Below are 53,504 nucleotides of genomic sequence, written 5' to 3' on the forward strand. Positions count from 1 at the left end.
GACAACTGTCTCCTTAAAAAATTATTATTCCATTCCCAGATTATTGGATCAAATTAAAAATTTACCCATTCAAAGTTGGGCAGTTAAGATGGAATATCCCGTAGGTAATGCTAAAGTTCATGCAAACATGTTCCCCTCTCCCCATGAATTTGTAGAAATTAGGGATCAGATTCATAAATGGTGGGAAAGAAGTGGTATCAAAACAATAAAGTTTGTAGATGATTTAGGGTACTTTCCTCCGGTTCTCAAAAAACCAGCTAAAAGAAGAATGTATTATCTTTGTTCTGCTGGTGTTACTCAAGTAACCTTAGATGCAGATGGTAACATTACTCCATGCACCCTCATCCAGATTGCTGATGGAACTTCAAAATACATTGCTGGAAATATATATGTGGATAGCTTAAAGGAAGTGTGGAACACCAGTGAATTATTGTGGAAATTTAGATTGTTGTGGCCAGAAAATGAGATATGCTCCCGTTGTGGTTTAGTATGTGCCAAGTGTCCCGCTACAGTGCTTGCAATTGCAAAGAATCTTTTTAAACCTGATCCAAGATGCTCAATGTTCCAGAGGAGGTGTGGCGATGTCAATAGTTGAATTAAAAAACGTTGTAAAATCGTTTTCAGGTCCCCAGGGGAATATCGTTGCTGTCAACAATCTAAGTTTTCAAGCAAAAGAAAGTGGAGTTCTTGGTATTCTTGGTCCCAATGGTGCTGGAAAAACGACAACTTTAAGGATGATTGCCACGATTTACAAGCCTGACAGAGGCACCATAATGGTTGATGGAATAGACGTTCTGAAGGAGCCTTTGAAAGTCAGAAGCAAGATAGCGTATATGCCCCAGGAGCCGGATTTGATCCCGTCTTTGTCCGTTGAGGATCACATAACTTACTATCTCCGTTTTAGGGGTTTCGACAAAAAAGAAGCCAAAAAGTGTTGCGAAGAAGCCCTGAGATCATTCAATTTGGAGAAGCACAGAAACAAAAAGCCCTTTCAACTCAGCACTGGGCTAAAAAGACGGGTTCAATTGGCATCTGTTTTGTCTGCGGAAGCGCCTGTGATTTTTCTTGACGAACCAACAACGGGATTGGATCCGATGAGCAAGAGGAACACGTGGGAGTTAATCAAAGACAGGATTGAGGATAGCGGGGCAACTATCCTCCTCACAAGTCATGATCTTTATGAGGTGGAGTATCTTGCAAATCGTGTTATAATCATAAACAATGGTAGACTAATAGCCGAGGGCACGCCGAGAGATTTGAGAAAAAAGTTTGGTAAGAGCGTTAAAGTTGTATTTGAGGATTCTTTGAGTTTTGACGCTTTGAGAGGGGAGCTTATGGGTGTTGAGGGAGTGAAAGATATTTCTCAGGTAAGCGAGAATGCAGTTGAGATAAAGCTGGACTCCATAGACCGTTCCATTAACAATCTTGTCCGGGTTCTCGCATCCAAGGAGCTACAAATTAAGGACATCATCACAACCGCTGCAAACTTCGAGGACGTGTATCTTGAAATACTGGGAGGTGAAATATGATGGACCTTAAATCAGCGGTATCTTCGCTTGGAGTTGCCATTTCAAGGGAAATAAAAATTGGCATGGATTTAGAATTTTTCTTCGGGACTTTGTTTGAGCCCCTAATATACGTCATGCTCTTTGGACCTTTGATGGGGAAGCTCATTGGAAACGTGAATTTTGGGGGAAATGAAATCTCTTATCTTGCTTTTATGTTTCCAGGAGTGCTCACCATAATAGGCATCAACCAAGGGTTCCGAGGAGCGGCAACATTTATTCAGGATAAGTTTAGAGGAGGCTTGGAGACACTTTTCACGCTCCCCGTGCATCGTTCAACTCTCTTCTTAGCAAAGATTTTGGGCTCATGTTTGAGGGCATTAATAGCAATGTCGGTAATATCGCTTTTGGCAGCTTTAATGGCAGAAGGGCTTTCTTTAACGTTATTGGGAATTTTAAAAAGCTTTTTGATCAATATGACCCTTGTTATAGCCTTAGCAAGCTGTATGGTATATCTCCTTTCCAAGAGTCAAAACCCAAATCTCCCTCTTGCGATTTCCGGCATATTACTGCTGCCCATGATGTTCCTTTCCACAGTTTTTTATCCTGAAAGCGTCTTCAGCGGTAGCAGAGTGCTATCTCTAATAGTTGCAGTTAATCCCATGACCCACGCCGCGAGATTGATTAGGTCTTTCATATATTCAACGCCACTACCAGCTTCAACGTTGCTGATCTCTACAGCATACCTATCGGTTCTTGCGTTTGTAAGTTTGCTATTGGGCATCAGGGGATTTTCACGGGCATTGGAGCGCTAATCTTCTTTTTACTTCACGGAGGTGTGAAATTTGATTCTAACCTTTGTCTATTTCCTTTTTGGATTTTTACTCGCGTTCTGTCCTTTCACAGGAATACCGGCCATACTGATAGGTATCTTATTCGTCAAAATCGATACTAAAGCCAAGCTCGCGTACTCCCTCGCGGGTTTTGTGGCGGGAACCCTGGCTGGAGCATCCCTGTGGGGGAGCTCTTGGATCTTTGAGCAACTCAGATGGGGTTATCAGGAACATGGAATATGGGGGTTTATCGGGGGCACAACGATTATCCTGCTGTTAGCCATTCTCTTGGCCCGGGTTCTTAATAAGAAGTATCCGATGGGTGATGCAAAATGAAGTATACTGTTTTGGATTTTATATCGGTGGCGATAGCATATGGCATTATAGCATATTCTACTCAACTTTTGGGTTTTTATGCTATGCTCCAACTCATGAGTGCCCCTATCTGGAAGATGTGGGTTGCTATAATCGGTGTGGGAATTAAGTTTCTGTTACAAGTTTCAATAATCTGGTTTTTTATTCGGATAATGCTGGGGTATACCCTTAAGACGACTGATATTAGCTCTGCGTTTGTTCCATTGATTATAGCCGGGATTTTCTGTTTCGTTTTGAGGTTTGTTGGATACTTTATCCTAACCAATGTGTATCTTATTTCATTAAGACATATTCTGGAAAACATTTCTATGGCTATAGGGTGGTTTTTGTCACTTTACCTCCTTGGAAAGAAAATATCGCTGAGTCCTTTAAAGAAACATGTAGTAATATTTGGTATTGGGCTGTTGGTCTATTTTGTTCTCCCACCGATTTGATTTAGAACCCTTAATATGGAAACGTATCTTTTGCAATAGGCGAGATCATTGGAGCGGTGATAGGCTTTGTGGGTACAGGTGATGCCTATTCAAACCAATGGCGGTACCTGTGGTGGGTACCCGTTCTCTTATTCGTCGCTTCGCTCGTGGGAATCTTGAAGGGCACTCTCAAGAGAGCGTGATTGGAGTACTGGAAGTAGGTTTCAGAAAATACAGAGAAACGTGGGGGGATGTCAATGAACGCATTTAATAAATTGAGGTTTGTTATTCAATCTGCACTCCTTTTGGGAATACTTAGACTGACTCTAAAGGTTCTACCCGGTTTGAAGGTCTACCTGAAATCGACTGTACCCCTGGCGTTGGCCGGCATAACTGGGTCAATGCTAAGGCTTTTTTACAACGATTGGGTACCTTTTAGAATGATCGTGGAGCAGGTGGCTCTAATGTCCGGCTTGATATTAGCCATGCTATTGCCGGGTAGAGAATTGGGTGCTGGAAGGATATCACACATATCTTGCGCTTTAGTGGGACTCTTGGTATTTTTGGTCATTGTTCCTGTCCCTCTTTAACGCCTGACTTTTAAGGTCGTGAAATCCGAGCAGGTGGGTTTTGGCATTCTAATCCTCCAACTTAAGGAGTTTTCTCAGTTTCTTTGCTTCTTCCTGCAGTTTGGGGGAGTTTATCAAAACCAAGAGGTTCATGAGGTGTATAAACTCAATGGGATCTATGTCCATACCTTCCAGACGCTTGACTAAATCCCGCGAGAGGGTTTCCAAACTCGAGAGGAAGGTTTTTATCACATTTATAAAGAGGGTTCTGTCCTCAATTTCAAATCCCGCTCGTTTAAAGAGATTGTAGAGCGTCTCAGCTTCCCGGTGATGAATTGCATCCATTGTGGGGGTTATGAGGTTCCCCTCTCCCGCTGGTGCTATGAGGAATATCCTCGCCGTCCTTCGATAGAGCTTTTCGTTGCCCTCCTTTCCCACAGCCCTTACAAATCCCGCCTTTTCCAGGAGATTTATGTGGCGGTATATCGTCGAGACATCCTTCTTTAATAGGATGCTGAGCCCGGAAGCGGCCATGGGGCGCTCCCTAAGCAGTTGATTATCTCAAGCCTCGTTCTATCCGCAAGTAGCTTAATCTTCTCCGGGTCGGTAACGATAAGAACGTCCTTCATGACTACCTACTCTCAATATTCTTCAAGGCTATCTTGGGGTGTTTCACTCTCTTCTATAATCCTCTTACCTGCAGCAACCATATCTATGCTGTGCACAACTCCCCCAAATTCCTCTATGGTTCTGACAATCTCCTCATAGTCAAGGTTGTCCCCGACTATCGTTATCTTGATGTTCTCCGTTTCCTTGTCTATCTCGACGAGGGTTATGTTAACACCGTCAAAATCCACATCACCTGATGGGGGATAATTTGAAAAAAGGTATAACAAAGGGAACGTTGCCCTTCCAAACTCACCCGCCTTTACCTCTCCCACAGGCCTTTATCTTCCTGGCCAGCTTCAGGTAACCCACGAGGAACGGTATCTGGAGGATGGGCGTTACGGCAGGAGGAATGGCCATCATGCCCATTCCCGCGGCCATCGCAACCGCCATCGCGTTCCCTCGTTCTTCCCGACGGAGGTGAAGACCACCGCCGTGTGGTCCTCGTAGCTCAGCCCTATCTTCTTGTCGAAGTACGTCAGTAGCAGGAGTGCTATAGCGTAGTTGAACATTTGAAATTCTTTGCATTCATGGCGGATACTTTTGGCCGTATAAAGTTTTCGGTAGTGGGAGTATTACACATGTATGGGTATTACAATGATGGGGCATGGGAGAACCGCGCTCTTTCAGATGCCCCAATAAGCTGGATATCAAACGTCAAAACCGATCCGCTAAAACTCTAACTCCACCCCGTTATCCTCGCCCTCCCAGAGGGTCAGCCTCGCGAGCTTAACGTCCGCCGGAAGGCTTTTCTGTATCTCCCCGGCGATCCAGAGGGCGACGTTCTCCGCCGTGGGGTTGTCGAAGAGGTTGTTAAGGTTCCTGTGGTCGAGCCGTCCGATTATCCCGTCCACGGTTCTCCTCAGCTCGAGGAAGTCCATCACGTAACCCCTCTCTATCTCCCCCTCAACGGCCACCTCGAGGAGGAAGGTGTGCCCGTGAAGCTCCTCCCGTTCTCCGTCCATGGAAACGGCGTGGGCGGCCTCGAACCTGAAGCGCTCCACTATCCTCGCCTTCATGTTAACACCGAAAAGCACATGGGGGATGAGGACTTAAACGCTTTTGGGTGATGGCATGGGCTGCGGTATGGCCGTCGATGCCAACCGGGTTATAGCCGGAGGCGTTCTGGTCTTCGTGGAGCCGGAGGAGTTCAGGAGGTTCCTCGAGCTCAAGGAAAGGCCCCTCGTCATAGTTGGCGAGACGGGCGGCTTCAAGAGGACCAAACTGACCATGACGACCTACGACGGGGCAATCATAATCACCCGCGGCGAGGTTGAGGTCCCGGAGGGTGCAGTTCTCGTGAAGGCCCGGGAGCTCTCCCTCGGGAAGTGATATATCCAACCATGCATATTTTTTCTTTAACTTAATAACCCACCGTAATGTTTAAAACCCGCAGGTCTTATAAGGGGAGGGAGTCATCCAGGGGCGGTGGTTAAAATGGTCAGGTACATGGTGACCTCTGCGCTTCCTTACGCTAACGGACCGATTCACGCGGGACACCTGGCCGGAGCCTACCTGCCGGCGGACATCTTCGTGCGCTACCTCAGACTGAGGGGCGAGGAGGTCCTCTTCGTATGCGGAACGGACGAGCACGGCACGCCCATAACCTTCCGCGCGCTGAAGGAGGGGAGGAGCGCGAGGGAGATCGTCGACGAGTTCCACGAGCACATAAAGACGACCTTCGAGAGGGCCAAGATAAGCTTCGACTACTTCGGCAGGACCGAGCTACCGGTTCACTACAGGATCAGCCAGGAGTTCTTCCTGAGGGCCCTCGAGAACGGACACCTCGTGAAGAAGGTCAGCAAGCAGGCCTACTGCGAGCACGACAGGATGTTCCTTCCCGACAGGTACGTCGTCGGGACCTGCCCCTACTGCGGCGCCGAGAACCAGAGGGGGGACCAGTGCGAGGTCTGCGGGCACCCGTTAACGCCGGAGGAGCTGATAAACCCGCGCTGTAACATCTGTGGCAACCCGATAACCTTCAGGGACTCCGCCCACTACTACATCAGGATGAAGGACTTCGAGGACAGGCTGAGGGAATGGGTGGAGAAGCAGGAGCACTGGAAGCCCAACGTCAGGAACACGGTCCTCGGCTGGATAAAGGAGGGCCTCGAGGAGAGGGCCATAACGAGGGACCTCGACTGGGGCATTCCGGTTCCGCTGGACGACGAGGACGTGAAGGGCAAGGTCCTCTACGTCTGGTTTGAAGCGCCGATAGGCTACATCTCAATAACGATGGAGCACCTCAAGCGGGAGGGCAGGGAGAACGACTGGAAGAAGTTCTGGCTGAACCTCGACGGGGAGACGAAGGTCATCCACTTCATCGGCAAGGACAACGTGCCCTTCCACGCCATATTCTGGCCTGCCTTTCTGATGGCCTACGGGAAGTACAGGGATGGAGAAACCGAGGCCGAGTGGCTCCTGCCCTACGACATCCCGGCTAACGAGTACCTCAACCTTGAGGGCAGGAAGTTCTCCACGAGCAGGAACTGGGCGATATGGGTCCACGAGTTCCTCGACGCGTTCCCGGCGGATTACCTGAGGTACTACCTCACGGCGATAATGCCCGAAACGAGGGACAGCGACTTCAGCTTCGCCGACTTCAAGACCAAGATAAACGAGGAGCTGGTGAACAACCTCGGCAACTTCGTGCACCGCGCCCTGACCTTCACCAACCGCTACTTCGACGGCGTGGTTCCCGAGAGGGGGGAAATGGATGACCTCGACAGACAGGCCTTCAAGGAGATCGAGAGGGCCTTCGAGGAGACGGGGGAGCTGATAGGCCACTACCGGTTCAAGGATGCATTGAAGCGCGTCATGGAGTTAGCCATATTCGGCAACCGCTACTTCGACCGCCAGAGGCCGTGGAAGACCGCGAAGACCGACCGCGCGAGAACCGCCACAACGGTGAACGTGTCCATCCAGATAGTGAAAGCTTTGGGAATCCTCCTTGAGCCGTTCCTGCCCGACGCGAGCGAGAGGATATGGCACCTCCTCAACCTCGAGGAGTTGAAGAGGTGGGAGTTCAGCGAGGTCCCCGCGGGCCACAGGGTCAGGAGGGCAACGCCGATGTTCAGGAAGGTGACGGACGAGGATATAATCCACTTCATCGTGAACCACATAGCCCGCGGCAACCCTGCCAGCGCGAGACTGCTCCTCGACAAGTACTACCGGAAAGAAGACGTCATCAAGGTAACGCTCGAGCGCTTTAAGAACAAGGAAGAGGCCCTCGCGATCCTCGGGAGCATCTACGGGGAAGAAGTCGAAACCGAGGCCGAGAAACCCGAAAAATCGAAAAAGGCCTCGAAAAAGGAGAAAGCCAAGAAAAATGGGGGTGAGAAGATGGAATACGTAAGCTTCGATGAGTTCGCGAAGCTCGACCTTAGGGTGGGGAAGGTAATCGAGGTGAAGGACCACCCGAACGCCGACAGGCTCTACCTCGTGAAGGTGGACCTCGGGGACGAGGTCAGACAGCTGGTCGCCGGGCTGAAGAAGTACTACAGGCCCGAGGAGCTGCTCAACCGCTACGTCGTCATCGTGGCCAACCTCGAGCCCAAGAAGCTCCGCGGCGTTGAGAGCCAGGGGATGCTCCTGGCGGCGGACGACGGGGAGAACGTCGCCCTGCTGATGCCGGATAAAGAAGTGAAGCTGGGCTCGAGGATAAGGTGAAGCTCATAGCCTGAGCTCCACCCAGTTCTCCTTTTTGCCCTTGAGGATCCTCACCAGCCCCTTCCTCTCGAGGCGCCTGAACATCCTCCACGCGGTGGTCTTGGGCAGGCCGATGGCCTCGCGAACTTCCGCCTGGCTGGCCCTTCCGCCCCTGTCGAAGATGTAGAGCAACGCGCGCCTTTCCTCCTCGTTGAGGTCGAGGTTCTCGAGTTTGGCCTCGAACTCCTCCCTGCTCGGCATCGGCTTCCCTTCCACCTTCCGTCTCCGGAGCAGGTAGCCGCCCCCGACCGCACCGAGAACCGCCAGAGCTGTTAGGATCACCGGATACGTCAGGGGATACGTTGAATTCCCGGTTTCACCCGCACTTTCGGAGTCCCTGCCGTTGAGCGTGTACGAGATGCTCTGGTTTCCGGGGGGCATGGTTATCGAGTTGCCGGCTATCTCGAGGGGTACGTCACTCAGGTCAACCACTATAGCGTTTTCAGGCAGTACCACCGTGAAGGAATCGCCGGTGGAGACGTTGAGCGTCCACACCATCCCCTCCTTCGACGTCAGGTCGGGGGTGTAGTAGGAGACGTTGACCACCTCGGCGTCCCCTGGGTAGATTAGAAGGCTCCCGTTCCCGAGCTCGAAGTTAACGGGATTGCCGTTCCCGTCCTCAACGATAACGTTCTCGTAGTGTTCGCCGAGGAGGGGGAGCTCGATCTGGGAGGAGTACTCCGAGGGGAGGAGCTCGTATTCAACCTTAACGTAACCGTCATCGTAAACCGTCAGAACGAGGGAGGAGACGGTATAGGGGCTAACCCCGGGCAGGAGAACGAGCGTTATCAGCAGGATGAGTGCGACCTTGACCCTCATTCAAGCATCCCCCCGTAATGAAAAAGGAAAGGGTCAGGAGTGCGCAAGGATGAACTCCTCAACCTGGTGGAGCTCATCCAGCGCTACGGCGAAGTGGGCCCTTGCATCCATCGGTTTCCTCGCCCTGAGGAGGTCGACGCCTATCCTGAGCTCCTGCACGGCCACCCTCAGTCTCATCTCCGCTCCCCTTGTGTCGACGCCCTTCCTCTTAAGCTCGCGAAGGGCCTTCCCGTCCTTCTGAATCCTGGAGTTCATCTCCCCCAGGAAGGCGTGGATATCCTTCAGCTTCTCCTCGAGCTCCCTCTCGCGGCCCTTCCTGAGCACGAACTCGATGGCCCTGTGGAACTCGTCTACCGTCTTTCTGTTCTCCATGATGAGGGTCAGTGCGTCCCTGTACTTACCATCGTCCGCGAGGGCCTTGACCCGGTTGTAAAGCTCTGAGAACGCATCGAGTCTCTCCTGAAGCTCCGTGGTGTTGTAGCCCTTCTCGTTTCCGGCTTCGATGGCCTTCTTGGCTATCTCCATGCCCTTCTCGCCCTTGGTCAGGAAGTCTTTAACGACCTTATCGGCGTTTGCGTAGGCGAGCTCCTCGTGAACCTTCCTCAGCTCTTCATCGAGGAGGGCCCTCTTCTCCCTGGCGGTCTCGTAGTCCGCCTTCGCCTTCTCGTAGTCGCCCGCCTTAAGGTCATCGAGCACAACTTTGTAGGCCTCCATAGTCTCGTTGTAAAGCGCCGTGAGGTTGCTCACGTCTATCCCCTGCCTCTCCGCCATGCTTATCGTTCTCTGAACGAACCGGAAGTACTCGCCGGTGCGTTCGATTTCCATCCTGATGCGTTCCCTCGCGTCCTGGACTTTCTCCCTGGTATCCTTTAGGGCCGAGAGGGCAACCTTATAGTGGTGCATCGCGGTAAGGCTATCGAGTATCGAGTCGTAGTAGCCCCCATCGCTGTACTCCTTCACGGCCTTTTCCTTGTACCCCTCCGCGAGCCTGTAATGGGTCAGTATCGTCGAGTTCTCCGGTAGTTTATCCTCCATGGGCTTTATCCTGTCCTCGGCGAACCTGCTCAGGCGCTGGAGCTTCTCCACGAGGTTCTCGGCTATAACCATCTCTCTGGTGGCGTTGTCAGTTACGCCCGCGTAGGAACCGGTGGTGTTGGCGGTGTTGTTCATTCCGGTGGCCGCCAGCCCCAGCGGTACGAGGCTCCCTACCAGCAGGGCCACCAGGGCCAGTGCAAATGCCTTCATCCTCCCCATTGGCATCACCGATGATGGCTACGCTCCCCCCTTATTTTAGGACTCCGATGAAACGAACGTTCCAGAGCGTTCCATTTTATTTCAAACCTGCTATACGGGCCTTTTTGTAAGCGATAATGGCCATTGCCTCTTTAAAATTTAAAAACTCCGCGGATTGAGGTCGTAGTCATTCGAATTCAACGGTTCAGCTTACCGTCCGCTCCATAGGTCGGATCGGATGAAGCCCTAATAAACCTTACAGCAACATCTTTAACGCGACTATCACGAGGATGATGGCGAAGGCCCTCCGCAGGTGCTCTGGATGAGCCCGATGGACGAGGAGCGCCCCTATCCTTGCACCCACGATGAGGCCGGGGGCGAGGAGGAAGGCGGTGTGGACGTCAAGCTGTCCGAGGCGGTAATGGCCTATCGAGCCCGCCAGCGCCGTGAAGAACAGGGCGAGGCTTGACGTTCCCACCGCGTAGCGCATGGGTATCCCGATGTAGGTGTGGAAGAGTGGAACGTTTAGCACACCACCGCTGATTCCAAGTAGGCCGGAGGTGAGGCCCGCGAGGACACCTACCACTGCAACCCTGAAGGTTTTGGTCTCGCCCACTTCCCCTGATTGGTCTCCTCCCATTCCGTAATCCGTTTTTTCCTTCCCTTTCCACATTTGAAGCGCCAGGTAGAGCAGAAGGAAAGCAAAAATCAGCTTTAGATAAGCCTCTGGAAGCAGAGAAGACATGTAGGCGCCGAGAACCGCGGTGGGGGCGGAAAAAACCTCCTTCACGAGGACGACGCGGTAGAGAACCGCCCCTTTCCTGATGTGGGTTATCCCCGCTGAAAGGGAGCTTAGGACTATACACGCCAAACTCGTCCCGACGGCGACGTGAACCGGGACGCCGAGGAATACCAGCGTCGGAACTATCAGAAAGCCGCCGCCGACGCCGAAGAGGCCGGCGATGACGCCTATGCCGAGGCCGATGACGAAGTCGAGCAGGTAATCCAGCATGGAAACCCTTTTCAGAAGGGCGTTAAAAATCCTGCGGTGATAGGTTGGGGCCGAAAACCCTTAGGTTCTGGCTTCTCGTGGTTTTAACCTTCGCCTTAACCCGGCCCGGGTCGATAGCCTCCACCAACTTCGACGCCCCCTACGACCGGCCCCTGGTAATTGCGTGGCTTGTTACATGGCTAATCTTGCCACCCTGCTGGTGGGACACATAAAAGGGAGAAGAGAGAAGACTAAGGAACCGGAAGGCCGAGGCCCTTCAGAATCATCCTGAGGGCCAGGAGGGCCATGACGACCGCGAAGGCTTTCCTCAGGGATGAGGCTTTCATCCGCTTCGCCATCCCCGCACCGAGCTGGGCGCCGGTGATGAGGCCCGGCACGAGAAGGGCCAGCCACACCGTCTCCACGTTGCCCATCGCATAGTGCTTTAGTGCACCGGCGCTCGCCGTGAAGACTATCGCGAAGCTCGACGTCGCCACGGCGTAGTGTATCGGCAGGCCGAGGTAGGTCAAGAAGGGCACGTTTATTATGCCGCCGCCGACGCCGAGGAGACCGCTGGCTATCCCCGCGAAGAAGCCGCCGACTGGAACGAGGGGGTAGTTAACCCTCATCTCCCCAAGCCTAACCTCGTCGGGCTCGACCGTCTTTTTCCTGTACGTCCTGATGGCCACGGGTATAAGGGCGGCCCCAAAGATGACCTTCAGTTCCCCGGCGCTTATGTAGCCCGTCATCCACGCGCCGATGTAGGCACCGAACACGGCCGTCGAGGCCAGCAGAAGGCCTGCTTTGTAGTGTACCCTGCCCTGCCTCGCGTAGGCTATTGCCGAGCTGAGGGATGTGAAGACCACGGCCGCGCTCGACGTTCCAACTGCATGGTGTATCTCGACGCCGAGGAAGTTCAGCGTTGGAACTATCAGAAAGCCGCCCCCGAGACCGAACAAAGCGGCGAGGATGCCGATGACAACGCCCACCGTGAAGTAGCCGATGTATCCAACGTACCTTAGCACGGGATCACCCTCAAACACCATCCTATTCCAGACCTAAACGGGTTTAGGGAAAAGGAGCACACATCAGAGCATCCTGACCTCCTCAGGCGGGCGCACCTTCACCACCTCGCGGTTCACGAGCGTCTCCGGGATCTCACCGCGGAGGACCACCAGGAGGTTCCTCACGGCCTGGAAGCCCATGTCCTCCATGGCCTCCCTCGAAAGGCCCGCGTGGTGGGGCGTTAGAACCGTCTCCCACTCGTAACTGAACAGCTCATGCTCCTGAACCGGCTCCTTCTCGAAGACGTCCGTCGCGTAACCCTTGAGCTTCCCTTCCTCGATGGCCCTGGTTACGGCTTTCTCGTCGACGAGCGTCCCCCTGCCTATGTTGACGAGGTACTTCCCCTCGAGGAGTTTAAGCCTCTCCCCGTTGATTACGTGGTACGTCTCGGGGGTTGCTGGAAGGGCGAGGATGACGATGTCGCTCTCCCTGAGAACGTCCTCAAGGGGTTTATACACGGCTCCAACTTCCTTCTCGATGTCGGGCTTCCTCGAGCGCGACCAGTAGAGGATCTCCGTGCCCATCGCCTTCATTCTCCTCGCTATGGCCTTCCCGATGGCGCCCATGCCGAGGATGCCGACCTTCTTGCCGTAGACCGTTTCGATTTCCTTGAATCCGCTCCATATCATCGCGTGGCTCTCCCACTTCCCGGAGCGTATCAGCCTGTCCGTGTAGGCTATCTTCCTGAGGAGCGCTATCGTTAGCCCCACGGCGAACTCGGCGACGGCCTCGCTGAGAACCCCCGAGACCTTCGTGACGTATATCCCCTTCTCCGTCGCGGCCTCAACGTCCACGTGGTCGTAGCCAGCCGAATGACAGCTTATGACCCTAAGCCTTTCGGCTCTCTCGATCACCTCGCGCGGGAACCTGTTCAGCGGCGAGATTATGACGCCGTCGAACTCCCCGATTCGCTCCTTGAGCTCGTCAACGCTTGGATAAAGGATGAAATCGACGTCGGCGTACTTCCTGAGCTCCTCAACGGGCTTGCTCTTCATCTTGAACAGAATCGCCACCTTCGGCCTCATGGTATCACCTTAAGATGTTTATCGAAACGACCTAATAAGTTTTTCCTTTGCCCTTCGTCAAAGCTCCGAACCGCCACCGGGAAAACTTAAAAACTTTTCCGGTTTCTCCCGTTAGGTGGTGCAGATGGGTAAAGTTGAGAGGAAGAGGTGGAGCGAGGAGTTCAGCGAGTGGTACAACGAGCTGATCGAGACCGCCGGAATACAGGACAAGCGCTATCCGGTCAAGGGCATGAACATCTGGCTCCCGTACGGCCTTAAAATCATGAGGAACATCGAGGGGTTCATCCACGCGGAGATGGAGAGAACAGGGCACGACGAGGTTCTCTTCCCCGCGCTCATCCCCGAGACCGAGTTCCAGAAGGAGGCCGAGCACATAGCCGGCTTCGAGGGCGAGGTCTTCTGGGTCACCCACGCGGGCCACGAGCCCCTCGACGTCAGGCTCATCATGAGGCCGACGAGCGAGACCGCCATGTACTCGATGTTCTCCCTCTGGATAAGGTCCCACGCCGACCTTCCCTTCAAGATATACCAGATAGTCAACGTCTACCGCTACGAGACCAAGCACACGAGGCCCCTCATCAGGGTCAGGGAGATAAGCCGCTTTTTCGAGGCCCACACGGCCCACGACAGCTTTGAGGACGCCGAGAGGCAGATAAAGGAGGACCTCGAGATATTCGACAGACTCGCGAATCTCCTGGCCCTGCCGTACATAATCTCGAGGAGGCCCGAGTGGGACAAGTTCCCCGGTGCTTACTACTCCCTCGGGGCGGAGGTAATGATGCCCGACGGCAGGACGCTTCAGATAGGCACGATGCACAATTATAAGCAGAACTTCGCAAGGGCCTACAACATCCAGTACGAGACGGAGAACGGGGAGCACGAGTTCGTGCACCAGACGACCTTCGGGATGAGCGAGCGCCTCCTCGCGGCGGTCATAGCGATACACGGCGACGACAGGGGAATGGTCCTGCCGCCCACGATAGCCCCGATACAGGTCGTCATCGTTCCGATACCCAAGAAGAACGCCGAGGCGGACGTCTTCGCCTACGCCCGCGAGCTCGCTGAAGAACTCAGGACCGCTGGGCTCAGGGTTCACGTGGACGAGCGCGACATAAGGCCCGGAAGGAAGTACTACGACTGGGAGCTCAAGGGCGTCCCGCTCCGCATCGAGGTAGGTCCGAGGGACGTTGAGGGGAAGAATGCGGTCCTCGCGAGGCGCGACACCCTCGAGAAGGTCACGGTTGAGCGCGATAAACTGGTTGATGAGGTCAGGACGACCCTGGATAAAATCCACGAGAACCTCTACGACCGTGCAAGGGAGTTCCTCGAGGGGCACATCAAGCGCGTTGAGACGATAGAGGAGGCGAAGGAGGTCTTCGAGGACAGGCGGGGAATAGTTGAGATACCCTGGTGCGGCGAGGAGAAGTGCGGTCTCGAGATGGAGGAGATCCTCGACGCCAAGATGCTCGGGACACCTTACCCGGAGGGGAAGGCTAAGGCCCCCGTGGGCAAAAAGTGCCCGGTCTGCGGCAGGGAAGCTAAGTTCATAGCGAGGTTCGCGAGGACGTACTGACCTTTATCCTTTCTCGGCTTTCTTTTGATGTTAATGCCGTTGGATTTGCCGTTCCTTCTCAACATTTAAAAATGGAAGGTGGAACCCACCACCATGATTCTGGGGATCCACGACGGTCACGACGCCGGTGCGGTGCTAATCGATGACGATAGGGTATTCGCGGTGAACGAGGAGAGGCTCAACCGCGTCAAGAAGTACCGGGGTTTTCCGGAGCTGAGCGTCAGGAAGGTCATGGAGATGGCCGGCGCCTCCCCCGAGGATATAGAGGTCATAGCGGTCGCGGGGGTGTTCCGGAAGCGAAAAAGACTGCTCGAGCTGGAGGGGAACCTCAGGAGGACCTTCGGACCGGATTTCAAGGGGAAGGTTCTCTTCGTCGAGCACCACCTCGCCCACTCGGCCTCTGCCTACTACACCTCCGGCTGGCGCGATGCCCTCGCGGTGAGCATAGACGCCGCCGGCGACGGCCTGAGCTCCTCGATTTACGTCGGAAGGGACGGCGAACTGGTGAGGATAGCCCAGAGCACCTACCTCGACTCCCTCGGGGACTTCTACGCCTCCGTTACCGAGCTCTTGGGTTTCAAACCGATGCGCCACGAGGGCAAGGTGATGAGCCTGGCCGCCTACGGGAGGCCGGCCTACGACCTGAGCTCGATAATCGGGCTTAACGGCCTGAGCTTCGACAACCACCTCGGCCTCATCGGGGTCGAGGCAACGAGAAGGCTGGCGGAGCTCTTCAACTACCCGCTCAGCCGCGCCAGGGAGACAGCCCTCCGGATGAAGCGGGGGGACCTCGGGGGGGAGCTCCAGAAGAGGGCGATTGAGATAGCGGCGAGCGCCCAGGCGCATCTGGAGAAGCTCGTCGGAGAGCTCGGGCTCAGGCTGAGGGATAGGGGACTTCCGGTCGCCTACGCCGGTGGGGTCGCCCAGAACGTCAAGGCCAACGCCGTGCTGAGGCGTATCCTCGGCGACGATAACCTCTGGGTCTTTCCGGCGATGGACGACGGCGGGCTGGCCTTTGGAGCCGCGGTCTTCGTGAAGGCGCAGTTTGAGAGGCTCGACGGAAGGTGGGGACCGTCCAGGCTGAGGCACGTCTACCTCGGGCCGGCCTATGAAAAGGGAGAGGTCGAGGAGTTCCTTAGGAAGGAGGGCGCTGAGTTCGAGGAGGTCGATGACGTCCCGGGTTTCGTCGCCGATGCCCTATCGGAGGGCAGGCTCGTGGGCTTCGTGGCGGGGGGGATGGAGTTCGGACCGAGGGCCCTGGGTAACCGCTCGATCTTGGCGAACCCAATGGAAGAGGGGGTTAAGGAGAGGCTCAACGTCGCCCTCAGGAGGGACGTCTTCCAGCCCTTCGCGCCTTCCCTGCTCTGGGAAAAAGCTCGTGAGTACCTTGAGGACCTGAACGGATGGCCGAACGAGTTCATGACGATGAGCTACGCGGCGGGCGAGGAGTTCAAAGAGTTAGCACCTGCGGTCGTCCACGTGGACGGCACGACGAGGCCGCAGGCGGTGCGGAGGGAGGTCAACCCGGTTTACTACGATTTAATCAAAGCCTTCGAGCGGAGGACGGGACTGGGGGCGGTTCTCAACACGAGCTTCAACATGCACGGAGAACCCATAGTCTGCTCCCCGGCCGATGCCCTCAGGACTTTCAGGAACGCGGGGCTTGACCTGCTGGTCGTCGAGGGGTTCGCGGTTTGGAATTGAGCTCATTGAGGTACTTTTCAGCGCATTGAAGTACATCTTTTTCTCGAGGTAAAGTTATAAACATCGCCCCGAAGGAGGAGCGGGTGATGCTCATGGCGCTGAGCGACAGGCTCGAACTCGTCAACCCTTCTGAGATTAGGAAGCTCTTTGACCTGGCCCAGGGGATCGAAGGATTAATCTCCCTCGGGATAGGTGAACCCGACTTCGACACCCCGGAGCATATCAGGGAGTACGCTAAGGAGGCCCTCGATAGGGGGATGACCCATTACGGCCCGAACGCGGGACTGCCGATGCTGAGGGAGGCGGTGGCGTGGAAATTGAAGGAGCAGAACGGCATCGAGGTTGACCCCAAAACGCAGGTCATGGTGACCGTCGGTGCCAACCAGGCTTTTCTGATGGGGCTCGCGGCCTTTCTCAGGGACGGTGAGGAGGTCCTCATACCCAGCCCGATGTTCGTCAGCTACGCCCCCGCCGTTCTCCTCGCCGGTGGAAAGCCCGTCGAGGTCCCCACCTACGAGGAGAACGACTTCAGGCTCTCCGTTGAGGACCTCGAGAGACACGTGACGGAGAAGACGAGGGCGCTCATAATAAACACCCCGAACAACCCGACGGGCGCTGTTCTCAAGAGGAAGGACCTCGAGGAGATAGCGGACTTCGCGGTGGAGCATGACCTCATGATCCTCAGCGACGAGGTCTACGAGCACTTCGTCTACGACGGCGTGAGGAACCACAGCATAGCCTCCCTCGACGGAACCTTCGAGAGGACGATAACCATCAACGGCTTCTCCAAGACCTTCGCCATGACCGGCTGGAGGCTCGGCTTCGTCGCGGCCCCAGAGTGGGTTATCGAGAGGATGACCCGCTTCCAGATGTACAACGCGACCTGTCCTGTCACGTTCGCCCAGTACGCCGCCGCCAGGGCCCTGAAAGACGAACGCAGCTGGAGGGCCGTCGAGGAGATGCGGAAGGAGTACGACCGGAGGAGGAACCTCGTCTGGAAGCGCCTGAACGAGATGGGCCTTCCAACGGTCAAGCCGAAGGGAGCCTTCTACATCTTCCCGCGCGTGAAGGAGACTGGCCTAACCGACAGGGAGTTCAGCGAACTGATGCTGCGCGAGGCGAGGGTCGCCGTCGTTCCGGGTTCGGCCTTCGGAAAGGCCGGGGAGGGCTACATCAGGATAAGCTACGCCACGGCCTACGAGAAGCTTGAGGAGGCCATGGACAGGATGGAGAAAGTTTTGAGGGAGAAGAAGCTCGTCTAAAGCCTTTTTAACTCCACCTTTACTTCCTTTCCCCTTTCGAGCTCCACAACGGCGTAGTAGCCCCTGAAGAGCGGGCCCGGGTTCACAACGGTTGTTCCTCCGACCCTGTCGATTCCCCGCCCCTCGTGTATGTGGCCGCAGACGACCAGAGGGGGGCCTTCCCTCTCGATGAACTCCCTTAACGCCCTGCTACCGACGTGATGGCCGGAGTGAACCCTATCGGCCACGGTTCCGTGGGGAGGGACGTGGGAGAGGATGATGTCCCCTCTGCGGTAGTTCCGTTCGAGTATCCCCTGAATCTCGTCCTCGGTGAGCTCCCAGAGGGTATGGAACGGCGTAACGTTCGAGCCTCCGACTCCGATGATTCCAATTCCCCCGAGTTCAACCCGATTATCGTGGACGTTTACCCCGAGCTCGCTCAAAAGCTCCGGAACGTCCCGCCCATCGCAGTTCCCGTGGACGGCGAAGAGCGGTTTGCCGAGCTCAAGGAGTGGCTTGAGGACTTTTCTCGCCTCCCCAGAACCGCTGAAGTGCGTTAAATCTCCCGCCACAAGCAGGGCATCGAATTCTTCTTCCCGTAGAACCTCGGCGAGTTTTCTTGACTTCCTGTGATCACCGTGGATGTCGGTCACCGCGATTAACCTCATGGAACCACCCCCCTAATCGTTGCCAAGCATCAGGTAGGGCAGGATATCGTCGTAAGCGTTGCTCCAGTCCACTACCCCGACCCTCCTCTTCACACCCCCATCGATGAGCGCTAAAATCTCCTCGACGACCTCTTCAGGCGTTTTGCCGGTGGTGTCGACCTCCAGAACGTTCCCGTTCCTTTCAAGGGCCTCGACGAGGATCACATCTATCAGCTCGGCCTCAACGTTCTCGGCCAGCTTTTTACGGGGGTATCCGCGGGCTTTGAGTCTCTCGGCCACATCCTTTGGATGGAGACGGAGAACCACGACGAGGTCGGCCGGGACGTGGTGGCTGAGGTGGCCGTCGATTACGACATCCTCATCCTGGAACGCGGCCCCGGCTTCCTTAGCTAAGGCATCGACGTCTATCTCCACCTCGTCCCCTGCCGGCTCCCCCAGTCCCCTCTCGAGGGCGAAATCCTTCACGCTCACGTAATCGTAACCGAGCCTCTCGCTCAAGAGCTTTGAGACGGTGGTCTTGCCGACCCCGGGGGTACCGGTCACGGCTATTATCATCGCTTTGACCTCCGAGCTATCCTTCTTTCGTCCCGGGGTTTATATGCGTGATTATCGTTAATCGCCGAAGTTAGGCATGGCATTCAGCGAAAACCTTTTAAGGACTACAGTTTCTATATAGGCCCGGTGACGCGGAATGGAGAGGCTAAAATTACTCCAGAAAAAACTGCACGTTGTGAAGGAGCAGAGGGAGCTCCTCATGCTGGAGGAGGCCCGGCTTATCAGGGCCGCCCGCCAGAGAAAGGACGCCGCCAGGAAGCTCGCCAAGATAAAGAAGGAGAAGGTCGCCCTCGCCCTTGAGGAGGCGAGGCTCCTCAGGGTCCTCAAGCAGAACGGCCGCCCTGCCATCTGAGCTTTTCAAAACTTTTAAGGATTCAAACGGAGAAAAATAAGAGCGATGGAGAAGCTCAGAAGACGCTGAGCTTGTCCTCCAGTATCATCTTCTGTATCTTCGTGATGTCGGCGAGCCACGCGTCCGCTATCTCGTAGGCCGGCTTCTGTATGGCCTCGATGCTGTAGCCCTTCTTGGGGATGACCTGGACGCTGGCGACGAGGGGCTCGTCTATCGGCCTGCCTATCTGGCTGAGTATCCTGACGTAGACCTCCTCGACGCCCTCGACCTGCTCCGCGATGTCGCTGGCTATGAGCATCGAGAGGAGGTTGTATATCTTCCCGACGTGGCTGACGGGGTTCTTTCCGGCGGCGGCCTCCATGCTCATGTGTCTGTTCGGGGTAATGAGCCCGTTGACGCGGTTGCCCCTGCCGACGCTGCCGTCGTCCCCCGCCTCGGCGCTGGTTCCGGTGACGGTTATGTAGTAGATGTCCTTCTTCGGGTCGTCGGCGGTGTTGACGTAGACGTTGACCTTCCTCTCGGTGTGTTCCTCGACCACTCCCCGGGCGGCCTCGTAGATGGCCTCCTTGACGGCCATGTAGTCGTCCGGGTTGTCGACCTCGCTGTCCACAATGGCCGCGGCGATGGTGAGGTCTATCTCCTCGCCCCTCCTGAGGCCCATGACCTTGATGTCCTCTCCAACGGCCGGGTGCTTCCTCTTGAAGTCGTCGCCGTTGAGGAGCTTCTCCGTTTCAAGAACTATCTTCTCCGTCTCGCTGAGCGGGGCGTAGCCGACGCCGAAGCTCGTGTCGTTGGCGAGCGGAATCGGGTTCTCCTTGGCCTTGTTGAAGACGCCGACGAGGTCCACGCTCCCCTGGCCGATGCGGGAGTCGATGACGACGTGGTTCTCAAGGTCGAGGTGCCTGACGGCCTTCTTGAGGTACTCGCGGGCGGCCTTTATAGCCACCTCGTGAACCGGGAAGAGCTCGCGGTCGACCATCTCAACGGCCCTTCCGGAGAGGAGTATGTAGATCGGCTTGATGACCTCGCCGCCGCCGAAGCGTGGGTAGGCCCTGCCCCCCACAACCTCCACCTGGTCGGTGTTGTGGTGGAGGATTATGCCGTATCTCTTTATGTACTCCCTGCTGAGGGCCCTGCTGACGGCCTCGGCTATCCCGTCGGCTATGCTGTCAGGGTGGCCTATACCCTTCCTCTCCACGAGCTCGACCTGCTGCATCTCCACCGGAGTCCTCATGAGCTCCTCAACCACTATGTTCCTAACCTTCTCCACCATGAGCGTCACCCCTTAAGGTCTGTATGGGCACCTCTGTTCATCCGCTTATATACTTTTCGGCATGAATTTGAGTTACTGATATTCCCACCAGTTATTAAATCGGAAAATCCCGGGGTTCTTCCCGAAGATGTTTCACAACGAACGTGTTCAAGGACGTTCCCCGGGCTATCGAAGGACACGGGGAACCCACACTTTTTAAGGTCCCAACGTAGGTAGTACGGGTGGGAACATGGAACTGAGGGAAATCATCCGTGAGATACGCGAGGTTCTCGACGAGAAGGACGGGATCAGGGAGGAGGCGCTGAAACTCACGCGTGAGATCGTGCGGCTCAGCGGGGACACCATAAAGGCCCTCCACAGGGGTGAGGTTGAGAAGGCGGGGGAGAGACTGAAGGCCGTCAGGGGAAAGGTCGATGAGCTGAGGGGGAAGCTCGAAAACCACCCCGATATTTACTTCACCGGCTACGTCCAGAGCGCCCATCAGGAGTTCGTGGAGGCGAGCCTGTTCTTCGCCTACATGAGCGGGGGAGAGTTCCCGTCACCCTCCGAGCTTGGGGTTCCGCACGCGGACTACGCGCTCGGAATCGGTGACTTCATAGGGGAGCTGAGGAGGCGCTTTCTACTGCTCCTCCTCGATGGGGACGTGGCCGGGGCGGAGAACGTTTACCGGTTCATGGAGGATGTATACGAGGAGCTCATGACCCTCGAGTACCCCAAGGGCCTCGTGAACGTCCGCCAGAAGCAGGATCAGGCGAGGCACATCCTCGAGAGGACGCTTGAAGACCTGACGAGGGCAAAGCTGAACAGGAAACTCGAGGAGAGGCTTGAGGCGGTGATGAGGGATAATGCAATTACATAATTAGGTGATTGTGTGATTAGTGAATTAAATGAAAAGCTCGGGAGGATAGCGGAGGTTCAGGCCAAACTCGCCAGGAGGATAGTTGAGAGGCCTATACCGATAGGGGAGATCCAGACCGTGGGGGCGGTCGACGTTTCTTACGGCGACACGGCCAGGGCGGCCTTCGTCCTCTGCTCGTATCCGGACTGCGAGGTGTTAAAGGCCAGGGTAATCGAAACGGAGGTTCCCTTCCCTTACGTATCCACCTTCTTTTTCCTCAGGGAGACGCGGCCCATCCTCCTGGCGGCTAAGGGGGAGGGGTTCGACGTCCTCCTCGTGGAGGGGCACGGGAAGGCCCATCCCAGGGGCTACGGTCTGGCGTCCCACATCGGGCTGCTGCTTGGAAAATCGACGATCGGTGTCGCCAAAAAGAGCCTGAAAGGGGTCGCGGGGGATAAGTTCAGGAGGGTGGGAAAAGCTTATGTAAGCGTCGGGCACTTAATCGACTTGGAGTCTGCGGTGAGGATAGTTGAGCCTCTGCTCGAGAACGGGTATCCAGCTCCGCTGAGGCTCGCGGACAGGTTGTCGAAGAGGGGAAGTCTATGAAGAGGGTTCAGCTGCTCATACTGCTCGTTCGGAAGGGTGCGATTGGCAGGAAGATAAAGATAACCCTGAGGGAGCTCGCCGGGGAACTCGGAACCTCCCCGCAGTCGGTTCTTAGACTCATTGAGGAGATGGAAGAGGAGGGGCTGGTGGAGAGGGAGGTGGTGGGCAGAAAGACGTGCGTTGAGGTGAGCCCCGAGGGGCTGGCCTTCCTGGAGAACCTCTGCGATGCCATCTCGGAGGCACTCTACAACGGCGTGATCCTCGGGGAGGTAATATCGGGAATAGGGGAGGGGGCGTACTACGTTAAGCAGTACTCCCACCTGATAAAGGAGTACCTCGGCTTCGACCCTTACCCGGGCACCCTGAACGTCCGCGTGCTGTTTCCGAAGACGGTTTTCGATGCGTTATGCGGCGTTAGACCGGTGATTCTACCCGGTTTCACGAAAGAGGGAAGGACCTTCGGGGACGTTAAAGCCTACAGGGTCAGAATAGATGGGATGGAGGGGGCCATAGTCATACCCTCAAGGACGGTCCATCCGCCAAAGATAGCCGAGATAGTTGCCCCCGTGTACCTCCGGAAGGAGCTGGGGCTGAAGGACGGTAGCAGGGTCAGGGTGGAGGTTGTGAGAGAATGAACCCGCGTTCGGTACTCACCTGGGCGGGTGTTGGCGCTTTCGTGGGGTTCGTCGTGGCCGTCGGGATGTACTCACCGACGAATAACGAGAACTTTGCGTACCTGATATACGTGGGAATGATCGTGGGGGCGCTTTTGGGAGTTAGGTATCCGGTGAACACCCGCGCTTCCGCCTACGCTTTCCCCCTGGGGTTTGCGGCAACGACATCTCTTGCCGGCCTCTGGATGGTGGGGGACCTCAGTTCCAGTGAGGTCTACGCGTTCCTTGCCGTCGTCGTGGCGATGATGATGCTCGTGGGGACCAGCGGTTTTCTCGACATGTTCCTGGTACCTTTAACGTACTTTGGTGGTTTCACCGTCGCAATGCTAACGTTCAGGGGCTACCCGCCCCTGCAGGCCTCGGAGGGGGCGGTTGTTAGTCTCTTTACCATCGGAGTCATGGGGGCAATACTGACCTTTTTTGCCGTCTTTGGCAGATGGGCGTTCACGGTGGCAAGAAACATCCCAAGGAGGTAACGTTTAAATACGTTCACCGACAACCCCATGCGGTGATTAAAATGGTGATGCGTCTCTCGAGGCTCTACGGGAAGCAGATATACAACACCAGGGGTTATTACGTTGGTTACGTCGATGAGATCCTGATCGAGATAGAGCGGGGCAAGGCAAGGGTGCTCGCCCTGGGCCTCCCAGGGGAGAAGGTCGGCGTTCCCTACGATAGGGTCACCGCAATAGGCGATATAATCCTTGTAAAAGCGAAAGAGGAGTGATCATCCCTCTTTAACTTTTAACGCCTCGAGGAACTTTTCGGTTATCGCCTCCTCGGCGAGCTTCAGAAGTGAGTTCTTATCCTTTGCGAGCTTGAAGATTCCGAGGGGAATCCTGGCGCCGCCCGATTGAGAGTGACCGCCACCGCTGCCGATGTCCCCAAAGGCCTCCTTCATCACCTTCCCTATGTTTACCCTGACGTCACGGGTCCTTGCCGACATCTCTATCCTGTCGTCAACTATGCCGAAGACGAGGACGGTGGTTATCCCCTCCAGGTGGAGGAGAAAATCGGCTGATTCGGCTATGGCATCGCGGTTGGTTATGAACCCAACGTTGCTGACGATGACGTTCTTGTAGATGCGCCGGTTCATTATGGCCCTGGCGAGTATTTCAGCCGTTTCGGTGCTTATGTCCGGGTGCTCTATCTTGTCGAGTAGCTCGTAGTCAACTTTTCCGGCGAGGAACTCTATCGCCTTCAGGTCAACGTGGCTTAGCTTGGAGAACTTTTTGGTATCGATGTAGATACCGTAGAAGAGCGCCGTCGCGAGGGCGGGTGAAAGCGGAATCTCGAGGGTGCGGAGGTATTCAACCAGTATCGATGAGGAGGAGTTGACCTCTGGCCTTATGTCGAGGAAAGCATCGGCCGGGAGAAGCTCCTGAAGGTGCTGGAGTATCTGGTGGTGGTCTATAACTATCCTTATCCTCTTGTAGTCCTCCCGCTCGAGTACAGTCAGGTTCCCGTTGGGCTGGCAGTCCACGAGGGCCATGAAGGGATAGCGCTTGAGCTCGTAGGAGCCGCGGGAGACCCTCTTCAGGTCGATCCCGAGAAGGTTGACGAACGCCCTGTTCTCGTGGTGGGTTATCTCGCCCCCGTACACTATCTGGGTTTTGAAACCGAGCGTCTGGGCTATGACGCTGAGCGCCGTTGCTCCGGCTATGGAATCGGGATCGGGGTTATCGTGCATGACTATCAGGAGGGAATCTCCCTCCTCCTTTAACTCGGTGAGCTTTTTAACGAGCAGGTTGGCGTTCTTCCTCTCGCCGAGCATCTCCACCGTCCTCACCACGGCGTCCCTGATGGCACTCCGGGGCGAGACAGCGTACTCGACCCTGATCCCAGCCTCGAACTCCTCGTTGATTTGGGAGACGAGTTCGTCGAGGGTTACCTCGTCGGGGATGAGGGTGAGGATCGGCACGTCTTTGTTGTTGGTCCTTATCACGTAGATGGTTTTCTTTATCGTGTCGATGTCCATTACGGTGATTATAACGAGCTCGGCCTTATCTACACCCGCCTTCAGCAACGTCGCCGTGTACGAAAAATCACCCTGAACGACCTGGAACCCACTCTCCTCGAGGGCCCTCGCTCGAAGCTCGTCCTTCTCAACGATCACGACCTCGAACTCCCCCCTCAGGGAGTCCGCTATTGAGCGACCTATCGCTCCGCCCCCAAGTACCAGCACCCGCATGTTTCTCACCTTTTTGCACGATAATGTTTAAATACAAGCGCCGATATACTAAGACGGTGAACTCCTTACGGGATTTCTTCGACCGAGGGATATATATAGCTAATGGTGATGGGAATGCAGCTGCCGGATAAACAGCCGCTCACCGAGAACGTTGTGGTGACCTCACCGGAGGAGCTTGGGGATCTCATCCGGGAGGGTCTCTCGAAGGGAAGCGGCGCGTTTCTAAAGATATTCGCCAAGGATTCCGCCGGAAAGTACTACATAACGGTACTCCTCGATAGATCCAAGGTGCTCGCTGCCGAATGCCTGCTGGTGGACAAAAACCAGAACCTCAGCGGGGATGAGGCAATCAGCCTTTTGAAGTCACTCCTGGACAAACCCATGGTCGTCGACGTTTACACCCTCGACGAGCTGGAGATCAAGCTTTCAATAGCGGACAACGTTGACGTCTACGTTAAGACGCCCAAGGTACCTATAGAGGAACTGTTCGGGAAGACCGGGGAAGGCCCGCCGAAGAAAGAAGGAACGGAATCAAAGAGTCCAACGGCCGTCGAGCAGGGAACCCCCAGGGTAGTGCCGCAAACGGAGGCACAGGTGAAGGAAAAAACCGAGGTTGCCACCGAGAAGAAACCCGCGAAAGAGAAAGAACAGCCCCCAGCCGGAAGGCCGGAGGTCGTTATTAACCTCACCGGTGGAGAGATACCGGAGAGGGCGTTCCAGCTGTACGCCGAAGACCTCCTAAGGGAGGCCAAGAGGATCAGGGGGCTGAGGATCAACAGGATTCAGTTCAACGCGAACGTCGGTGAGGGTGTGGTTTACCTGAACGTCCACATATACGGCAACTCCACCGGGGACTCTACGGACATAGAGATCGCGGAGAAGAGGATGCTCCACGCGGTCAGCAAGTACGCACCGGTTCTTCTCAGGGAGGCGGAGGTCAAACCCATAATCAGGGACGTCAGGATCCACATCGACGGGCAGGAGATCAGGCCCCAGGAGATAATGGACAGGGACAAAAAGAAAACCGGCGACGTGACGAAGGACGGGAGGATAACCCTCTCGGTCCTTGAGGACGTCTGGCCGTATTTCAGCGCCTACGCCAGGACCGCCATAGGAGAGTTGGAGGGGGCGGGAGTAAAGGTTGAGAAAGCGTACTTTGACATCAAGGGAAGGAGGGAGTTCGAGATCAACCTGTCCCTGGTCGGGGAGTCAAGGATGACCAAGGAGAACGTGGAGAAACTCGTCAGGGATGTTCTCACAAGACACGCCAAGGAACTTGGCAGATCCATAAACCGGTACATAACCGTCCACAACGTCGACGTCGAGATCCTAACACCCTCCGTGGTGAGCGCCGCCAGAAAGGCCCCCAGGGTGGCCTCGGGCAAAGCCGCCGAGGTCCTTGCAAAGAAGGAACTCCTCGAGAAGGAAGTCGAGAAGATGCTCAAACAGGCTGGAATAGACGAACTGGCACCCCTGACAGAGGAGAAGAGAAAAGAAGCCGAGGAGACCATGCTTAAAAGCCGCATAGAACCCGCGATAGAGACCCTGAAGGCGAGGGTACACGCCGAGATGAAACTCATCCCGAGGGTCACGTTCAAATGGCTCAAGATGAACCACGAGATCGAGGGCTCCACGGTGGTGGTTGACATCGAAACGAGTTTCATCCGGGAGGAGACGGGGGGACTCTTCGGATCGTTCTCGGGGGTCTCAGATGCCAAGATAAAGAGGGACATCGAGGAGATGATAAAACGAACCATCCGGGAAGTCTCAAAGGAATACGGAGTAGGGATAAAATTGAGAAAGCTAAAGATAATTCTCCGTTGATTTTTCCCTTTATCGTCAGCACTCAAGATCCTCATCATCCTGACGTCAGTTCTGCCGAGGTCATCATCCGTATTTCCATGGGTTCCCGGAGTATTTAACTGTGTTCACCGGGAGCGGTTATGACACGAGGTACGGGGTTTCTTCGTTTTATATCTAAACGCTAAGTTTTTAAGCTGAACGTTGTCCCGCTCAACATGGGTTATCTACTCCTTGGGATTGCGGCGGCGCTCACTTCGGCGTTTTCGTGGGCGGTCTCCACGATTTTAATAAAGGTTGGTATGAGGGGCAAAAGCCCGATAGCGGTTAACATAATACGACTCTACATAGTGTCGGTTCTCTTTGCGGGCATTTTCCTGGTCACGGGGAGGTTTTCCGAGATAGCGTCTCTACCGCCCCTTACCCTCGTTGTGGCCTTTGTCTCGGCACAGTTCGGCTTTGTCATAGGGGACTACTTCTACTTCAACGCCCTTAACATTGCCGGCGTATCAAGAACCGTGCCGATAACCTCCACGTATCCACTCTGGACCATACTCTGGGATTTCCTCTTCCTTGGAAGGAGCATAAAACCGCAGGTAATCCTCGGTGCATTTCTGGTCGTTGCGGCAATAGTCATCGTTAGGAAGGCGGAAGAGGAGGAGCACATTAACGGAAAGGCCTTTCTCTTCGCACTCCTCGCCCCCATATCGTGGAGCCTGGCCATACTCATGATGGACTGGCTTACGGGGTACGTTGAAGCCCTGACACTGGCCGGGCTGAGGATGGTGCTGGCCGCCCTCGGGGTTACCCTCTTTCTCCCGAGGTTCTGGGAGGAGCTCAGGGCGGTCACGAGAAAAGAGCTGGCGGTTCTTTTCGGTGCCGCACTCTTCGGACTTTTAATCGGCCAGTACTTCTTTGTGTACTCGGTAAACCTCGTTGGGTCCGAGGTGGCCGCCCCGGTTTCGGCCATAAACCCGATAATATCCTCCGCCCTGGCGATAGTCCTGCTGAAGGAATCCCCGAACAAAAGGATACTTGAGGGTCTCGTACTGGCGGTGCTCGGTGTGATACTGATATCCACCGCCTGAGGCTCAGGTTTTTAAGCCCCTGCACGTAACTTTACCCGCCGACAGCGGGGGGACAATCGTCTCCTCGCACGGGCTCGGTCAACCCGCCTCCGCGAGGTATCGGGCTCTGTGAGCGGAGAGTGCTCACGCCGAGCCCACAGGGCCGGGAGCATCCACCCGCGCGAAGGATGAACGCGGGCCTCTGTACCCGGCCCACAGTTCGATCCCCTTCTGAGGAAGGCTTATAACCTCTGAGAATAAAATGAATAACCGGTGGTTATTCATGGTTACGATCCCCCGCCCCATCGACCCGAGGGAGATAAGGCGAATCCGGAAGGAACTCGGCATAACCCAGGAAGAGCTCGCGAGGAAGGCCGGCGTGACACAGGCCTACGTGGCCAAGCTGGAGGCGGGAAAGGTCGATCCCCGGTTATCGACCTTCAACAGGATCCTTCAGGCCCTGCTCGAGTGCAAGAGGGCCCAGCTCAAGGCGAGGGACGTCATGTCCTCCCCGGTTATCTCGGTCAAGCCCTACGAGAGGGTCGAGAACGTCATCAAGCTGATGAACGAGCACAACATCTCTCAGATTCCTGTTATAGCGGGCAACAAGGTCGTCGGTTCCATAACGGAGCGAACGCTGGTCAGGCAGAGCCTCGAGTACGAGGACATCTACGACAGGAAGGTCATGGAGGTTATGGAGGAACCTTTCCCGATAGTCAACGGGGACGAAGACCTCGAGGTCGTCAAGTACCTCCTTGAGGAGCGCCCCGCGGTTCTGGTCCAGGACAGGGCTGGAAAGCTGGTTGGGATCATAACCCGCGTGGATATCTTCAGGATAGGAAAGACGAGGGAATAGAATCATCTTTGCCCTTTTCCCGTTCTGGGAAAGTTTTTATAACCTGTGACCACAATCAACACGTTCTACTGAAGGCGGGGGAACGGGCTATGCGAAGGATGATCACCGTGATTGTTCTTGCCCTCCTCTTCTCCCAGTACGTGGGCGCCACCAGCATAGCGATTGACGTTTCGCACGAAGAGGGGACGGTGGCACTGGTATCCCCGATAGTGGATCCCACCACCGGAAGGGTCGTGGCCGAAGGCATTATACCCACCCTCTCCTGGTATGACTGGGGTTACATTGGTTACGGTCCAGAACTTGGGGAGGCAGGTGTCAGGCACCTCGGGGATGACATAAACTACGAAGCGCTGAAGGGCGTTGACGTTCTCATAATAGGGCAGCCGCGGAAGAACTTTTCCTCTCAGGAGATCGAGGCCATCCTGAAATGGTTCTCAGAGGGAGGGAAGGTGCTTTGGATTGCAGGAGACTGCGACAGGAAAGAAAGCGCCTACATCCAGCGAAACGTTAACGAGTTGCTCTCTGCAATACCAAATGTGCGGTTGAGGATGGACTACGCCACGGCAACCGACACGTTCAGTAACGCCGGAGAGAGCTCCTACGTGTCAGGCTTCGTCAGGGTGGACTTAAAAACCCCGGATGCGGCCATTCTAAACAAAGGTTACCACGTCGAAATCGGCAAGGTGCTCTTCCATACGCCGGGTGTTCTGGCGTGGGTGGACGAAAAAGGCAAATGGCATCCACTAATCGCGGGAGCGGTTCCCGAGGGGGTCTACAGAATAGTCATGACGAGCAGTAACGGGATGATAGAGGATAACTACGCCCCCGAAGCGAGGGCTTACAGGGCATGGAACAGGGGGCTGTTCACGCTCCTGGCCGCGGAGTTCGTTAAATTCCCCAACGGGGCCGGGAGCGTTCTGATAGTCAGCGGAGAGAGCCCCTACGGAAGCCCCGTGCCCATATGGGTGAACCGCTACGGCAACTACATATTCGATGGACAGCAGTTCGTTACCAACCTCCTTCGCTGGGCGATCCTCGAGGCATCGAAACTTCCGAAGGCGGAGACCACGACCACTTCCACGACGAGGAGCACCACAACGACCACCACGACGCAGAAAACTTCCTCGACCACCCATACCGCGATCTCCACCACTACCACATCCACTCCAAAGGAGGAAACGGTCACCCACACCACCACGACACCCCAGAAAGAATCCTCCCTACCAGGGAGGCTCGTTTGGATCGTAGGGCTCTTAGTGGTCATCGGGGCCGCCATCCTCGTGGTGTTGATACTTAGGAGACCGTAAACGGTTTTTTCTGCTTCTTCACCCTTTTCTGGATGGCCAAAATATCCAACAACTTTATATACCCTCGACTAAACCATTGATGGACAAATAATCCAGGTGATGCGAATGAAGAAGACCGCCCTTCTACTCGCGCTTCTGCTGCTCGGCGCCGTCGTGGCGGCGGGCTGTATAGGGAGTGGAGACACCGCAACCCAGACATCGACCTCCCCGAGTTCGACGAGTCCAACGAAGACACCGTCATCAACTCCTACGACGACCTCACAGACTCCCTCTACCACCCACACGTCGGTTGAAACGGAGAAATCGTTCTACCCGGTTACGATAAGGGACTTCGCCAACAGAACCGTTATCATCAAAAAGAAACCCGAGCGCGTCGTGACCCTTGCCCCCGCCATAACAGAGGACCTCTACTACATCGGTCAATTTGATGAGGTCGTCGGTGTTACGGACTACGACGACTTTCCGCCGGGCGTCGCCAACCTCACCAGGATTGGAGGCTATGGTAAGTACGCGAAGCTCGAGGTCATAGCGTCGCTAAAGCCCGACCTAATCCTCGTCGACAGCTACTCCACGCCCATCATGGAGAGCCTGGAGAAGATAGCCCCCGTGGTCGTCGTCGACCCCCACGGCCTCAACGACATACCGAAGGCGCTCGAGCTCCTCGGAAAGGTCTTCAACGCGGAGGACGATGCCAAGAAGGCCATAGCCGAATTCAACGCCAGGGTGGACGCGGTAAGCTCGGCCGTTAAGGACGAACCCAAACTCAAGGTCTTCTACATCGTCTGGAGCAACCCGCTTATGACGGCCGGCGGGGGAACGTTCATCAGCGACGTCATAGGGCTCGCCGGCGGGGAGAACATCTTCAAGGACGCGAGCGGATGGCCGACGGTGAGCGTTGAGCAGGTCATCGAGAGGGACCCGGACGTCATCATCCTCACCCCCCACTGCGGGATGACCGTTCAGGACGTCTACAAGGGACCTCTGGCAAACACGAGAGCCGCCAAAGACGGGAGGGTTTACCTCATCGAGAACGAGAACGACCTCGTACACCCCAGCCCGCGCGTTGTCCGCGGTCTTGAAACGGTGGCGAAGCTCCTCCACCCGGACGCGTTCAGGGTGAGCTACCCGCTAACGATAACCGACTTCGCTGGGAGGAAGGTCACCATCGAGAGGGAGCCCGAGAGGATAGTCTCGCTCGCGCCGAGCATAACCGAGAGCCTCTTCTACATCGGGGCCGGCGATAAGCTCATCGGCGTCACGAAGTGGGCGGACTTCCCGCCTGCCGTGAAGAACATCACGAGGGTGGGCGGTTACGGAAAGTACGCGAACCTCGAGCTCATAGCGTCGCTGAACCCCGATCTAATACTCGCGGACAGTTACTCCATGGCCATCCTGAATGATCTCGAGAAGATAGCCCCGGTCCTCATAGTGGCTCCCAAGAACATCACGGACATCTACGACGCCATCGAGCTCCTCGGAAAGATAACCAACCGCGAGGAGGCGGCGGAATCCGTAGTCGCCGACATGGAGGCAAGGGTGAGCTACGTTACCTCCATGGTGGAGGGGAGGCCAAAACCGAAGGTGCTGTTCATAACCTGGTGGAACCCCATCTGGGTCCCCGGGAACGGCACCTTCCAGGACGACCTGATACGGCTCGCGGGCGGCGAGAACATATTCTCGGACATGAAGGGCTGGGCCCAGGTGAGCATGGAACAGGTTCTCAAAAGGAACCCGGATGTGATAATAATCTCGGCCCACGGGGCGATAACCCCCGAGGACCTCTGCAACACCGAGCTCGCGAACACCAACGCGGTCAAGAACGGAAGGGTGTTCTCCATCAGCGACGAGAACCTCGTGGCGAGGCCCGGCCCGAGGATAGTCTACGGTCTCGAGGAGGTAGCTGGATACCTCCACCCCGATGCATTCAACTACAGCTTCCAGCCTCTGGTCTGCAACGCGACGGCCTCCCAGGGAGGCTGAACCCTTTTATTTTCATCATTTTTTAAGCGATGTACAACACATTGGGTAGCGTTGACATGACGCCCGTGGTCGACGAGCTCCATAAAATAGCCAACTCCGGGCTCTACATAAAGATACCCAAGTTCGAGCTCAAGACCGAGAGGCAGTGTGACTTCGACGAGAACAACGTCGCCGTCGTGAGGTGGGACGGTGAGGTTTCGCCGTGCTACAGGTTCCTCCACACCTACTACGAGTACATCTTCGGCAGGAAGAAGAAGGTAAACGCCTACTCCTTCGGCAACGTCCGTGAGAAGAGCCTCGCGGAGATATGGACAAGCGAGAAATACACCTGGTTCCGTTTTACCATGAAGAACTACATGTACCCCCCCTCGTGCACCGACTGCGAGCTCAGGGACGCGTGCGATTTCGTAAAGACAAGCGACATCGACTGCTGGGGGAACGAACCGAGCTGCGCCGACTGCCTCTGGGCGAGGAGATTAATCTTCTGTCCCATCCCGCAGTACACGTTCGGAAAGTTCCTTCACCCTTAGAATCTTCTTCTCGTCTTCTCCCGTGGTTATGGTTATTTTATATGTGATCTCCTTCAGCTGAGGCTCTTCTAAGCCGCGCCACCCCCTAACTTCAACGTTCAGGGCTTTAACATCGAGCCGCATTTTCTTAATGAGCCTCCCCCAGTTGACCATCAAACATCCACCGATAGCGGAGAGGAGCATCTCCGTCGGGTTCGGACCCCTGTTGTTCCCATCGGTGTTCGTATCTATGAAGAAGGCAAATTCCCTGACCCTGGCCTCGCTTCCCACGTTTCCGTCCCATTCGAGCTTGGCTTTGTATTCGAGTCTCCCCATGAATTACCACCAAAACGAATGAAACCTATTTTGTATAAAAGGGTTGCTGGAAATTAAAGGACACACAAAGAGAAGCTGTGAACATGAGAGGACAATATGGACTGTGATCTTTCCTCAAGGGTGGTAAGGCATGTAAGAGGCGCGATTTCATCTTTTATGATGGGAAACTACAGTTAAGTGCCCGATTTCACGACATACTTTCGGAAAAGAGCCTTCTCGGCCACGGTTTCAACCGCCTTATAATAGCCCGGTATGTATAGAGTTGGTCCGCGGAGGATGACGCTCTCGTCCACCCAGTTAACCTCGCTGATGCCCTTTGGTTTTCCGTGCTTCAATATGTCCTCCCATATTCTCTTGTTTATTATGCATCCCGGATCGTCTCCGAGGAGGTCGAGGGTGTAGTGGTAACTCCTTGCCCTACAGCCGCCACAGATGTTTCTGTAGGGGCAGTTCTTACACTGCCCGGTAAAGTTGTCCCTGTCCCTCAGGAGGTTGAATATCCTGCTCGTCTCCCATATCTCCTTGAAGTTTTTGGTCCTCACGTTGCCGACAGGAAGCGGTAGGAAGACACAAGGGGTAACAGTCCCATCGGGCTCTATCCCCGCGTAAATCCTCCCCGCACCGCAACCACCTATGAACTCCGCCAGTGTTCTAACGCTGTTGTTCTCACCTATGTAAAAGTGGGCTGGCGTTACGTTCTTGCCCTTCGATTCGAGCAGGGTAACCCTCGCGTACTGGGGAGCCGTGGTGAGTATCTCAAGCTTGCGCTTTTTCATCTGGCGGTAGACCTCCTTCATGAATTCCTCCCTTTCCTCCGGAGTTAGGTCGACCTTCACCATCTCCTCGGCCCTTCCCGTCGGGACGAGGTTGAAGAATATCACGCGCTTGACCCCGATGTTCTCCGCCAGGTCGAGGATGTCGTCTATCTCGCCGTAGGTGTCCTTGTCCATGACCACGGCCATTCCGTGGCTTACCCCGAGCTCAACGGCGTTCGCGAGGGCCCTGGTCGCGTGCTCCCACGCTCCCGGAATCCCGCGGAACTCGTCGTGCTTCTGCGGATTCGCAGAGTCAACCGAGACCTCCACGTATTTTAGACCTAGGTCGACGGCCTTCTTCATGTTCTCTATATCGGCGAACGTCCAGCCGTTGGTGGCGACGGAGGTGTGTATTCCCCTCGACGCCAGCTCCTTCACCACCCTGTAGAAATCGGGGTGTATCGTCGGCTCGCCGCCGCTTATCGCCACCGCGGCGACCCCAGCGTTGTCAAGCTGGTCGACGAGGTTTAGCTTCTCCTCGAGGGAGAGCTCGCTCGGCAGTGGTTTGTCGGCTCGCTGGTAACAGTGCTTGCACCGGAAGTTGCACATGTTTGTGAAATTCCAGACTATGAGGAAGGGGCCGGCCAGCCTCTGGGGAACCGTGATGCCGTACTTGGTTATGCCCTCGAGGACCACCCAGATCCCCCTCCTTATGTGGGGGTCCCTCAGGAGGGCTTCTTTTACAGCTTCCTCGTCGCCACGGGCAATTTTTATTCCCATCTTCAAAAGGAGCTTTATGACGTCCGCCTGGAACCTCACCATTAGCGGGCACTTGATGCTCTCCCCCGCGTAGATGCCGAGCGCCCAGTAGAGTGCTGGCAGCTCCCTGTCGTTAATCTTGTATTTTTTTAAAGAGGGCTTTATCAGTGCCCTCGCAAGTGGATTTCCAAGAATAAGCTTAAAAGCCGTTAACGCAGTTGAAAGCTGATTACCATTGGATGCCTCCTCTCCGGTGTTTGAGGAGGACTCTTCGGTGACATGTTCCATCCTCATCACCCCTGATTTCATACTTGGAGGTTTTCCGTATAAAGTTTTCTGTTATGTCAGTTATAACTGTTATATTGATTGAGAACAAAATTTAAATATCATCTCCGCGATATAATAAGGGGGAGATTTAGTTGCCGATGCATAAGAAAGAAAGCCGGAAATTTATCGAAACTGTGGAGAGGATTATGGTTAGGTGGGGGTATACACACAGTGATGGAAAAATATATGGGCACCTACTCCTAAGTGAAAGCCCTCTAACGATTTCTGAGCTTGCCGAGCTCACGGGGTTAAGCCGCTCATCCGTTTCAACCTCCTTGAATAGGCTCTCCCGCGATTATCTGGTTACGGTTAGGAAGAATGGAAAAACAAAGCTTTTTACGGCTATACCCTCTTTTCTTGAGAAATTCTTACGACAGCCAAAAGAGACCCTGGAGAAAGAGGTGAGACCATTAAAAAAACTCACGGAGGTACTCATGGAGGATACAAAGTCAGGGGAGCATAAATTAAAGCTCCAGGAGATCCTTTCTGACTTAAAAGCACTGGAATGCATTCTTTCGAAGATAATTGAGATGGAAGAAATGGAAGTAGAATGTCTTGAAAAGTGATTGGCGGGATTCGCTGGTAATTAAGGGCCGTCATATGAAAAATTATTTTTCATGAAAAATTTTTTAAGTGTGCTTAACCTCATTCGGGTTGCCTAAAAATAAAGTGGGGGATAAAACTAATGGATTATGTCCTGATTGCATTTATTGCGTTCATCCTGAGCGTTATCTTCTCAATAGGCGGCGTGGGGAGTGCGATAGCCATAGTACCGACCATGACGTGGCTTGGCATTTCCCTGATGGTGGCCAAGCCCACGGGTCTTTTCATAAACACGCTCTCGATGCTCTCGGCAACGCTCAAGAACCTCAGGGAGAAAAAGCTTGACCACCGCTTTGGACTTCCGATACTAATTGCCGCCACGGTCTCAGCTCCAATCGGCGCGTACACCGGCAAGTTCGTCCCGAAGAGGTACGTCCTCGGGGTTTTCATAGCCTTCCTCCTCTACTCCGGGACAATGATGATATTCTTCAAACCAAGGCCGAGGGGAAAGGATGGGAACCACATCGTGGAGGGCTCCATGATAGGCGCCCTGGCGGGCTTCCTCGGCGGTCTGCTGGGCGTGGGCGGAGGGGGAATAATAAGCCCGACCCTGATAATGCTCGGTTATGAACCGAAGAAGGTTGCTACGACGACGGCCCTTGTGGTGTTCTTCTCGTCTCTGAGCGGTTTCCTGACCTACTGGGGCATGGGGACGCTGGACTGGAAGTTGCTCGGCGTCGTTTCGGTATCGGCGATAGCCGGGGGCTGGCTCGGAACGCACCTGATGCACTTCAAGATGAGCTCGGATGCGGTGAAAAAGGTAATCGGCGTTATACTCTACCTCATGATGATAAGGATGATAGCGGGCATCCTCTGAGGTCAGGGAACGCTCCGCTTTATCTCGTACGCCGTCAGCAGGAGGAAGGCCAGAGAGAGGAGCATCATGATCGAGAGCGAGATCCGGGGGTTGATGTAGAACTTCCCCGTCAGGGAGTAGTGCATGGCCTCAACCGAGTAGGTCAGTGGAAGCGTTAAGGATAGGGCACGAGCAATTAGAGGCGTCCTCTCAAGTGGGATGAACACCCCGGAGAGGAATATCATTGGGAACCTTACGGCGTTGAAGACTGTCATCGTCTGCGTGGGATCCTTGAGCATGTAAGAGACGAGCACCCCAAAGGAGGAGAAGGTGAACGTCGAGAGGAGTACGTAGGCCAGGAGGAGCCATGGATGGAGGGGATGGGATGAGGCGAGCGGGAGTATTATAGCCAGCGTTACGACCGATGACAGCACTCCGAAGAGGAAGCTGCTGAGCGTCTTTCCAAGGGCTATCGTGGTGTAGCTGACCGGGAAGAGAAGGAGCCGCTCGAAGGAACCTATCTTTCTTTCAAACACTATGGATGCGGCGGACATCGAGGTCGAGCCGAAGAAGAGGGCGAGCGCTATCAATCCCGGAGCGAGCTCCCCGAGCCTGCCGCCGTTCTTGATGGCAAAGGCCAAGGCAAACGACGCCGGGAATATGATCCCCCAGCTCATCGTGGCCGGCTTCATGTAATACTCCTTAATGTCCTTCTTGGCTATGTAGATCGCCCTGCTTAAACCTTCCAACGCCCTCACCCTCAACGATTTTTAGAAAGACTTCCTCCATGTCCGCACTCCTGAGGCTCATGAAGTTCACATCAATCCCCTCCTCTCTTAAAACCTGCGATATCTCTTCAATTGCAACAAGGGAATCTCTCGCGACCACCTTGAGGGTCCCCTTATCGAGGTAGGCCCTATCTATGACGTCGACACCCTTTAACCTCTCCAGCAACCTCTTTGGGTCTGAAACGCCGAGCTCTATGGTCTCGTCGTAAGGGACGAGTCTCTTCAGCTCCGAGGGCTTTCCCTCCGCAACTATCCTGCCCTTATTGATTACGGCCACCCTCTCACTCAGGTGGGAAACCTCGTAAACGTTGTGGCTCGTGAGGAATATCGTAATGTCTTCCTCTTTAAGCGCCTTTATCAGCGCCCACATCTTCCTCCTGCTCTTCACGTCGAGGACGAGGGTGGGTTCGTCCAGCAGGAGTATTTTGGGTTTATGAACCAGTGCAGCGGCTATGGTTAGTCTCCTTTTAAGCCCTCTGAACAGGTTTGCGAATTTCTCATCCTTTTTGTCCTCCAGGTCAAAGAACTCGAGGAGCTCCAGAACCCTTTCCTTTCTGAGTCTCTTGGGAACGCCGTGCATCTCGGCACTGAACATTAAGTTGTCAAAGCATGTGAGCTCGGGATAGAGGTTCGATATGTCTTGGACGACGCCCACGGACGCCTTTACTTTTTCCGGCTCCTTTCTCACGCTGTGGCCGTTTACGATGGCGTCGCCGCTTGAGATATTCGTCAGGCCGCACATCATCCTTATCGTCGTGGTTTTTCCTGCTCCATTGGGGCCCAGGAAGCCGTAGATTGTGTTAAAAGGTACCCTGAGGTTCACGCGGTCAACCGCCAGGAAATCTCCGTAGTACTTCGTTAAGTCCTTTGTAATGATGGCGTATTCCATTATTTTTCCACCTCTTTTAGTCGTCTTTGTCGTTCCTCCGTGTAACCCTTGCCCCTATCCGTTGACGAGTCGGGATCAGCTCAGGTGTATTCTCCCCTTGATCAAAAAGTCGGTGCTAACAATTATGCCCCTCATGCTGGCACTCATGCTCTTCTTTTTCCCTCTCTATCTTTTCCTTCCAGTATGGGTCCACTTCGAGAACCTGATGAATGAATGCTTCGACGACATCCTTAATCCCTCCATAGGCTCCAGTGACCACCTCAATGCCGAGTTCGTTGAAGTATTCGATGGCCTTCCTGCCCATTCCGTATGCCAGGACAACCTCCCCACCGTGCTCCCTTATGAAGTTTGGCAGGTCTCCGGGGCCGTGCTCATCGAAGGGCACCTCAACGACTTCCGCGTTCTTTATTTCTGCTCCTTCAACATCCACGAAGACGAAATATTTTGCCCTCCCAAAGTGGCCGCTAACGTTGCTTTCCAATCCTCCCTTATCTTCAGCAGGAATCGCTATCCTCATTTCAACCACCATAAACAGTTGAAATTCATGACATATAAAGTTTGTGCATATGCACATTTTTTGTGAACCTTTGGTTAATAACACAAGTATGAAAAAATGTTTATATTTAGTGCTACTATTTTATAAAATGGTGATACAAATGGAGAACATTAATGAGCTGATAAATGCGGGGGATTTGGGTAGCGTCCTGGAGATTGCTAAAGAATTTCATGGTCATGTATGTCCTTACGTTGCCCTTGGCATAAAGGCATCGGCCATTGCTATGAAAGAGCTTGGAGTTAACAGACTGGGTTTTAACGGGAGCATAGACGAGGAGATTCTGGCCGTAGTGGAGACCAATAACTGTTTTACAGATGGCGTTCAGGTTGCCACGGGATGCACCCTTGGAAACAATTCCCTCGTATACCTCGACCTGGGGAAGACTGCGCTGACTCTTGTCAAACGTGGCGAGTGGGAAGGAGTGAGGATTTACATCGATGCTGGGGCTTGAAAGACTAGCCTTGAAAAAGCTAAATCAGCTTAGCGGTGGGGAGCTTCAGAAGGTTGTTATAGCAAGGGCACTGGCTCAGGAAGCCAGGGTTCTTCTCTTAGATGAGCCGACAAACAATCTTGACTTGAAGAGCCAGCTCGAACTCATGCGCTTGGTGAAAAAACTTTCCGTTGAGAGGGGAATAACCGTTTTGCTGGTTGTACATGATGTCAACATCGCCCTCAGGTTTGCTGATGAGTTCATCTTTATGAAGGATGGAAAAATAATTGTCAAGGGAGACCATAAAATAGTAAAACCCGAATTGATAGGGGAGGTATACGGAATTCCGGTGACAATTCATAGAATTTCGGGTGTTCCCGTCGTCGTTCCGGTTTAACCCCCGCTCAAAACGGGCATCACTTTCAGTTCATCACCCTCCTCGATGATAGCATCCCCCCTGGCGGGCTTGCCGTTTATAAGGAGTATCCTATCATGGAACTCACGGTACCTTGGAATCACCTCCTCCAAAATCTCGTCTGCTGTTTTTGGAGCATCAATCTTAATCTCGAGTTCTCTAGCTTTTGCAAGGTGTGCGAAAGCTCCCATGAGTTTGATCCTGACCATTGAAACCACCCACATTATTATTTCTTTCCCGATTGATAAAGATTGCCCCAGTAGGGTTTGAGATGTTACTTTTCGTGGTTGTTTTTGATTAATACTTGTTCTTCTTTTGCATTTTGTAAAATTTTAAACTTTTGGTTCACGAAACTTTTATATATTTTAATTGCGTAAATTTTCATGCAAAAACCCGTTGGGGGGTCAATGGGGAGACGTGCATTAGGTACTAAATGCGTTTCGATTACACCTGGTCCATAGGGGGGTTCCGGATGGGACATATGAAACGACACGAATGCGTTTCGATTACACCTGGTCCATAGGGGGGTTCTGGATGGGACATATGAAACGACACGAAGCCATTTATTTCGTTCTCCTTGCTTTGGGGTGTATCCTCTGGCTTGAGAATCACTATCCTTCGATTGAAGCAGTTCTTGGTGGCCTGATTGGTGCAGTGGCCATTTACATCGTTCCCGGGGTGATTTTCAGGAGCATGGGAATCAACAAACCCGCTGTGGTCTTTACTATACTATGGGAATTCGTCGGTGCCATCGTGACAAGGGTCATAGATTTCCCTCTCTGGAGTTTCTTTCTAATGGCAGGCGTTGGTGGCGTTGTCGTTTTACTGTTCTTTCCCCTTTTAGAAATGGCAGGTTGGATCACGGGTGATAGCCATAAAGAACTCTAAGCCTCTTTGTGTCTCTCCTTCTTGTCTATATTGCGCCGTGAACTGCTGTGAGGAGGAAGGAACTTATTGTGACTATCTACGCCCCGGACCGTAATGGCGGAGGTGATGTGTAATGATGCTTAGGGATACGCTTGTCTTTTTAATCTCTTTAATTTTCACAGGTCTGGCAATAATTGATGGAACTTCTCTCCTTGTTGCAGTAGCAACAATTATGTTTCCATTTGTTGCCGGCAAATCTCATCCGGCTCCACAGGAGGTGAAAAGGGATGGTTGAAATTACGTTGAAGAGAACGCTACTCATTTTCTTTTTGCTAAATCTTGTTGTCTTTGTGATGGTAGTAACTGACACCGGAAGTATTGAAAACATTCTGTTAGGATAACTGGGGCATCACCTCCTGAAGCCATTCAGCAACATCACCAGGTGGTCGACCAAACCGAGAATGAACCCTAACAAAATTATACCAGAAAGCAAACAGAAAAACAAACCTGTGAACCTTCCGCCAATCCTTACCCCTGAAATTATTCCAGAAACGCCTCGTTCTCTCCTTAAGGGTCCTGATAGCCATAAAGAACTCTAATCCAGTAAATAATGGTTCCAGTCTTCATTTCCCCCTCTTTTTTCTGAAGTATCATCAGGCACTTAAACCTAACGCCCTACTGCTTATCCTGACAGTATCACACATTGCGACGTAACCGTTTTATACCCTGATGTCCATATAACACCAGCGGTGATACCATGAGGCCCATCAAATCACTCGACTCCGGGGGGTTTGATGAACTGCTCGGTATCCTCAACGGCATGGGGAACAGGCTTCTCCTCATCAGGATATCCGGGAAGGACGCTTTTCTTTACGGAAACGGCAGGGTCATGAGGGAGTACATCGATATCCCCCGGGATCTGAGGGACGTCGAGGTGGTGGAACTCGACAAGTTCGAGTTCCTGGACCTTCTTCAGGGGGAGGCCGAGCCGAAGCGCACCCCCATGACTGTGGAGTTCTCGTATTCCCTCGACGCCCCCAAGGACATCTACATACACCTGGAGGATGCCCTACTCAAGGCGGTGCTGAAGGCCTACAAAACCCTCGGAATCGCCATCGAGAGGGCCGATCTAAAGGCTTCGATAAGGTACGGGGCAACCGGCAGGGACATACTCCTCATCAGGGGAAACGTAAAGGGGTTATCTGCCAGCGAAGTGGAAAAGACGGAGCTGGCGAGGGTTCTGTCGGACGTCGTATCCCGGGAGGCGGGCTTTGATGCGAGGGTCCTGCTCCGGGGCTTCGATCTGGTTAAAACACGCGGAAAGCCCCTGCTGAGGGTATCGGCACCGCGGGCCCACGTCAGGGGAGGAAGGGTTCTCGAGGTGCCCCTTGCCAGGAACGTGGCCCCGAGCCTGAACAGGGATAAAGTACAGGTTGAGGTGGAGAGGATACTGGAGGAGGCGGGGATCGAGGAGCTCGCGGGAAAACTCAAGAGGGATACCGAAAGGCGGGTTCAGACGGGAGCGATTGAGGCCTTCCTGAGGGAAAGACTATCAGGCATCAGAGATGTCCAGGTGAACTGGATTAAGGTCTCCCCCGGGGGGGACGGCGGGGTCAAGGTCGCCATCGGCGCGTCCAGGAGGTCAAAGTCAAGGAGCGACGTTGAAATAACCAGCATGGTTGGGAAGGAAATAGAGGCCGCCCAGAGGGAAGGGAGAGCCCGGGGACTGGCTTTTAAGGTTTCGTCGGCGTTTCTGGTGCTGGAGGAGGACGTCTATTAGGCCCGGCAACATTAAAAACCTCCCCTCCATTTTTCGCTGGTGGTGGTATGAAGCGTAGAACCCTCTACAGGGCACTGCTGGCCATCGTCCTCCTTCTAACGATCGTTTACACCCTCGGGATACTTGGCTTAGTGCCCTTCCGGTGGAGCTACTACATCACGATGTTCATGATAGTCCTCTTCCTCGTCCTCAGAATGGAGAAGAAGCGTCAGTAGAGGGCCTTTATCCTCCTCACGGAGAGCGCCATGAAGGTCGTTGCTATGAGGATGAGCGCGAGCAGGGCATAGAGGGGCGCCACGACGTCGTAGTAGTACAGCATCGAGTACCTGAGCCCGTCGACCGAGTACGTCATCGGCGTCAGGATGCCCACGACGAGGAACCACCTCGGAAAGAGCGTGAGGGACTCGATAGCACCGCTGGTGAACATCATGGGGAGCCTGAGCAGGTTGAGCCACGTCATGACGTTTATCGGCTTCTCAACGGCCAGCGCTATGTAGAGACCGAAGGCGGAGAAGGCCACGTTGGCCAGGATGAGGAAGAGAATAGTGAGGGGCCAGTTCCAGACGGGGTAGACCATGAAGTACTTCACAAGGACGAGCGTTATCAGGCTCACCATGAGGCCGAAGAGCGAAGCCACGAGGACCTTGGCGAGGACTATCTCCCCGTATCGAATCGGGGCGAGGAGGAGACGCTCGAACGTTTTGAGGCGCCTCTCGAATATCAGCGACGAGGAGACGAAGGAGGTCGTCGCGAAGAGGGCCGAGATGCTGATGAGACCAGGGGCGAGGTGGTCGACGTCGCCGAAGCGAACGATGAAGGCAAGGGTGAACACGAGGGGGAACACGAGACCCCAGCTGATCGAGCCAGGTTTCAACAGGTACTCCCTGAGCTCCTTGTTCACTATAGCGAGAACGTGCCTCATATGGGACACCCCCCACAGCTCACGGGACAGGTTTTGTCCTCGTTGCTCTCCGTGAGCTCGAGGAAGACCTCCTCGATGCTCGGGAGTTCCGTGGAGATGTGCCTCACGGTAAGTCCGAGGCTTTCCTTGACCTTCCAGAACTCCTCAAGGAACTCATCAGGATCTTTTACGGTAACCACTATCGAGTCCTCGTCGAACGTCGGGCTATACGGCTCGAGGAACTTCAAAAGCCTGTTGCCGATGGGCTCGACCCTGAGCCTCACCCTAACACCCGCCCCCACGAGTTTCCTCAGCTCGTTCCTCTTCCCCAGGGCCACGATTTTCCCGCGGTTGATTATCGCTATTCGATGGGGCAGAACCTCGGCCTCCCACATGTTGTGGGTGGTCAGGAAAATCGTCTTCCCGGTTTTGTTGAGGGCCAGTATCATCTCCCTGACGAGCTTGGCCGACTGAACGTCCAGCGCCACGGTGGGCTCGTCCATGAAGAGCACGGGGGGTTCGTGAACCAGCGCCGCCGCGATGGTAGCCCGTCTCTTGTATCCCGAGCTGAGTTTCCCGAACTTCCTCTTCGCCGGGAGGTTGAACTCCTCTATCAGGCGGGAGACGTTCTCCATTGGAGCGTCGTACAGCCTGGCCAGAAAGCGGAGGTTCTCCTCGACCGTTAACTCATCGTAGAGGTTCGAGACGTCCGGGACGAGGCCGATGCTACGCTTAACTTCCAGCCTCTGGGTCTTAACGTCGTAACCGTTCACGTAGGCCTCACCGGCCGTTATCGAAGTAAGGGTCGAGAGCATCCTAACGGTGGTGGTCTTTCCGGCTCCGTTGGGGCCAAGGAACCCGAATATCTCCCCCTTCCTGACCTCAAAGCTTATCCCATCGACGGCCGTGAAGTCACCGTACCTCTTGGTCAGCTTTCTGACCTCTATAACGGCCCTCACTCTCTCATCTCCCTCCAGAGCATTGCGATGGCAATCAGAACGAGCGCCCCTATCCCGAGAGCCACCGCAGGGTTTCCGAGTTCCCTCTTCGGCGGTGTTGCCGTGGTGGACTCAGTGGGAGTAACCGGGGAAGTTTCGTTAAGGCCCATGAAATCGACGTCGGCCTCGCAGAGCTCCTTACCGTGGAACCTGCGGGTGAGGGCCAGGTACCTCGCCCCCGGCGAGATGGCAACTTTGTCGATGGTGGTATCGTTGGACGGGTAATCCGCCATTATCGCCCCGTCGGGGCCTATTATAATGGCCTCCGCTTCTCCGGCGGCCAGGGTGTAACCGTTGGCAGTCGCCACGTCCGTGGTCATGAGATAAAAGGGAACCGAGTACACCTGTTTGCCATCCCCGTCGAGCAGGACTATCTCGTTCAGACCACCGCCCAGCGCTATCCTCTTCCCATCGAAGTCCATGTCCCTGATGAGACCGTCGAACTTCTTCTCCCAGAGCTCCTTCCCGTCCCAGGTGAAGGCGTAGACGGAGCTCCATGTCTCGTCCGGGGAGACCGCGAGGGACACGAACATATCATCGTTTCCCGCCACCCTCTTCACATCACCGGGGAGGGTGATGTTGAGAAGGGCCCTTCCGTCCAGGGAGAACGCCACGAGCTTCCCATCGTCCGCGCCGACGAGTATTCTATCACCGACGAGGTCAACGCTCCATACGTAGGAACCCACGTCCCTCTTCCAGACGAGTGCCGTGTCCCTGAAGAAGTAAACGAAGCCTCCGACGTTACTCGCCACCGCGTATTTTCCGTCGGGCGATATGTCCACGCTGTAGACGACGTTTTCGGTCCTGTACTCCCTCAGAAGCTTTCCGTGAGAATCGAAGAACTGAACCCAGTACCCGTCGGTTCCGACGATGACCGTTCCATTGTCGCTGGCGGCCACGGAGTATGCGAGACCCCTAACGGGGGCCCTGAAGGCCACGCTCCCGTTAGGCCGCAGGAGTACCGCGTTGTACCCAAAGGCGAGCGCCAGGTCCCCCCTATCGTTGAACGCCATGGAGAACACTATGCACTGGTCGTGGTACGTCCAGAGAAGGTGGGGCTGGGCGCTTACGGGTGTCAGCGTGAGGAGAAGCAGGATGAGGGGAAACAACCGTTTCATAGTTTCACCGCTCCTGCATCCGTTGGCGATTTTAAATAGTTAATGGTGCGGGCCTCAAAGCTCGGGAGAAGATGGGAGTGGTTCCAGACTCCAAAAAGATATTCCCTCGAGGGCTTATGTTAGGCTCAACGAAAGCTTCTCAACCTTTGGTTTACAATTTTCGGGTTTAAAAACGCTTTTTTAGTCCCCTGTGAAGTCCGTATTGAGGGGATAGATATGAGCACGTGTATATTCCTGTTCATTGGAGGTGACGAACTTGAGGTACGTTAAACTCCCCAGGGAGAACACTTACGCGTTCCTTGAACGGCTGAAGGAGTGGGGGAAACTGTACGCCCCCGTGAAAATCTCCGAGAAGTTCTACGACTTCAGGGAAATAGACGACGTCAGAAAGGTCGAGTTCCACTACAACAGAACGATAATGCCGCCGAAGAAGTTCTTCTTCCCGCCGAGGGAGAAGCTCTTTGAGTTCACTGTCTCCAGGGCGGAGTACAGGGAAACGCTGGAGGACGTCGAGCCCTTCGTGGTCTTCGGCATTCACTCCTGCGACATCTTCGGCCTCAAGATCCTCGACACGGTATACCTCGACGAGTTCCCGGACAAGTATTACAGAGTAAGAAGGGAGAAGGGCATCATCGTAGGCATCAGCTGCATGCCGGACGAGTACTGCTTCTGCAACCTGAGGGAGACCGACTTCGCCGACGATGGCTTCGACCTCTTCCTGCACGAGCTCCCCGATGGCTGGCTCGTCCGCGTCGGGACGCCCACCGGCCACAGAATCGTGGATAGAAACATCAAGCTCTTCGAGGAGGTCAGCACCGAGGACATCTGCAACTTCCGGGAGTTCGAGAACAAACGCTCGAAGGCGTTCAAATACCACGAGGACTGGAGCAACCTGCGTTATCTCCTCGAGCTCGAGATGGAGCACCCAATGTGGGAAGAGCAGGCCGACATCTGCCTCGCCTGCGGCAACTGCAACCTAACGTGTCCTACGTGCCGCTGCTACGAAGTTCAGGACATCGTCAACCTCGACGGGGACACAGGCTACCGCGAGAGGCGTTGGGACTCCTGCCAGCTCAGGAGCCACGGTCTGGTTGCCGGGGGTCACAACTTCAGGCCCACCAAGAAAGCCCGCTTCATGAACCGCTACCTCTGCAAGAACGCCTACAACGAAAAGCTCGGCATAAGTTACTGCGTCGGCTGCGGAAGGTGCACCTACTTCTGCCCCGCGGGCATAAGCTTCGTGAGGAACCTGCGCACCATCATGGGGCTCGAGGAGAAGTCGTGTCCGCCGGAGGTAAGCGATGAGATTCCGAAGAGGGGCTTCGCCTACGCCGCAGGGGTAAGGGGTGATGGTCTATGAGCGAGGCCGTTCCACGGGAGGTCATGATGCCCGACGGCAACCCCTACGCACTCCACAGGGTAAAGGTTCTCAAGGTTTACCCGCTCACGGAGATGGAGAAGCTGTTCCTCTTCCGCTTCGAGGACCCCGAGCTGGCCGAGAAGTGGACCTTCCGCCCGGGACAGTTCGTCCAGCTCACGATACCCGGCGTCGGTGAGGTTCCGATAAGCATCTGCTCCTCGGCCATGAGGAAGGGCTTCTTCGAGCTCTGCATCAGGAAAGCCGGGAGGGTTACAACGGTCATTCACAGACTCAAGCCCGGAGATACCGTCCTCGTCCGCGGCCCCTACGGCAACGGTTTCCCCGTTGACGAGTGGGAGGGCATGGACCTGCTCCTCATAGGTGCGGGTTTGGGAACCGCTCCCTTAAGAAGCGTCTTCCTGTACGCGATGGACAACCGCTGGAAGTACGGCAACATAACATTCATCAACACCGCCCGCTACGGCAAGGACCTGCTCTTCTACAAGGAGCTCGAGGCCATGAAGGATCTGGCCGAGGCGGAGAACGTCAGGATAATCCAGAGCGTCACGCGCGACCCCGAGTGGCCCGGAAGGCACGGCAGGCCACAGAACTTCATCGTTGAGGCCAACACCAACCCGAAGAGAACCGCGGTGGCGGTGTGCGGGCCGCCGAGGATGTACAAATCCGTCTTCGAGTCCCTCATCAACTACGGTTACAGGCCCGAGAACATATTCGTCACGCTGGAGAGGAAGATGAAGTGCGGGATAGGCAAGTGCGGCCACTGCAACGTCGGAACGAGCACGAGCTGGAAGTACGTGTGCAAGGACGGCCCGGTCTTCACGTACTTCGACATAGTATCAACGCCCGGACTGCTCGACTGAGGTGGTGAAGATGGAGAAGGAGAAGGTTCGCATCGGGTTCTACGCCCTCACCTCATGCTACGGCTGTCAGCTGCAGTTCGCCATGATGGACGAGATACTCCAGCTCATCCCGAGGGCGGAGATAGTGTGCTGGTACATGATTGAGAGGGACTCCTACGAGGACGAGCCCGTGGACATAGCCTTCATAGAGGGGAGCGTCTCCACGGAGGAGGAGGCCGAGCTCGTTAAGAGGATACGGGAGAACGCGAAGGTTGTGGTGGCCGTGGGGGCCTGCGCAACCCAGGGCGGGGTGCAGAGCTGGGAGCAGGAGAAAAGCCTGGAAGAGCTGTGGAAGGCCGTCTACGGAGATGCAAAGGTGAAGTTCCAGCCCAAGCTTGCCAAACCCGTCGATGAGTACATCAAGGTAGATTACCGGATCTACGGCTGCCCGCCGGAGAAGAGGGACTTCCTCTACGCCCTCGGCACCTTCCTCGTCGGTTCGTGGCCGGAGGACATAGATTATCCGGTCTGCGTGGAGTGCAGGCTGAAGGGAAACAGCTGTATCCTCATCGAGAAGGGCGAGCCCTGCCTCGGTCCGCTCACGAGGGCCGGTTGCGACGCCCGCTGTCCGGGCTTTGGGGTGGCGTGCATCGGATGCAGGGGGGCGATAGACTACGACGTCGCCTGGTTCGACTCCCTCGCCAGGACGTTCAGGGAGAAGGGGCTCACGAAGGAGGAGATACTCCAGCGCATGAAGATATTCAACGGCCACAACCCGAGACTCGAGGAGATGGTCGAGAAGGTCTTTCAGGGGGTGGAAGAATGAAGGAGATCTACCTTCCAATCACCGTTGACCATATAGCGAGGGTCGAGGGAAAGGGCGGCGTTGAGATAGTCGTGGGCGACGATGGTGTCAAAGAGGTCAGGCTCAACATCATAGAGGGCCCGCGCTTCTTCGAGGCCATAACCGTGGGCAAGAAGCTTGAGGAGGCGCTGGCGGTTTACCCGAGGATATGTTCCTTCTGCTCCGCCGCCCACAAGCTCACCGCGGTTGAGGCGGCGGAGAAGGCGGTCGGTTTTGAACCCCGCGAGGAGATTCAGGCCCTGAGGGAGGTCTTATACATTGGCGACATGATAGAGAGCCACGCGCTTCACCTCTACCTCCTCGTCCTGCCGGATTACCTCGGGTACTCCAGTCCGCTCAAGATGGTGGAGGAATACAGGAAGGAGATAAATATCGCCCTTGAGCTCAAGAACCTCGGGGGCTGGATGATGGACGAGCTCGGGAGCAGGGCGATACACCAGGAAAACGCGGTTCTCGGGGGTTTTGGAAAACTGCCCGGCAAGGGCACCCTCGAGCTCATGAAGAAGCGCCTCGCTGAGGCGCTCCCGAAGGCCGAGTACACCTTCGAGCTCTTCACGAAACTGGAGCAGTACGCGGAGGTCGAGGGGCCGATAATCCACATGGCGGTGAGGCCACGCAACGACGTTTACGGGATATACGGCGATGCCATAAGCGTCAGCGACGGCTTCGAGTTCCCGAGCGAGGATTACAAAAAGCACATGGTGGAGCGCGTCGTTGAGCACAGCTTCGCCAAGCACAGCTTCTACAACGGGGAGAAACCCTTCATGACCGGCGCGATATCCCGCCTCACCAACCACGCCGACAAACTCTACGGGAGGGCGAAGGAGCTCTACGAGAGTCACAGGGAGTTATTCAGACCGACAAACCCCTTCACCAACAACCTCGCCCAGGCCCTCGAGCTGGTATACTTCACGGAGAGGGCGATGGATCTAATAGACGAGGCCCTCGCGAGGTGGCCTGTGAGGCCGAGGGATGAGGTGGAGGTCAGGGACGGCTTCGGCGTCGCCACGACCGAGGCCCCGCGCGGGATACTCGTCTACGCCCTCGGGGTGAAGGACGGTAGGGTCTCCCACGCGGACATCATAACGCCGACCGCCTTCAACCTGGCGATGATGGAGGAGCACGTCAGGATGATGGCGGAGAAGCACTACAACGACGAGCCGGAGAGGCTCAAGCTCCTCGCTGAGATGGTGGTCAGGGCCTACGACCCGTGCATCTCCTGTTCGGTGCACGTGGCGAGGCTCTAAGGTCTTTCCCAAATTTTTTAATGATAAACGAAAGAGAAAAGCAGGGGAGAACATGGCCGAGGATATTGGGTCGTCTCGGAGAACGCTCACCAAAGCCACGGAGCTCACCGAGAAGTACGGCATGTTGCCCAACGACGCCCTGATACTCGCCACCGGTATCGAGCATGGCTTCGTCTTGGCGACCCTTGATGATGATTTCTTTGAGCCCGCGGAGGCAGAGAACGTTGAGATCATAACGGGGTGATCCCGTGAGAACCCTCGTCCTCGCCCTCGGCAACGAGCTCATGACCGACGACGGGGTGGGCCTCAGGGCCGGCCGGCTTCTCCTCGAGAGGGGTTGCAACGTCCTTGAGGTGGGCACGGACGTCTTCCGGCTCTCCAGCTATTACAACGGAGAGGAGAGGCTGATAGTCATCGACGCCATCCTGAGTGGAGAACTAAAACCCGGAGAGGTGATCCACCTCCAGGGCGAGGAGGTTTTCGAGAAGCTCAGGGCGGAGATACGGAGCGCCCACTTCATGGGGGCGATAGAGGGGCTCAAACTGCTGATGTCGCTTGACGAACGATTGAAAAACGCTGAGCTCCACTTCATCGGCGTCGTTGCTAAGCGAATAGACCTCGGAACGGAACTCAGCGAAGAGGTCAGGAACGCCCTTCCCCGGGTCGTTGAGCTCGTCGAAGAATTATGTAAAAATTGAGTTAAATAATTGAGGAATTGCAGGAGAACGTCACTGGAAGAGGGGGAGCGCTTCCCTTACCCGCTTGAGAAGCTCCCTCTTCGCCTCGCCCTCCTCGAGGGCGACCTCCAGCACCTCGTCTATGGTCTCGACGGGAACTATCCGGATCCTCTCCGCCTTGTCCTTGCTGAGGAAAACGTCCTTCTCGTTGCTCTTGGGGATTACGACGGTCTTTACGCCGGCCTCTATCGCGGCCTCTATCTTCGGCGTGGCGCCGCCTATCGGTAGCACCTCGCCCCTAACGCTCAGGGAGCCGGTCATCGCCACGTCCTGCCTTATCGGTATCCCCTCGAGGGCCGAGATGACGGCCGTGGCGACGCTTATGCTGGCGGAGTCCCCCTCCACGCCCTCGTACGTCTGGAGGAACTGGACGTGGATGTCGTACCTGCTGATGTCCTCGCCTTTGTAGCGCTTGATTATCGCCGAGACGTTCTGCACCGCTTCCTTCGCTATCTCGCCGAGTTTTCCAGTGACTATTATCTTGCCCTCCTCCTTGCTCGCGGCCGGGGCAACCACCGCCTCGATGGGAAGCACTATGCCGCTCTGCTCGCCTATGACCGCGAGACCGTTGACGCGGCCTATCTCGCTCCCCTCGGTCTTTATCACCTGGTACTCCTTCTTGCGCTCGATGTACCAGTCGGCGAGTTGCTTCTCGAGGGGCTTCGCCATCCTTATAGCCTCGAGAACGTCCTCGCGCTCCACGTACCTCTTGCCCTTCTTCACAGCTATGTCACCGGCGGCGCGGACGATGCCGCCGAGGTCACGCAGGCGGAGGGTTAAATGCCCCTTCCTGCCGGCACGCTTCTGGGCCTCGCGGACTATCTCCTCAACCGCATCGCGCGTGAAGTGCGGGATCTTGCCGTCGCGCTTTACCTCCTGGGCGACGAACTGAACGAGCTTGCGCCTGTTCTCGAGCGTGTCCGGCATGGTGGTGCGCATGTAGACCTCGTAACCGTAACCCCTTATGCGGGAGCGGAGGGCCGGGTGCATCTTGTCGACGGTGTCGAGGTTCCCGGCGGCGACGAGGATGAAGTCACAGGGAACCGGCTCGGTTCTGACCATCGCACCGCTTGACATCTCGCTCTGGCCCGTTATAGAGAACTTCTTCTCCTGCATCGCCGTGAGGAGGCTCTGCTGCATCTTCAGGCTCAACGTTGCTATCTCGTCGATGAACAGGACGCCACGGTGGGCGCGGTGGATCATGCCGGGCTCCACCCTCTCGTGGGCCGGCGTGCCCAGACCTCCGCTCTGGAAGGGGTCGTGGCGAACGTCGCCGAGGAGCGCACCAGCGTGGGCCCCGGTGGCGTCGATGAACGGAGCCTTGTTCCTGCCGCAGTTGTCGACGAGCAGTTTGGGAACGAGAACGGAGTTCTTGAAGCGCATGTTGGAGAGGGCCATTATGGTGAGTATTATGACGAAGAGGCCCATGAGGAGCGTGGTGGCGGTGAACTGCAGGAAGAGGGCGAGCATTACCGTGAACATGACGAAGAGGAGTATGTACGATTTTATGCTCTCCTGGCCCTTCGCCTTCTCGCGGTACCTCTCAACTATCCTCCTCCCCTGGCAGGCCGGGACGGTCTTTATTTTAGGCATGTTCTCGTCTTCGGGGTTAGGAAAGACGAGGATGTCCTCAAGGTTCTCCGTGGGCAGGAGCTCGGCCATCGCCTGACCGAGCATCGACTTACCGGTTCCGGGTTCACCTATCAGAAGAACGTGTCGTTTCTGGTTGGCGGCCGTTTTTATAACCTCGACCGCGTGCTCCTGCCCTATGACCTGGTCGATGAGCTTTTCGGGGACGTGAATCTCCTCGGTCGTGTTAAACTCCACCCCCAGCTCGAGGTTCTCTCCGTACTCCCCGGGGACCAGGGTTTCTCCCTCAATCTTTTCCTCTTCCCCCATTTCTCTTCCCTCTTTTCGCTCTCTCAGAGTGGAATGCCCCGGGCGATTTATAACTTTTTTGAGGCGGGCAAGAAAAAAGCTAAAATAGGGCCTGGCACACAGATATCCCGGTGGGAACTATGAAGGTTGAGGATCAGATAATATTCACCGCACGTCACGGGGACTGGAAGGTGGCGGAGGGGCTGTTCGAGCTGGAGGACGAGAAGGTGGCACACTTCATAGCGAGCGTGGCCAACACGGCCAACCCCCGGATACCCGGGTACCTCACGGAGGTTATGAACGTCGACGAAATAATGAACCTCTCCGGAAAATTCGAAGATAAAGACCTGAGTGAAACCATCGTTGCCCTCAAATCGCCGGGGACCGCGAGGACGCTCGGCAAACTCGTTTTCGAGGAGGACAAGAAGCTCAAGAAGCATCTCACTGAGGTAGCCAGGGCCCTGCTCGTCAGGGAGACGCTCTCAAAAAAGGTGCCGGTTGAGTATCCAGAGAAGCCCCTGAGCGGGGTCAGGATCGAGTTCCCCTACGAAGAGGAGCACATCAACTTCGTGGCCTTCCACCTCGGCGGGAAGACGAAGTGGAGGGCCGTTAGACGGCTCATCATAGATGAGAAAACCCCCATGGCGGACGTTGCGAGGCTCCTCGCGAGCATAAACGAGAGCATCACGCTTAAGCTCCCCGTTTACGCAGGAATCGACACGGAAGGGATAGAGGCCTGGTTCGGCAGTTCCAAGAAGGTAAAAAAGGCGGAGATAGCCGCGGTCGTCGAGAGGTACCTGGAGTTCCCGGCCGAGGACTACGCCCCGGCCGGCTTCGAGGGGCACGCAAGGGTTTACGCCCTTAGAACCGCCCTTGAAAAGATTGGACTGCCGCTGGACGTTCCGGCGAAGAGCCTTGAGAAGTACCTCGAGAAGAAATGATGAGGCCGAGGACACCCGAGGGGAGCCGATGAGGAGTCTTCGCTTCGCTGATCAAGAATGAAACCCGAAAGTTCCCTTCCCCCCAATATTTATTGGTGAGCGAGATGGAAACTGTCAAGATCAGGCGGGAACTGCTGGAGTACCTGTTGGAACTCGCCCGCGACTTCTACCCCAACGAGTTCGCGGGCTTCCTGAGGGCGAAGGACGGGGTGTTCGAGGAGGTTCTCATAGCCCCCGACCCCCACTTCGGCAGGAGTTCCGCGTTCTTCAACACCTGGATGCTCCCCCACGACGAGAGCATCAAGGGGACGGTTCACTCCCATCCCGGGCCGAACCCGAGGCCTTCAGGGGCCGATCTGCACTTCTTCTCCAAGTTCGGGGGCGTGCACCTGATAATCGCCTACCCCTTCGTGGAGGGGAGTGTAAGGGCGTACCGCAACGACGGGAGTGAACTCCGGGTGGAGGTCGTGGAATAGAACATGGCCCATCACATCTGAAAAATTCTTAAAAGGAAACCCTCTTAACCCATGCGAGGGTGTTTAACATGAAGATCGGAGAATTCCTCGACGAGCTGAAACCAAAGCAGAGGGAAGCGATCCTCAGATGCGCACGGGAAAGTGGTATCATCGACCTCGAGGAGGAAGTCGAACTCAACGTGGAGGATAATGTGATAAATTTCCTGAAGGCCATTTCGAATCCGCTGAGGCTTAAGATACTCAAACTCCTGAAGGACAACTGGCTCTGCGTGTGTTTGATATCCAAGATACTGGACAGGGATCAAACCCTGATAAGCCACCACCTGCGCACCCTCAAGTCACTCGGGCTGATAAGCGAACGACGGGAGGGCAAGATGCGCTTCTACAGGACCAACACGGAGGTCCTTGAGGGGTACCTTTCCAGGG

General features: G+C 55.3%; 62 protein-coding genes and 3 pseudogenes (2 of these 65 cut by a window edge). 40 read left to right on the forward strand and 25 right to left on the reverse strand.

The genetic code is table 11. The annotated features are described in order from the left end of the window. The 6 genes from A3L02_RS02140 to A3L02_RS02165 form a co-directional block, all read left to right on the forward strand. On the forward strand, nucleotides 1-595 hold the end of the coding sequence (locus A3L02_RS02140) for a radical SAM/SPASM domain-containing protein (protein ID WP_088862405.1). Its footprint begins 674 nt before the window's first position; the window shows 595 of its 1,269 coding nt (coding positions 675-1,269); its start codon lies beyond the left edge, outside the window; the stop codon is at nucleotides 593-595. Continuing rightward, nucleotides 582-1,529 carry an ABC transporter ATP-binding protein gene (locus A3L02_RS02145; RefSeq protein ID WP_088862406.1) on the forward strand — a complete coding sequence of 316 codons (948 nt, stop codon included), beginning with the start codon at nucleotides 582-584 and terminating at the stop codon, nucleotides 1,527-1,529. The genes A3L02_RS02140 and A3L02_RS02145 overlap by 14 nt, the downstream gene beginning before the upstream one ends. Next, nucleotides 1,529-2,320, forward strand: a complete 792-nt coding sequence (locus tag A3L02_RS02150) for an ABC transporter permease (RefSeq protein WP_237268621.1) — start codon at nucleotides 1,529-1,531, stop codon at nucleotides 2,318-2,320. Before A3L02_RS02145 ends, A3L02_RS02150 begins: the two co-directional genes overlap by 1 nt. Before the next feature lie 30 nt (nucleotides 2,321-2,350). Beyond that, nucleotides 2,351-2,674 (forward strand): hypothetical protein, encoded by a 324-nt coding sequence (locus A3L02_RS02155; RefSeq protein ID WP_088862408.1) that lies wholly within the window; start codon nucleotides 2,351-2,353, stop codon nucleotides 2,672-2,674. Next, nucleotides 2,671-3,147, forward strand: coding sequence for a hypothetical protein (locus tag A3L02_RS02160; RefSeq protein WP_088862409.1), 477 nt, complete (start codon nucleotides 2,671-2,673; stop codon nucleotides 3,145-3,147). Before A3L02_RS02155 ends, A3L02_RS02160 begins: the two co-directional genes overlap by 4 nt. Nucleotides 3,148-3,377: 230 nt before the next feature. Further along, on the forward strand, nucleotides 3,378-3,716 hold the full coding sequence (locus A3L02_RS02165) for a hypothetical protein (protein ID WP_157895718.1): 339 nt from the start codon (nucleotides 3,378-3,380) through the stop codon (nucleotides 3,714-3,716). A 48-nt stretch (nucleotides 3,717-3,764) separates the two neighbouring features. On the opposite strand, the gene A3L02_RS02170 is transcribed toward A3L02_RS02165, so the two are convergent. From A3L02_RS02170 to A3L02_RS02185, 5 genes are all read right to left on the reverse strand, one after another. Beyond that, entirely contained in the window at nucleotides 3,765-4,229 is a 465-nt protein-coding gene (locus A3L02_RS02170; protein WP_237268622.1) for a helix-turn-helix domain-containing protein, read from the reverse strand. Nucleotides 4,230-4,336: 107 nt separating this feature from the next. Next, a complete protein-coding gene (locus A3L02_RS02175; protein WP_237268668.1) occupies nucleotides 4,337-4,591 on the reverse strand; it encodes a DUF211 domain-containing protein in 255 nt (84 codons plus the stop codon). 22 nt (nucleotides 4,592-4,613) lie between these two features. After that, on the reverse strand, nucleotides 4,614-4,754 hold the full coding sequence (locus A3L02_RS10310) for a hypothetical protein (protein ID WP_204247210.1): 141 nt from the start codon (nucleotides 4,752-4,754) through the stop codon (nucleotides 4,614-4,616). Then, nucleotides 4,721-4,873: a hypothetical protein gene (locus A3L02_RS10315; protein ID WP_204247211.1), complete on the reverse strand. Its 153-nt coding sequence runs from the start codon at nucleotides 4,871-4,873 to the stop codon at nucleotides 4,721-4,723. Before A3L02_RS10315 ends, A3L02_RS10310 begins: the two co-directional genes overlap by 34 nt. Nucleotides 4,874-5,032: 159 nt before the next feature. Beyond that, on the reverse strand, nucleotides 5,033-5,380 hold the full coding sequence (locus A3L02_RS02185; RefSeq protein WP_088862412.1) for a 6-pyruvoyl trahydropterin synthase family protein: 348 nt from the start codon (nucleotides 5,378-5,380) through the stop codon (nucleotides 5,033-5,035). 55 nt (nucleotides 5,381-5,435) lie between these two features. Here A3L02_RS02185 and A3L02_RS02190 point away from each other — a divergent pair, with 55 nt between their 5' ends. Then, complete coding sequence (locus A3L02_RS02190; RefSeq protein ID WP_088862413.1) at nucleotides 5,436-5,693, forward strand: hypothetical protein; 258 nt, start codon at nucleotides 5,436-5,438, stop codon at nucleotides 5,691-5,693. Between the two features lie 105 nt (nucleotides 5,694-5,798). Beyond that, on the forward strand, nucleotides 5,799-8,030 hold the full coding sequence (gene metG, locus A3L02_RS02195; protein WP_088862414.1) for a methionine--tRNA ligase: 2,232 nt from the start codon (nucleotides 5,799-5,801) through the stop codon (nucleotides 8,028-8,030). Between the two features lie 3 nt (nucleotides 8,031-8,033). Here metG and A3L02_RS02200 read toward each other — a convergent pair whose 3' ends face one another. The 5 genes from A3L02_RS02200 to A3L02_RS02220 form a co-directional block, all read right to left on the reverse strand. Then, complete coding sequence (locus A3L02_RS02200) at nucleotides 8,034-8,888, reverse strand: helix-turn-helix transcriptional regulator (RefSeq protein ID WP_088862415.1); 855 nt, start codon at nucleotides 8,886-8,888, stop codon at nucleotides 8,034-8,036. Nucleotides 8,889-8,921: 33 nt separating this feature from the next. Further along, nucleotides 8,922-10,142, reverse strand: coding sequence for a hypothetical protein (locus A3L02_RS02205; protein WP_088862416.1), 1,221 nt, complete (start codon nucleotides 10,140-10,142; stop codon nucleotides 8,922-8,924). Nucleotides 10,143-10,377: 235 nt separating this feature from the next. After that, nucleotides 10,378-11,133, reverse strand: coding sequence for a sulfite exporter TauE/SafE family protein (locus tag A3L02_RS02210; protein ID WP_088862417.1), 756 nt, complete (start codon nucleotides 11,131-11,133; stop codon nucleotides 10,378-10,380). A 230-nt stretch (nucleotides 11,134-11,363) separates the two neighbouring features. Further along, nucleotides 11,364-12,137, reverse strand: coding sequence for a sulfite exporter TauE/SafE family protein (locus A3L02_RS02215; RefSeq protein ID WP_237268623.1), 774 nt, complete (start codon nucleotides 12,135-12,137; stop codon nucleotides 11,364-11,366). A 63-nt stretch (nucleotides 12,138-12,200) separates the two neighbouring features. Next, nucleotides 12,201-13,202, reverse strand: coding sequence for a 2-hydroxyacid dehydrogenase (locus A3L02_RS02220; RefSeq protein ID WP_088862419.1), 1,002 nt, complete (start codon nucleotides 13,200-13,202; stop codon nucleotides 12,201-12,203). 124 nt (nucleotides 13,203-13,326) lie between these two features. On the opposite strand from A3L02_RS02220, the gene proS reads away from it, so the two are divergent. From proS to A3L02_RS02235, 3 genes are all read left to right on the forward strand, one after another. After that, complete coding sequence (gene proS, locus A3L02_RS02225) at nucleotides 13,327-14,775, forward strand: proline--tRNA ligase (RefSeq protein WP_088862420.1); 1,449 nt, start codon at nucleotides 13,327-13,329, stop codon at nucleotides 14,773-14,775. A gap of 93 nt (nucleotides 14,776-14,868) precedes the next feature. Then, nucleotides 14,869-16,479, forward strand: coding sequence for a carbamoyltransferase family protein (locus tag A3L02_RS02230; protein ID WP_088862421.1), 1,611 nt, complete (start codon nucleotides 14,869-14,871; stop codon nucleotides 16,477-16,479). A gap of 92 nt (nucleotides 16,480-16,571) precedes the next feature. Beyond that, nucleotides 16,572-17,741 (forward strand): pyridoxal phosphate-dependent aminotransferase, encoded by a 1,170-nt coding sequence (locus A3L02_RS02235; RefSeq protein WP_088862422.1) that lies wholly within the window; start codon nucleotides 16,572-16,574, stop codon nucleotides 17,739-17,741. On the opposite strand, the gene A3L02_RS02240 is transcribed toward A3L02_RS02235, so the two are convergent. Both A3L02_RS02240 and A3L02_RS02245 read right to left on the reverse strand, forming a co-directional pair. Continuing rightward, nucleotides 17,738-18,388, reverse strand: a complete 651-nt coding sequence (locus A3L02_RS02240) for a metallophosphoesterase (RefSeq protein ID WP_088862423.1) — start codon at nucleotides 18,386-18,388, stop codon at nucleotides 17,738-17,740. The two genes, A3L02_RS02235 and A3L02_RS02240, sit on opposite strands and share 4 nt — an antisense overlap. Nucleotides 18,389-18,400: 12 nt before the next feature. Next, nucleotides 18,401-18,943 carry an adenylate kinase family protein gene (locus A3L02_RS02245; RefSeq protein WP_088862424.1) on the reverse strand — a complete coding sequence of 181 codons (543 nt, stop codon included), beginning with the start codon at nucleotides 18,941-18,943 and terminating at the stop codon, nucleotides 18,401-18,403. Nucleotides 18,944-19,079: 136 nt separating this feature from the next. On the opposite strand from A3L02_RS02245, the gene A3L02_RS02250 reads away from it, so the two are divergent. Beyond that, nucleotides 19,080-19,295, forward strand: coding sequence for a hypothetical protein (locus tag A3L02_RS02250; protein ID WP_088862425.1), 216 nt, complete (start codon nucleotides 19,080-19,082; stop codon nucleotides 19,293-19,295). A gap of 55 nt (nucleotides 19,296-19,350) precedes the next feature. On the opposite strand, the gene A3L02_RS02255 is transcribed toward A3L02_RS02250, so the two are convergent. Beyond that, nucleotides 19,351-20,568 (reverse strand): methionine adenosyltransferase, encoded by a 1,218-nt coding sequence (locus A3L02_RS02255; RefSeq protein WP_088862426.1) that lies wholly within the window; start codon nucleotides 20,566-20,568, stop codon nucleotides 19,351-19,353. A 229-nt stretch (nucleotides 20,569-20,797) separates the two neighbouring features. On the opposite strand from A3L02_RS02255, the gene A3L02_RS02260 reads away from it, so the two are divergent. From A3L02_RS02260 to A3L02_RS02280, 5 genes are read left to right on the forward strand one after another with little or no spacing between them, the layout of a single operon-like run. After that, nucleotides 20,798-21,427: a translin family protein gene (locus A3L02_RS02260; RefSeq protein WP_088862427.1), complete on the forward strand. Its 630-nt coding sequence runs from the start codon at nucleotides 20,798-20,800 to the stop codon at nucleotides 21,425-21,427. A gap of 15 nt (nucleotides 21,428-21,442) precedes the next feature. Continuing rightward, nucleotides 21,443-22,012 (forward strand): endonuclease V, encoded by a 570-nt coding sequence (locus A3L02_RS02265; RefSeq protein WP_088863805.1) that lies wholly within the window; start codon nucleotides 21,443-21,445, stop codon nucleotides 22,010-22,012. After that, entirely contained in the window at nucleotides 22,009-22,647 is a 639-nt protein-coding gene (locus A3L02_RS02270; RefSeq protein ID WP_088862428.1) for a DUF120 domain-containing protein, read from the forward strand. Before A3L02_RS02265 ends, A3L02_RS02270 begins: the two co-directional genes overlap by 4 nt. Next, on the forward strand, nucleotides 22,644-23,162 hold the full coding sequence (locus tag A3L02_RS02275) for a hypothetical protein (RefSeq protein ID WP_088862429.1): 519 nt from the start codon (nucleotides 22,644-22,646) through the stop codon (nucleotides 23,160-23,162). Before A3L02_RS02270 ends, A3L02_RS02275 begins: the two co-directional genes overlap by 4 nt. Nucleotides 23,163-23,203: 41 nt before the next feature. Continuing rightward, the gene (locus A3L02_RS02280) at nucleotides 23,204-23,413 is read left to right on the forward strand and encodes a PRC-barrel domain-containing protein (protein WP_088862430.1); all 210 of its coding nucleotides are present in this window, start codon (nucleotides 23,204-23,206) and stop codon (nucleotides 23,411-23,413) included. On the opposite strand, the gene A3L02_RS02285 is transcribed toward A3L02_RS02280, so the two are convergent. Beyond that, nucleotides 23,414-24,877 (reverse strand): DHH family phosphoesterase, encoded by a 1,464-nt coding sequence (locus A3L02_RS02285; RefSeq protein WP_088862431.1) that lies wholly within the window; start codon nucleotides 24,875-24,877, stop codon nucleotides 23,414-23,416. A gap of 114 nt (nucleotides 24,878-24,991) precedes the next feature. Between A3L02_RS02285 and A3L02_RS02290 the strand changes: the two genes are divergently transcribed. From A3L02_RS02290 to A3L02_RS02315, 6 genes and pseudogenes are all read left to right on the forward strand, one after another. Next, the gene (locus A3L02_RS02290; RefSeq protein ID WP_088862432.1) at nucleotides 24,992-26,701 is read left to right on the forward strand and encodes a hypothetical protein; all 1,710 of its coding nucleotides are present in this window, start codon (nucleotides 24,992-24,994) and stop codon (nucleotides 26,699-26,701) included. A gap of 194 nt (nucleotides 26,702-26,895) precedes the next feature. Next, nucleotides 26,896-27,765, forward strand: a complete 870-nt coding sequence (locus A3L02_RS02295) for a DMT family transporter (RefSeq protein WP_088862433.1) — start codon at nucleotides 26,896-26,898, stop codon at nucleotides 27,763-27,765. A gap of 262 nt (nucleotides 27,766-28,027) precedes the next feature. Then, nucleotides 28,028-28,600 (forward strand): CBS domain-containing protein, encoded by a 573-nt coding sequence (locus A3L02_RS02300; protein WP_088862434.1) that lies wholly within the window; start codon nucleotides 28,028-28,030, stop codon nucleotides 28,598-28,600. Between the two features lie 89 nt (nucleotides 28,601-28,689). Further along, nucleotides 28,690-29,907: a hypothetical protein gene (locus A3L02_RS02305; RefSeq protein WP_088862435.1), complete on the forward strand. Its 1,218-nt coding sequence runs from the start codon at nucleotides 28,690-28,692 to the stop codon at nucleotides 29,905-29,907. A 99-nt stretch (nucleotides 29,908-30,006) separates the two neighbouring features. Continuing rightward, a complete protein-coding gene (locus A3L02_RS02310; RefSeq protein ID WP_335755132.1) occupies nucleotides 30,007-31,887 on the forward strand; it encodes an ABC transporter substrate-binding protein in 1,881 nt (626 codons plus the stop codon). Nucleotides 31,888-31,931: 44 nt separating this feature from the next. Beyond that, nucleotides 31,932-32,417 (forward strand): annotated as a pseudogene (locus tag A3L02_RS02315) (SPASM domain-containing protein); the annotation flags it as partial. Here A3L02_RS02315 and A3L02_RS02320 read toward each other — a convergent pair. After that, on the reverse strand, nucleotides 32,364-32,732 hold the full coding sequence (locus A3L02_RS02320; protein WP_088862437.1) for an OsmC family protein: 369 nt from the start codon (nucleotides 32,730-32,732) through the stop codon (nucleotides 32,364-32,366). The pseudogene A3L02_RS02315 and the gene A3L02_RS02320 overlap by 54 nt on opposite strands. 173 nt (nucleotides 32,733-32,905) lie before the next feature. Further along, nucleotides 32,906-34,534: a radical SAM/SPASM domain-containing protein gene (locus A3L02_RS02325; RefSeq protein ID WP_237268669.1), complete on the reverse strand. Its 1,629-nt coding sequence runs from the start codon at nucleotides 34,532-34,534 to the stop codon at nucleotides 32,906-32,908. A gap of 137 nt (nucleotides 34,535-34,671) precedes the next feature. Between A3L02_RS02325 and A3L02_RS02330 the strand changes: the two genes are divergently transcribed. Both A3L02_RS02330 and A3L02_RS02335 read left to right on the forward strand, forming a co-directional pair. Then, a complete protein-coding gene (locus A3L02_RS02330; RefSeq protein ID WP_088863806.1) occupies nucleotides 34,672-35,139 on the forward strand; it encodes a GbsR/MarR family transcriptional regulator in 468 nt (155 codons plus the stop codon). A gap of 119 nt (nucleotides 35,140-35,258) precedes the next feature. Continuing rightward, nucleotides 35,259-35,993, forward strand: a complete 735-nt coding sequence (locus A3L02_RS02335; RefSeq protein ID WP_088862439.1) for a sulfite exporter TauE/SafE family protein — start codon at nucleotides 35,259-35,261, stop codon at nucleotides 35,991-35,993. A 2-nt stretch (nucleotides 35,994-35,995) separates the two neighbouring features. Here the strand turns inward: A3L02_RS02335 and A3L02_RS02340 are convergent, their stop codons facing one another. From A3L02_RS02340 to A3L02_RS02350, 3 genes are all read right to left on the reverse strand, one after another. Further along, complete coding sequence (locus A3L02_RS02340) at nucleotides 35,996-36,721, reverse strand: ABC transporter permease (protein ID WP_088862440.1); 726 nt, start codon at nucleotides 36,719-36,721, stop codon at nucleotides 35,996-35,998. Continuing rightward, nucleotides 36,675-37,649 carry an ABC transporter ATP-binding protein gene (locus A3L02_RS02345; RefSeq protein ID WP_088862441.1) on the reverse strand — a complete coding sequence of 325 codons (975 nt, stop codon included), beginning with the start codon at nucleotides 37,647-37,649 and terminating at the stop codon, nucleotides 36,675-36,677. The genes A3L02_RS02340 and A3L02_RS02345 overlap by 47 nt, the downstream gene beginning before the upstream one ends. A gap of 115 nt (nucleotides 37,650-37,764) precedes the next feature. Continuing rightward, nucleotides 37,765-38,166 carry a NifB/NifX family molybdenum-iron cluster-binding protein gene (locus A3L02_RS02350; RefSeq protein WP_088862442.1) on the reverse strand — a complete coding sequence of 134 codons (402 nt, stop codon included), beginning with the start codon at nucleotides 38,164-38,166 and terminating at the stop codon, nucleotides 37,765-37,767. A 139-nt stretch (nucleotides 38,167-38,305) separates the two neighbouring features. Here A3L02_RS02350 and A3L02_RS10500 point away from each other — a divergent pair. Continuing rightward, nucleotides 38,306-38,647: pseudogene (locus A3L02_RS10500) on the forward strand (FmdE family protein); the annotation flags it as partial. After that, nucleotides 38,643-39,032: an ABC transporter ATP-binding protein gene (locus tag A3L02_RS10505; RefSeq protein WP_088862444.1), complete on the forward strand. Its 390-nt coding sequence runs from the start codon at nucleotides 38,643-38,645 to the stop codon at nucleotides 39,030-39,032. The pseudogene A3L02_RS10500 and the gene A3L02_RS10505, both read left to right, overlap by 5 nt. Here A3L02_RS10505 and A3L02_RS02365 read toward each other — a convergent pair. After that, entirely contained in the window at nucleotides 39,029-39,259 is a 231-nt protein-coding gene (locus tag A3L02_RS02365; RefSeq protein WP_088862445.1) for a MoaD/ThiS family protein, read from the reverse strand. The genes A3L02_RS10505 and A3L02_RS02365 overlap by 4 nt on opposite strands. Before the next feature lie 325 nt (nucleotides 39,260-39,584). On the opposite strand from A3L02_RS02365, the gene A3L02_RS02370 reads away from it, so the two are divergent. Next, on the forward strand, nucleotides 39,585-39,938 hold the full coding sequence (locus tag A3L02_RS02370) for a hypothetical protein (protein ID WP_088862446.1): 354 nt from the start codon (nucleotides 39,585-39,587) through the stop codon (nucleotides 39,936-39,938). A 112-nt stretch (nucleotides 39,939-40,050) separates the two neighbouring features. Next, complete coding sequence (locus A3L02_RS10165) at nucleotides 40,051-40,212, forward strand: hypothetical protein (protein ID WP_157895719.1); 162 nt, start codon at nucleotides 40,051-40,053, stop codon at nucleotides 40,210-40,212. Nucleotides 40,213-40,309: 97 nt separating this feature from the next. Here the strand turns inward: A3L02_RS10165 and A3L02_RS02375 are convergent. Continuing rightward, a pseudogene (locus A3L02_RS02375) lies at nucleotides 40,310-40,495 on the reverse strand (IS6 family transposase); the annotation flags it as partial. 179 nt (nucleotides 40,496-40,674) lie between these two features. Here A3L02_RS02375 and A3L02_RS02380 point away from each other — a divergent pair. Both A3L02_RS02380 and A3L02_RS10320 read left to right on the forward strand, forming a co-directional pair. Further along, on the forward strand, nucleotides 40,675-41,697 hold the full coding sequence (locus tag A3L02_RS02380; RefSeq protein ID WP_088862447.1) for a hypothetical protein: 1,023 nt from the start codon (nucleotides 40,675-40,677) through the stop codon (nucleotides 41,695-41,697). A 47-nt stretch (nucleotides 41,698-41,744) separates the two neighbouring features. Then, nucleotides 41,745-41,912, forward strand: coding sequence for a hypothetical protein (locus A3L02_RS10320; RefSeq protein ID WP_204247212.1), 168 nt, complete (start codon nucleotides 41,745-41,747; stop codon nucleotides 41,910-41,912). Here the strand turns inward: A3L02_RS10320 and A3L02_RS02385 are convergent. The 3 genes from A3L02_RS02385 to A3L02_RS02395 are packed head-to-tail and all read right to left on the reverse strand — an operon-like array spanning nucleotide 41,906 to nucleotide 44,714. Continuing rightward, a complete protein-coding gene (locus A3L02_RS02385; protein WP_237268625.1) occupies nucleotides 41,906-42,619 on the reverse strand; it encodes an ABC transporter permease in 714 nt (237 codons plus the stop codon). The two genes, A3L02_RS10320 and A3L02_RS02385, sit on opposite strands and share 7 nt — an antisense overlap. Then, complete coding sequence (locus A3L02_RS02390; protein ID WP_088862449.1) at nucleotides 42,616-43,557, reverse strand: ABC transporter ATP-binding protein; 942 nt, start codon at nucleotides 43,555-43,557, stop codon at nucleotides 42,616-42,618. The genes A3L02_RS02385 and A3L02_RS02390 overlap by 4 nt, the downstream gene beginning before the upstream one ends. Continuing rightward, entirely contained in the window at nucleotides 43,554-44,714 is a 1,161-nt protein-coding gene (locus A3L02_RS02395; protein WP_088862450.1) for a PQQ-binding-like beta-propeller repeat protein, read from the reverse strand. The genes A3L02_RS02390 and A3L02_RS02395 overlap by 4 nt, the downstream gene beginning before the upstream one ends. A 256-nt stretch (nucleotides 44,715-44,970) precedes the next feature. Here A3L02_RS02395 and hydB point away from each other — a divergent pair, with 256 nt between their 5' ends. Genes hydB through A3L02_RS02425 form a run of 6 tightly spaced genes read left to right on the forward strand, consistent with a single transcriptional unit; the run spans nucleotide 44,971 to nucleotide 49,744 of the window. After that, the gene (gene hydB, locus A3L02_RS02400; RefSeq protein WP_088862451.1) at nucleotides 44,971-46,074 is read left to right on the forward strand and encodes an NADPH-dependent hydrogenase/sulfhydrogenase 1 subunit beta; all 1,104 of its coding nucleotides are present in this window, start codon (nucleotides 44,971-44,973) and stop codon (nucleotides 46,072-46,074) included. Continuing rightward, the gene (gene hydG / locus A3L02_RS02405; RefSeq protein ID WP_088862452.1) at nucleotides 46,071-46,955 is read left to right on the forward strand and encodes an NADPH-dependent hydrogenase/sulfhydrogenase 1 subunit gamma; all 885 of its coding nucleotides are present in this window, start codon (nucleotides 46,071-46,073) and stop codon (nucleotides 46,953-46,955) included. The genes hydB and hydG overlap by 4 nt, the downstream gene beginning before the upstream one ends. A 10-nt stretch (nucleotides 46,956-46,965) precedes the next feature. After that, nucleotides 46,966-47,760, forward strand: a complete 795-nt coding sequence (gene hydD / locus A3L02_RS02410) for an NADPH-dependent hydrogenase/sulfhydrogenase 1 subunit delta (RefSeq protein ID WP_088862453.1) — start codon at nucleotides 46,966-46,968, stop codon at nucleotides 47,758-47,760. Then, nucleotides 47,757-49,046, forward strand: coding sequence for an NADPH-dependent hydrogenase/sulfhydrogenase 1 subunit alpha (gene hydA, locus A3L02_RS02415; protein ID WP_088862454.1), 1,290 nt, complete (start codon nucleotides 47,757-47,759; stop codon nucleotides 49,044-49,046). The genes hydD and hydA overlap by 4 nt, the downstream gene beginning before the upstream one ends. 52 nt (nucleotides 49,047-49,098) lie before the next feature. Further along, nucleotides 49,099-49,290, forward strand: a complete 192-nt coding sequence (locus tag A3L02_RS02420; RefSeq protein ID WP_088862455.1) for a PIN domain-containing protein — start codon at nucleotides 49,099-49,101, stop codon at nucleotides 49,288-49,290. Nucleotides 49,291-49,294: 4 nt separating this feature from the next. Next, complete coding sequence (locus tag A3L02_RS02425) at nucleotides 49,295-49,744, forward strand: hydrogenase maturation protease (RefSeq protein ID WP_088862456.1); 450 nt, start codon at nucleotides 49,295-49,297, stop codon at nucleotides 49,742-49,744. Between the two features lie 30 nt (nucleotides 49,745-49,774). Here the strand turns inward: A3L02_RS02425 and lonB are convergent, their stop codons facing one another. Continuing rightward, nucleotides 49,775-51,682, reverse strand: coding sequence for an ATP-dependent protease LonB (gene lonB / locus A3L02_RS02430; RefSeq protein WP_088862457.1), 1,908 nt, complete (start codon nucleotides 51,680-51,682; stop codon nucleotides 49,775-49,777). 119 nt (nucleotides 51,683-51,801) lie between these two features. Between lonB and A3L02_RS02435 the strand changes: the two genes are divergently transcribed. The 3 genes from A3L02_RS02435 to A3L02_RS02445 form a co-directional block, all read left to right on the forward strand. Further along, nucleotides 51,802-52,602, forward strand: coding sequence for a DUF2666 family protein (locus A3L02_RS02435; protein WP_088862458.1), 801 nt, complete (start codon nucleotides 51,802-51,804; stop codon nucleotides 52,600-52,602). 104 nt (nucleotides 52,603-52,706) lie between these two features. Then, nucleotides 52,707-53,078: a Mov34/MPN/PAD-1 family protein gene (locus A3L02_RS02440; RefSeq protein ID WP_088862459.1), complete on the forward strand. Its 372-nt coding sequence runs from the start codon at nucleotides 52,707-52,709 to the stop codon at nucleotides 53,076-53,078. A gap of 68 nt (nucleotides 53,079-53,146) precedes the next feature. Further along, nucleotides 53,147-53,504: the 5' portion of an ArsR/SmtB family transcription factor gene (locus A3L02_RS02445; RefSeq protein ID WP_088862460.1), read on the forward strand. Its footprint extends 20 nt past the window's final position; only the first 358 of its 378 coding nucleotides appear in the window; its start codon is at nucleotides 53,147-53,149; its stop codon lies beyond the right edge, outside the window.

This window comes from Thermococcus celer Vu 13 = JCM 8558 (genome assembly GCF_002214365.1).
Taxonomy (GTDB): Archaea; Methanobacteriota_B; Thermococci; order Thermococcales; family Thermococcaceae; genus Thermococcus; species Thermococcus celer.

Excerpts from the sequence above, each read along its gene's own strand:
- A3L02_RS02145 (WP_088862406.1), top strand. The coding sequence starts at position 582 with ATGTCAATAGTTGAATTAAAAAACGTTGTAAAATCGTTTTCAGGTCCC.
- A3L02_RS02150 (WP_237268621.1), top strand. The coding sequence starts at position 1,529 with ATGGACCTTAAATCAGCGGTATCTTCGCTTGGAGTTGCCATTTCAAGG.
- A3L02_RS02160 (WP_088862409.1), top strand. The coding sequence starts at position 2,671 with ATGAAGTATACTGTTTTGGATTTTATATCGGTGGCGATAGCATATGGC.
- A3L02_RS02165 (WP_157895718.1), top strand. The coding sequence starts at position 3,378 with ATGTCAATGAACGCATTTAATAAATTGAGGTTTGTTATTCAATCTGCA.
- A3L02_RS02170 (WP_237268622.1), bottom strand. The coding sequence starts at position 4,229 with ATGGCCGCTTCCGGGCTCAGCATCCTATTAAAGAAGGATGTCTCGACG.
- A3L02_RS10310 (WP_204247210.1), bottom strand. The coding sequence starts at position 4,754 with ATGGCGGTTGCGATGGCCGCGGGAATGGGCATGATGGCCATTCCTCCT.
- A3L02_RS10315 (WP_204247211.1), bottom strand. The coding sequence starts at position 4,873 with ATGTTCAACTACGCTATAGCACTCCTGCTACTGACGTACTTCGACAAG.
- A3L02_RS02185 (WP_088862412.1), bottom strand. The coding sequence starts at position 5,380 with ATGAAGGCGAGGATAGTGGAGCGCTTCAGGTTCGAGGCCGCCCACGCC.
- A3L02_RS02190 (WP_088862413.1), top strand. The coding sequence starts at position 5,436 with ATGGGCTGCGGTATGGCCGTCGATGCCAACCGGGTTATAGCCGGAGGC.
- metG (WP_088862414.1), top strand. The coding sequence starts at position 5,799 with ATGGTCAGGTACATGGTGACCTCTGCGCTTCCTTACGCTAACGGACCG.
- A3L02_RS02200 (WP_088862415.1), bottom strand. The coding sequence starts at position 8,888 with ATGAGGGTCAAGGTCGCACTCATCCTGCTGATAACGCTCGTTCTCCTG.
- A3L02_RS02205 (WP_088862416.1), bottom strand. The coding sequence starts at position 10,142 with ATGGGGAGGATGAAGGCATTTGCACTGGCCCTGGTGGCCCTGCTGGTA.
- A3L02_RS02210 (WP_088862417.1), bottom strand. The coding sequence starts at position 11,133 with ATGCTGGATTACCTGCTCGACTTCGTCATCGGCCTCGGCATAGGCGTC.
- A3L02_RS02220 (WP_088862419.1), bottom strand. The coding sequence starts at position 13,202 with ATGAGGCCGAAGGTGGCGATTCTGTTCAAGATGAAGAGCAAGCCCGTT.
- proS (WP_088862420.1), top strand. The coding sequence starts at position 13,327 with ATGGGTAAAGTTGAGAGGAAGAGGTGGAGCGAGGAGTTCAGCGAGTGG.
- A3L02_RS02230 (WP_088862421.1), top strand. The coding sequence starts at position 14,869 with ATGATTCTGGGGATCCACGACGGTCACGACGCCGGTGCGGTGCTAATC.
- A3L02_RS02235 (WP_088862422.1), top strand. The coding sequence starts at position 16,572 with ATGGCGCTGAGCGACAGGCTCGAACTCGTCAACCCTTCTGAGATTAGG.
- A3L02_RS02240 (WP_088862423.1), bottom strand. The coding sequence starts at position 18,388 with ATGAGGTTAATCGCGGTGACCGACATCCACGGTGATCACAGGAAGTCA.
- A3L02_RS02245 (WP_088862424.1), bottom strand. The coding sequence starts at position 18,943 with ATGATAATAGCCGTGACCGGTACCCCCGGGGTCGGCAAGACCACCGTC.
- A3L02_RS02250 (WP_088862425.1), top strand. The coding sequence starts at position 19,080 with ATGGAGAGGCTAAAATTACTCCAGAAAAAACTGCACGTTGTGAAGGAG.
- A3L02_RS02255 (WP_088862426.1), bottom strand. The coding sequence starts at position 20,568 with ATGGTGGAGAAGGTTAGGAACATAGTGGTTGAGGAGCTCATGAGGACT.
- A3L02_RS02260 (WP_088862427.1), top strand. The coding sequence starts at position 20,798 with ATGGAACTGAGGGAAATCATCCGTGAGATACGCGAGGTTCTCGACGAG.
- A3L02_RS02270 (WP_088862428.1), top strand. The coding sequence starts at position 22,009 with ATGAAGAGGGTTCAGCTGCTCATACTGCTCGTTCGGAAGGGTGCGATT.
- A3L02_RS02275 (WP_088862429.1), top strand. The coding sequence starts at position 22,644 with ATGAACCCGCGTTCGGTACTCACCTGGGCGGGTGTTGGCGCTTTCGTG.
- A3L02_RS02280 (WP_088862430.1), top strand. The coding sequence starts at position 23,204 with ATGGTGATGCGTCTCTCGAGGCTCTACGGGAAGCAGATATACAACACC.
- A3L02_RS02285 (WP_088862431.1), bottom strand. The coding sequence starts at position 24,877 with ATGCGGGTGCTGGTACTTGGGGGCGGAGCGATAGGTCGCTCAATAGCG.
- A3L02_RS02290 (WP_088862432.1), top strand. The coding sequence starts at position 24,992 with ATGCAGCTGCCGGATAAACAGCCGCTCACCGAGAACGTTGTGGTGACC.
- A3L02_RS02295 (WP_088862433.1), top strand. The coding sequence starts at position 26,896 with ATGGGTTATCTACTCCTTGGGATTGCGGCGGCGCTCACTTCGGCGTTT.
- A3L02_RS02300 (WP_088862434.1), top strand. The coding sequence starts at position 28,028 with ATGGTTACGATCCCCCGCCCCATCGACCCGAGGGAGATAAGGCGAATC.
- A3L02_RS02305 (WP_088862435.1), top strand. The coding sequence starts at position 28,690 with ATGCGAAGGATGATCACCGTGATTGTTCTTGCCCTCCTCTTCTCCCAG.
- A3L02_RS02310 (WP_335755132.1), top strand. The coding sequence starts at position 30,007 with ATGCGAATGAAGAAGACCGCCCTTCTACTCGCGCTTCTGCTGCTCGGC.
- A3L02_RS02320 (WP_088862437.1), bottom strand. The coding sequence starts at position 32,732 with ATGGGGAGACTCGAATACAAAGCCAAGCTCGAATGGGACGGAAACGTG.
- A3L02_RS02325 (WP_237268669.1), bottom strand. The coding sequence starts at position 34,534 with ATGGAACATGTCACCGAAGAGTCCTCCTCAAACACCGGAGAGGAGGCA.
- A3L02_RS02330 (WP_088863806.1), top strand. The coding sequence starts at position 34,672 with ATGCATAAGAAAGAAAGCCGGAAATTTATCGAAACTGTGGAGAGGATT.
- A3L02_RS02335 (WP_088862439.1), top strand. The coding sequence starts at position 35,259 with ATGGATTATGTCCTGATTGCATTTATTGCGTTCATCCTGAGCGTTATC.
- A3L02_RS02345 (WP_088862441.1), bottom strand. The coding sequence starts at position 37,649 with ATGGAATACGCCATCATTACAAAGGACTTAACGAAGTACTACGGAGAT.
- A3L02_RS02350 (WP_088862442.1), bottom strand. The coding sequence starts at position 38,166 with ATGAGGATAGCGATTCCTGCTGAAGATAAGGGAGGATTGGAAAGCAAC.
- A3L02_RS10505 (WP_088862444.1), top strand. The coding sequence starts at position 38,643 with ATGCTGGGGCTTGAAAGACTAGCCTTGAAAAAGCTAAATCAGCTTAGC.
- A3L02_RS02365 (WP_088862445.1), bottom strand. The coding sequence starts at position 39,259 with ATGGTCAGGATCAAACTCATGGGAGCTTTCGCACACCTTGCAAAAGCT.
- A3L02_RS02370 (WP_088862446.1), top strand. The coding sequence starts at position 39,585 with ATGGGACATATGAAACGACACGAAGCCATTTATTTCGTTCTCCTTGCT.
- A3L02_RS10165 (WP_157895719.1), top strand. The coding sequence starts at position 40,051 with ATGATGCTTAGGGATACGCTTGTCTTTTTAATCTCTTTAATTTTCACA.
- A3L02_RS02380 (WP_088862447.1), top strand. The coding sequence starts at position 40,675 with ATGAGGCCCATCAAATCACTCGACTCCGGGGGGTTTGATGAACTGCTC.
- A3L02_RS10320 (WP_204247212.1), top strand. The coding sequence starts at position 41,745 with ATGAAGCGTAGAACCCTCTACAGGGCACTGCTGGCCATCGTCCTCCTT.
- A3L02_RS02385 (WP_237268625.1), bottom strand. The coding sequence starts at position 42,619 with ATGAGGCACGTTCTCGCTATAGTGAACAAGGAGCTCAGGGAGTACCTG.
- A3L02_RS02395 (WP_088862450.1), bottom strand. The coding sequence starts at position 44,714 with ATGAAACGGTTGTTTCCCCTCATCCTGCTTCTCCTCACGCTGACACCC.
- hydG (WP_088862452.1), top strand. The coding sequence starts at position 46,071 with ATGAGCGAGGCCGTTCCACGGGAGGTCATGATGCCCGACGGCAACCCC.
- hydD (WP_088862453.1), top strand. The coding sequence starts at position 46,966 with ATGGAGAAGGAGAAGGTTCGCATCGGGTTCTACGCCCTCACCTCATGC.
- hydA (WP_088862454.1), top strand. The coding sequence starts at position 47,757 with ATGAAGGAGATCTACCTTCCAATCACCGTTGACCATATAGCGAGGGTC.
- A3L02_RS02420 (WP_088862455.1), top strand. The coding sequence starts at position 49,099 with ATGGCCGAGGATATTGGGTCGTCTCGGAGAACGCTCACCAAAGCCACG.
- lonB (WP_088862457.1), bottom strand. The coding sequence starts at position 51,682 with ATGGGGGAAGAGGAAAAGATTGAGGGAGAAACCCTGGTCCCCGGGGAG.
- A3L02_RS02435 (WP_088862458.1), top strand. The coding sequence starts at position 51,802 with ATGAAGGTTGAGGATCAGATAATATTCACCGCACGTCACGGGGACTGG.
- A3L02_RS02440 (WP_088862459.1), top strand. The coding sequence starts at position 52,707 with ATGGAAACTGTCAAGATCAGGCGGGAACTGCTGGAGTACCTGTTGGAA.